This window comes from Spirochaeta dissipatitropha (assembly GCF_054657935.1).
Genome location: NZ_BAAHXT010000005.1, coordinates 230,686 through 286,955, shown reverse-complemented (window position 1 = coordinate 286,955; position 56,270 = coordinate 230,686). Strand labels below are relative to the sequence as shown.

At 49.3% G+C, this 56,270-nt stretch carries 54 protein-coding genes and 2 tRNA genes (1 of these 56 running past the window's edge); 38 read left to right on the top strand and 18 right to left on the bottom strand.

The annotated features are described in order from the left end of the window. Window positions 1-21 precede the first annotated feature (21 nt). Window positions 22-1,026, bottom strand: coding sequence for a phosphate acetyltransferase (pta, locus tag ACYQ2L_RS08220; RefSeq protein ID WP_460053760.1), 1,005 nt, complete (start codon window positions 1,024-1,026; stop codon window positions 22-24). An 83-nt stretch (window positions 1,027-1,109) separates the two neighbouring features. Between pta and ACYQ2L_RS08215 the strand changes: the two genes are divergently transcribed. From ACYQ2L_RS08215 to ACYQ2L_RS08200, 4 genes are all read left to right on the top strand, one after another. After that, window positions 1,110-1,847, top strand: coding sequence for a prephenate dehydrogenase/arogenate dehydrogenase family protein (locus tag ACYQ2L_RS08215; RefSeq protein WP_460053759.1), 738 nt, complete (start codon window positions 1,110-1,112; stop codon window positions 1,845-1,847). A 56-nt stretch (window positions 1,848-1,903) separates the two neighbouring features. Next, window positions 1,904-2,281, top strand: a complete 378-nt coding sequence (locus tag ACYQ2L_RS08210) for a bactofilin family protein (protein ID WP_460053758.1) — start codon at window positions 1,904-1,906, stop codon at window positions 2,279-2,281. Window positions 2,282-2,285: 4 nt separating this feature from the next. Continuing rightward, window positions 2,286-2,963 carry a tetratricopeptide repeat protein gene (locus ACYQ2L_RS08205; RefSeq protein WP_460053757.1) on the top strand — a complete coding sequence of 226 codons (678 nt, stop codon included), beginning with the start codon at window positions 2,286-2,288 and terminating at the stop codon, window positions 2,961-2,963. Between the two features lie 100 nt (window positions 2,964-3,063). Next, the gene (locus tag ACYQ2L_RS08200; RefSeq protein WP_460053756.1) at window positions 3,064-4,287 is read left to right on the top strand and encodes a hypothetical protein; all 1,224 of its coding nucleotides are present in this window, start codon (window positions 3,064-3,066) and stop codon (window positions 4,285-4,287) included. Between the two features lie 33 nt (window positions 4,288-4,320). Here ACYQ2L_RS08200 and ACYQ2L_RS08195 read toward each other — a convergent pair whose 3' ends face one another. After that, entirely contained in the window at window positions 4,321-4,698 is a 378-nt protein-coding gene (locus ACYQ2L_RS08195) for a hypothetical protein (RefSeq protein WP_460053754.1), read from the bottom strand. Continuing rightward, entirely contained in the window at window positions 4,688-5,539 is an 852-nt protein-coding gene (locus ACYQ2L_RS08190; protein ID WP_460053753.1) for a patatin-like phospholipase family protein, read from the bottom strand. The genes ACYQ2L_RS08195 and ACYQ2L_RS08190 overlap by 11 nt, the downstream gene beginning before the upstream one ends. A 130-nt stretch (window positions 5,540-5,669) precedes the next feature. On the opposite strand from ACYQ2L_RS08190, the gene ACYQ2L_RS08185 reads away from it, so the two are divergent. Next, window positions 5,670-5,903, top strand: coding sequence for a heavy-metal-associated domain-containing protein (locus ACYQ2L_RS08185; protein ID WP_460053751.1), 234 nt, complete (start codon window positions 5,670-5,672; stop codon window positions 5,901-5,903). Beyond that, window positions 5,903-6,178: a metal-sensitive transcriptional regulator gene (locus ACYQ2L_RS08180; protein ID WP_460053749.1), complete on the top strand. Its 276-nt coding sequence runs from the start codon at window positions 5,903-5,905 to the stop codon at window positions 6,176-6,178. Before ACYQ2L_RS08185 ends, ACYQ2L_RS08180 begins: the two co-directional genes overlap by 1 nt. Before the next feature lie 22 nt (window positions 6,179-6,200). Here ACYQ2L_RS08180 and ACYQ2L_RS08175 read toward each other — a convergent pair whose 3' ends face one another. The 4 genes from ACYQ2L_RS08175 to ACYQ2L_RS08160 all read right to left on the bottom strand — a co-directional run bounded on the left by ACYQ2L_RS08175 (window position 6,201) and on the right by ACYQ2L_RS08160 (window position 10,744). After that, the gene (locus ACYQ2L_RS08175) at window positions 6,201-7,112 is read right to left on the bottom strand and encodes a hypothetical protein (protein WP_460053747.1); all 912 of its coding nucleotides are present in this window, start codon (window positions 7,110-7,112) and stop codon (window positions 6,201-6,203) included. After that, the gene (locus ACYQ2L_RS08170; RefSeq protein ID WP_460053745.1) at window positions 7,099-8,118 is read right to left on the bottom strand and encodes a nitrilase-related carbon-nitrogen hydrolase; all 1,020 of its coding nucleotides are present in this window, start codon (window positions 8,116-8,118) and stop codon (window positions 7,099-7,101) included. Before ACYQ2L_RS08170 ends, ACYQ2L_RS08175 begins: the two co-directional genes overlap by 14 nt. Before the next feature lie 53 nt (window positions 8,119-8,171). Next, on the bottom strand, window positions 8,172-9,827 hold the full coding sequence (locus ACYQ2L_RS08165) for a uridine kinase family protein (RefSeq protein WP_460053744.1): 1,656 nt from the start codon (window positions 9,825-9,827) through the stop codon (window positions 8,172-8,174). A 122-nt stretch (window positions 9,828-9,949) separates the two neighbouring features. After that, complete coding sequence (locus tag ACYQ2L_RS08160; RefSeq protein ID WP_460053743.1) at window positions 9,950-10,744, bottom strand: hypothetical protein; 795 nt, start codon at window positions 10,742-10,744, stop codon at window positions 9,950-9,952. 169 nt (window positions 10,745-10,913) lie between these two features. Here ACYQ2L_RS08160 and ACYQ2L_RS08155 point away from each other — a divergent pair, with 169 nt between their 5' ends. Together ACYQ2L_RS08155 and ACYQ2L_RS08150 are read left to right on the top strand one after the other, a co-directional pair. Further along, window positions 10,914-12,164 (top strand): DUF1576 domain-containing protein, encoded by a 1,251-nt coding sequence (locus ACYQ2L_RS08155; RefSeq protein ID WP_460053742.1) that lies wholly within the window; start codon window positions 10,914-10,916, stop codon window positions 12,162-12,164. Between the two features lies 1 nt (window position 12,165). After that, window positions 12,166-12,555 (top strand): hypothetical protein, encoded by a 390-nt coding sequence (locus ACYQ2L_RS08150; protein WP_460053740.1) that lies wholly within the window; start codon window positions 12,166-12,168, stop codon window positions 12,553-12,555. Window positions 12,556-12,605: 50 nt separating this feature from the next. Here ACYQ2L_RS08150 and ACYQ2L_RS08145 read toward each other — a convergent pair whose 3' ends face one another. Further along, the gene (locus ACYQ2L_RS08145) at window positions 12,606-12,881 is read right to left on the bottom strand and encodes a peptidylprolyl isomerase (protein WP_460053739.1); all 276 of its coding nucleotides are present in this window, start codon (window positions 12,879-12,881) and stop codon (window positions 12,606-12,608) included. A gap of 67 nt (window positions 12,882-12,948) precedes the next feature. Continuing rightward, a complete protein-coding gene (locus tag ACYQ2L_RS08140; RefSeq protein WP_460053738.1) occupies window positions 12,949-14,364 on the bottom strand; it encodes a sodium/glutamate symporter in 1,416 nt (471 codons plus the stop codon). Window positions 14,365-14,457: 93 nt separating this feature from the next. On the opposite strand from ACYQ2L_RS08140, the gene gdhA reads away from it, so the two are divergent. Continuing rightward, window positions 14,458-15,795 carry an NADP-specific glutamate dehydrogenase gene (gdhA, locus tag ACYQ2L_RS08135; RefSeq protein ID WP_487247721.1) on the top strand — a complete coding sequence of 446 codons (1,338 nt, stop codon included), beginning with the start codon at window positions 14,458-14,460 and terminating at the stop codon, window positions 15,793-15,795. 5 nt (window positions 15,796-15,800) lie between these two features. On the opposite strand, the gene ACYQ2L_RS08130 is transcribed toward gdhA, so the two are convergent. Next, entirely contained in the window at window positions 15,801-18,371 is a 2,571-nt protein-coding gene (locus ACYQ2L_RS08130; RefSeq protein ID WP_460053736.1) for a PEP/pyruvate-binding domain-containing protein, read from the bottom strand. A 25-nt stretch (window positions 18,372-18,396) separates the two neighbouring features. On the opposite strand from ACYQ2L_RS08130, the gene ACYQ2L_RS08125 reads away from it, so the two are divergent. The 7 genes from ACYQ2L_RS08125 to ACYQ2L_RS08095 all read left to right on the top strand — a co-directional run bounded on the left by ACYQ2L_RS08125 (window position 18,397) and on the right by ACYQ2L_RS08095 (window position 25,172). Next, on the top strand, window positions 18,397-19,461 hold the full coding sequence (locus tag ACYQ2L_RS08125; RefSeq protein WP_460053735.1) for an oxidoreductase: 1,065 nt from the start codon (window positions 18,397-18,399) through the stop codon (window positions 19,459-19,461). A 41-nt stretch (window positions 19,462-19,502) separates the two neighbouring features. Next, window positions 19,503-19,575, top strand: a tRNA-Lys gene (locus tag ACYQ2L_RS08120). 62 nt (window positions 19,576-19,637) lie between these two features. Next, window positions 19,638-19,712, top strand: a tRNA-Glu gene (locus ACYQ2L_RS08115). 259 nt (window positions 19,713-19,971) lie between these two features. After that, window positions 19,972-21,300 (top strand): ABC transporter substrate-binding protein, encoded by a 1,329-nt coding sequence (locus tag ACYQ2L_RS08110; protein ID WP_460053734.1) that lies wholly within the window; start codon window positions 19,972-19,974, stop codon window positions 21,298-21,300. 111 nt (window positions 21,301-21,411) lie between these two features. Next, window positions 21,412-22,338, top strand: a complete 927-nt coding sequence (locus ACYQ2L_RS08105) for an ABC transporter ATP-binding protein (RefSeq protein WP_460053732.1) — start codon at window positions 21,412-21,414, stop codon at window positions 22,336-22,338. Beyond that, window positions 22,338-23,954: an ABC transporter permease gene (locus tag ACYQ2L_RS08100; protein ID WP_460053731.1), complete on the top strand. Its 1,617-nt coding sequence runs from the start codon at window positions 22,338-22,340 to the stop codon at window positions 23,952-23,954. The genes ACYQ2L_RS08105 and ACYQ2L_RS08100 overlap by 1 nt, the downstream gene beginning before the upstream one ends. A 129-nt stretch (window positions 23,955-24,083) precedes the next feature. Beyond that, complete coding sequence (locus ACYQ2L_RS08095) at window positions 24,084-25,172, top strand: glycoside hydrolase family 5 protein (RefSeq protein ID WP_460053730.1); 1,089 nt, start codon at window positions 24,084-24,086, stop codon at window positions 25,170-25,172. Between the two features lie 41 nt (window positions 25,173-25,213). On the opposite strand, the gene ACYQ2L_RS08090 is transcribed toward ACYQ2L_RS08095, so the two are convergent. Next, complete coding sequence (locus tag ACYQ2L_RS08090; RefSeq protein WP_460053728.1) at window positions 25,214-25,918, bottom strand: FecR family protein; 705 nt, start codon at window positions 25,916-25,918, stop codon at window positions 25,214-25,216. Between the two features lie 150 nt (window positions 25,919-26,068). On the opposite strand from ACYQ2L_RS08090, the gene ACYQ2L_RS08085 reads away from it, so the two are divergent. Both ACYQ2L_RS08085 and ACYQ2L_RS08080 read left to right on the top strand, forming a co-directional pair. Continuing rightward, the gene (locus tag ACYQ2L_RS08085) at window positions 26,069-28,369 is read left to right on the top strand and encodes a DNA polymerase domain-containing protein (RefSeq protein ID WP_460053727.1); all 2,301 of its coding nucleotides are present in this window, start codon (window positions 26,069-26,071) and stop codon (window positions 28,367-28,369) included. A gap of 44 nt (window positions 28,370-28,413) precedes the next feature. Then, window positions 28,414-29,781 carry a Na+/H+ antiporter family protein gene (locus ACYQ2L_RS08080; RefSeq protein WP_460053725.1) on the top strand — a complete coding sequence of 456 codons (1,368 nt, stop codon included), beginning with the start codon at window positions 28,414-28,416 and terminating at the stop codon, window positions 29,779-29,781. A gap of 23 nt (window positions 29,782-29,804) precedes the next feature. On the opposite strand, the gene ACYQ2L_RS08075 is transcribed toward ACYQ2L_RS08080, so the two are convergent. Both ACYQ2L_RS08075 and ACYQ2L_RS08070 read right to left on the bottom strand, forming a co-directional pair. Continuing rightward, the gene (locus tag ACYQ2L_RS08075; protein ID WP_460053724.1) at window positions 29,805-30,707 is read right to left on the bottom strand and encodes an ATP-binding protein; all 903 of its coding nucleotides are present in this window, start codon (window positions 30,705-30,707) and stop codon (window positions 29,805-29,807) included. An 8-nt stretch (window positions 30,708-30,715) separates the two neighbouring features. Continuing rightward, window positions 30,716-31,492, bottom strand: a complete 777-nt coding sequence (locus ACYQ2L_RS08070; protein ID WP_460053723.1) for an MBL fold metallo-hydrolase — start codon at window positions 31,490-31,492, stop codon at window positions 30,716-30,718. Between the two features lie 88 nt (window positions 31,493-31,580). Here ACYQ2L_RS08070 and ACYQ2L_RS08065 point away from each other — a divergent pair, with 88 nt between their 5' ends. Next, window positions 31,581-32,765, top strand: coding sequence for a hypothetical protein (locus tag ACYQ2L_RS08065; protein ID WP_460053721.1), 1,185 nt, complete (start codon window positions 31,581-31,583; stop codon window positions 32,763-32,765). 5 nt (window positions 32,766-32,770) lie between these two features. Further along, the gene (locus ACYQ2L_RS08060; protein ID WP_460053719.1) at window positions 32,771-33,367 is read left to right on the top strand and encodes a TetR/AcrR family transcriptional regulator; all 597 of its coding nucleotides are present in this window, start codon (window positions 32,771-32,773) and stop codon (window positions 33,365-33,367) included. On the opposite strand, the gene ACYQ2L_RS08055 is transcribed toward ACYQ2L_RS08060, so the two are convergent. Beyond that, entirely contained in the window at window positions 33,355-34,173 is an 819-nt protein-coding gene (locus tag ACYQ2L_RS08055) for a sensor histidine kinase (RefSeq protein WP_460053717.1), read from the bottom strand. The genes ACYQ2L_RS08060 and ACYQ2L_RS08055 overlap by 13 nt on opposite strands. Here ACYQ2L_RS08055 and ACYQ2L_RS08050 point away from each other — a divergent pair. Beyond that, entirely contained in the window at window positions 34,166-34,543 is a 378-nt protein-coding gene (locus tag ACYQ2L_RS08050) for a hypothetical protein (RefSeq protein ID WP_460053715.1), read from the top strand. The genes ACYQ2L_RS08055 and ACYQ2L_RS08050 overlap by 8 nt on opposite strands. Here the strand turns inward: ACYQ2L_RS08050 and ACYQ2L_RS08045 are convergent. Next, complete coding sequence (locus ACYQ2L_RS08045) at window positions 34,527-35,021, bottom strand: hypothetical protein (protein WP_460053712.1); 495 nt, start codon at window positions 35,019-35,021, stop codon at window positions 34,527-34,529. The genes ACYQ2L_RS08050 and ACYQ2L_RS08045 overlap by 17 nt on opposite strands. Window positions 35,022-35,166: 145 nt before the next feature. Between ACYQ2L_RS08045 and ACYQ2L_RS08040 the strand changes: the two genes are divergently transcribed. The 12 genes from ACYQ2L_RS08040 (at window position 35,167) to ACYQ2L_RS07985 (ending at window position 48,409) form a co-directional block, all read left to right on the top strand. Then, window positions 35,167-36,984: an ABC transporter ATP-binding protein gene (locus ACYQ2L_RS08040; RefSeq protein WP_460053711.1), complete on the top strand. Its 1,818-nt coding sequence runs from the start codon at window positions 35,167-35,169 to the stop codon at window positions 36,982-36,984. A gap of 511 nt (window positions 36,985-37,495) precedes the next feature. Continuing rightward, a complete protein-coding gene (locus ACYQ2L_RS08035) occupies window positions 37,496-39,298 on the top strand; it encodes an ABC transporter ATP-binding protein (protein WP_460053708.1) in 1,803 nt (600 codons plus the stop codon). Beyond that, entirely contained in the window at window positions 39,295-41,166 is a 1,872-nt protein-coding gene (locus ACYQ2L_RS08030) for an ABC transporter ATP-binding protein (protein WP_460053704.1), read from the top strand. The genes ACYQ2L_RS08035 and ACYQ2L_RS08030 overlap by 4 nt, the downstream gene beginning before the upstream one ends. A gap of 27 nt (window positions 41,167-41,193) precedes the next feature. Beyond that, window positions 41,194-41,709, top strand: a complete 516-nt coding sequence (locus ACYQ2L_RS08025; protein WP_460053703.1) for a Na+/H+ antiporter subunit E — start codon at window positions 41,194-41,196, stop codon at window positions 41,707-41,709. Further along, window positions 41,706-41,957 (top strand): monovalent cation/H+ antiporter complex subunit F, encoded by a 252-nt coding sequence (locus ACYQ2L_RS08020; protein ID WP_460053702.1) that lies wholly within the window; start codon window positions 41,706-41,708, stop codon window positions 41,955-41,957. Before ACYQ2L_RS08025 ends, ACYQ2L_RS08020 begins: the two co-directional genes overlap by 4 nt. Next, window positions 41,958-42,362, top strand: a complete 405-nt coding sequence (mnhG, locus tag ACYQ2L_RS08015) for a monovalent cation/H(+) antiporter subunit G (protein WP_460053701.1) — start codon at window positions 41,958-41,960, stop codon at window positions 42,360-42,362. After that, window positions 42,352-42,594: a hydrogenase subunit MbhD domain-containing protein gene (locus ACYQ2L_RS08010; RefSeq protein ID WP_460053700.1), complete on the top strand. Its 243-nt coding sequence runs from the start codon at window positions 42,352-42,354 to the stop codon at window positions 42,592-42,594. The genes mnhG and ACYQ2L_RS08010 overlap by 11 nt, the downstream gene beginning before the upstream one ends. Beyond that, window positions 42,591-43,310 carry a hydrogen gas-evolving membrane-bound hydrogenase subunit E gene (gene mbhE, locus ACYQ2L_RS08005; RefSeq protein WP_460053699.1) on the top strand — a complete coding sequence of 240 codons (720 nt, stop codon included), beginning with the start codon at window positions 42,591-42,593 and terminating at the stop codon, window positions 43,308-43,310. The genes ACYQ2L_RS08010 and mbhE overlap by 4 nt, the downstream gene beginning before the upstream one ends. Next, the gene (locus tag ACYQ2L_RS08000) at window positions 43,307-43,699 is read left to right on the top strand and encodes a sodium:proton antiporter (protein ID WP_460053697.1); all 393 of its coding nucleotides are present in this window, start codon (window positions 43,307-43,309) and stop codon (window positions 43,697-43,699) included. The genes mbhE and ACYQ2L_RS08000 overlap by 4 nt, the downstream gene beginning before the upstream one ends. Beyond that, entirely contained in the window at window positions 43,696-45,375 is a 1,680-nt protein-coding gene (locus ACYQ2L_RS07995; protein WP_460053696.1) for a complex I subunit 5 family protein, read from the top strand. The genes ACYQ2L_RS08000 and ACYQ2L_RS07995 overlap by 4 nt, the downstream gene beginning before the upstream one ends. Next, window positions 45,372-46,925 carry a complex I subunit 5 family protein gene (locus tag ACYQ2L_RS07990; protein WP_460053693.1) on the top strand — a complete coding sequence of 518 codons (1,554 nt, stop codon included), beginning with the start codon at window positions 45,372-45,374 and terminating at the stop codon, window positions 46,923-46,925. Before ACYQ2L_RS07995 ends, ACYQ2L_RS07990 begins: the two co-directional genes overlap by 4 nt. After that, window positions 46,922-48,409, top strand: a complete 1,488-nt coding sequence (locus ACYQ2L_RS07985; RefSeq protein WP_460053690.1) for a proton-conducting transporter transmembrane domain-containing protein — start codon at window positions 46,922-46,924, stop codon at window positions 48,407-48,409. The genes ACYQ2L_RS07990 and ACYQ2L_RS07985 overlap by 4 nt, the downstream gene beginning before the upstream one ends. On the opposite strand, the gene ACYQ2L_RS07980 is transcribed toward ACYQ2L_RS07985, so the two are convergent. Continuing rightward, the gene (locus tag ACYQ2L_RS07980; protein ID WP_460053688.1) at window positions 48,398-49,522 is read right to left on the bottom strand and encodes a helix-turn-helix transcriptional regulator; all 1,125 of its coding nucleotides are present in this window, start codon (window positions 49,520-49,522) and stop codon (window positions 48,398-48,400) included. The two genes, ACYQ2L_RS07985 and ACYQ2L_RS07980, sit on opposite strands and share 12 nt — an antisense overlap. A gap of 122 nt (window positions 49,523-49,644) precedes the next feature. Between ACYQ2L_RS07980 and ACYQ2L_RS07975 the strand changes: the two genes are divergently transcribed. After that, window positions 49,645-50,529 (top strand): hypothetical protein, encoded by an 885-nt coding sequence (locus ACYQ2L_RS07975; RefSeq protein WP_460053686.1) that lies wholly within the window; start codon window positions 49,645-49,647, stop codon window positions 50,527-50,529. 79 nt (window positions 50,530-50,608) lie between these two features. Here ACYQ2L_RS07975 and ACYQ2L_RS07970 read toward each other — a convergent pair whose 3' ends face one another. Next, entirely contained in the window at window positions 50,609-51,064 is a 456-nt protein-coding gene (locus ACYQ2L_RS07970) for a PTS sugar transporter subunit IIA (RefSeq protein WP_460053684.1), read from the bottom strand. A gap of 97 nt (window positions 51,065-51,161) precedes the next feature. Between ACYQ2L_RS07970 and ACYQ2L_RS07965 the strand changes: the two genes are divergently transcribed. Next, the gene (locus ACYQ2L_RS07965; protein ID WP_460053682.1) at window positions 51,162-52,163 is read left to right on the top strand and encodes a formylglycine-generating enzyme family protein; all 1,002 of its coding nucleotides are present in this window, start codon (window positions 51,162-51,164) and stop codon (window positions 52,161-52,163) included. 3 nt (window positions 52,164-52,166) lie between these two features. On the opposite strand, the gene ACYQ2L_RS07960 is transcribed toward ACYQ2L_RS07965, so the two are convergent. Beyond that, on the bottom strand, window positions 52,167-53,147 hold the full coding sequence (locus ACYQ2L_RS07960) for an RluA family pseudouridine synthase (protein ID WP_460053680.1): 981 nt from the start codon (window positions 53,145-53,147) through the stop codon (window positions 52,167-52,169). A 114-nt stretch (window positions 53,148-53,261) separates the two neighbouring features. Between ACYQ2L_RS07960 and ACYQ2L_RS07955 the strand changes: the two genes are divergently transcribed. The 3 genes in view from ACYQ2L_RS07955 to ACYQ2L_RS07945 are tightly spaced (each overlapping or abutting the next) and all read left to right on the top strand, a layout consistent with a single transcriptional unit that may run on beyond the window. Beyond that, on the top strand, window positions 53,262-53,918 hold the full coding sequence (locus tag ACYQ2L_RS07955) for a TetR/AcrR family transcriptional regulator (protein WP_460053679.1): 657 nt from the start codon (window positions 53,262-53,264) through the stop codon (window positions 53,916-53,918). After that, window positions 53,908-54,807 (top strand): ABC transporter ATP-binding protein, encoded by a 900-nt coding sequence (locus ACYQ2L_RS07950; RefSeq protein WP_460053677.1) that lies wholly within the window; start codon window positions 53,908-53,910, stop codon window positions 54,805-54,807. Before ACYQ2L_RS07955 ends, ACYQ2L_RS07950 begins: the two co-directional genes overlap by 11 nt. Next, a protein-coding gene (locus tag ACYQ2L_RS07945) for a fluoroquinolone export ABC transporter permease subunit (RefSeq protein WP_460053676.1) crosses the window boundary here: on the top strand, window positions 54,804-56,270 show its 5' portion. It continues 81 nt past the right edge of the window; 1,467 of the gene's 1,548 nt are visible here — the first part of the coding sequence; the start codon lies at window positions 54,804-54,806; its stop codon lies beyond the right edge, outside the window. Before ACYQ2L_RS07950 ends, ACYQ2L_RS07945 begins: the two co-directional genes overlap by 4 nt.

Sequence of the window (56,270 nt, the reverse complement as noted above, 5' to 3'; positions counted from 1 at the left end):
TGAAATCAGCCTGCCGGGTATTCAGTCCAATGCAGCTGCCTGTGCAAGGGTTATGGCACAGGTATTTACAATATCATCAATCGAACATCCTCGTGAGAGATCGCTGACTGGCCGTGCAAATCCCTGAAGAAGCGGGCCATAGGCATCTGCTCCTGCAAGGCGCTGAACCAGCTTGTAGCCGATGTTGCCGGATGAAAGATCCGGAAAAACCAGTACATTTGCTTTTCCCCCAACACTTGTTCCTGGAGCTTTTTTTCGGGCTACGCTTTCTACAAGTGCTGTGTCGGCCTGCAGTTCACCGTCAACAAGGAGTTCGGGGAATCGGCTTTTTACAAGCTCGGTTGCCTGACGCACCTTGTCAACTTTTTCATGTTCTGCAGATCCCTTGGTGGAGAAGCTGAGCATGGCGACATGCGGTTCAGCATCAAGGTATTCCCGACAGCTGCGGGCTGATGCAGCTGCTATTTCTGCGAGCTGTTCAACGCTTGGATCCGGGATAGTTGCACAATCGGCAAAAATAAGAAGACCATCTGCTCCGAAATCACTGGAATGTGTATCCATTACAAAACAGGAGGAAGCTGAGCCGACACCTGGTGCGGTTTTTATGATAGTAAAGGCAGATCTAAGAACATCACCGGTGGAGTTTTCGGCTCCAGCTACCATGGTATCAGCATCCCGCAGGCGAACCATGAGTGCCGCGTAGTTGAGCGGCTGTGCAGCGCTTTCGCGGGCCTGCTCTTCAGTCATTCCTTTGTGTTTCCTGAGATCGTATAATTCACCGGCATAGCGTGAAAGCTGGTCTGATGCAGCAGGGTCGACGAGGCTGATACCTGAAAGATCTATCTTGTTTTCGGCAGCAACTGCTTCTATGGCAGCTATCTTTCCAAGAAGGGTAACTGATGCAGCCAGTTTGTGATCAATGATTTGCCGTGCTGCTGCAACTGTTCTTGATTCGGTCCCCTCCGGCAGGACCAGACTGCCCTGGAAGGCTTGTGCGCGTGTATGCATCTTCTGTATAAAGTTCATTTTTCTACCTCGCTGTCAGTATAACAGGGACAATCCTCTATTGCTACATTGTCAGCATTGATTCCTTTGTATAGTATTGGCTCATGCGAATTGGAGTTGTCGGTCTTGGTCGTTTCGGCAGATTTTGGGCTGAAATGCTGAAAGAAAAAGCAGAAATAGTATATGCCTGGAACAGGACGCCCGGGAAGATTCCCCCCGGTATTCTGGAGCTCCGTCCGGAAAACTACAGGGATCTTGATTGTATTTTTCTCTGTACAAGCATCAACTCGATTGAAGAAGTAGCGGGAAGCATAGCAGGATATCTTTATCCCGGGACCATTGTTGCTGATACCTGTTCTGTTAAGGTTGAGCCTCTGCGCGCTCTGCAGGGCTGTATTCCGAAAGAGAACCCGATTTTAGGTACGCACCCTATGTTCGGACCTGATTCTGCCCGTAATGGGGTAGCCGGACTTCCAATGGTGTTGACCGCGCAACGTATATCCGATGATCTGTTCAATAAGGTGCACAGCTTTTTTGAGAGTTATGACATGCAGTTATACCGCATGACAGCCGAAGAGCACGATCGAGAAGCAGCCTATACCCAGGGGGTTACCCATTTTATAGGCAGGGTGCTTGCAGATATGGATCTTAAACCTAGTCCGATAGCAACACTCGGTTACAAGAGGCTTTTGCAGGTCATGGAACAGACCTGCAATGACCCCTGGTCTTTGTTCGTCGATTTACAGCAGCAGAACCCGTATACATCGGACATGCGGCGATCTATGCAGGAGTCCTTGAGTACCATGCTCAAGCTGCTTGAGGATACAGGCCCTCATACATAGGCAGGATCCATACATAGGATTGACAGCGCAAGCTTCTTTGGATTACCATTATGCTAATGTCAGATCTACGCGTACGAAATATTGATGAAGATGAAATTGATACAGTGATCGGTGAGGATGTTGTTTTTACCGGTGAGCTGGACTTTGACCGCCTTGTACTCGTCAAAGGTGAATTGAATGGTACAATCCGCTCTGTAAGTGATATATTCCTGGGGCCGGGCGGTAAGGTTGATGCAGATATTCAGGCTGAAATTGTATCCGTCAAAGGACAATTGCTCGGGAATATCAAAGCAAGACGTCGCCTGGAATTATTCTCCACCTGTACTGTCAAAGGAAATATAGAAACCCCGGATATGATCATGCAGAGTGGGGCGCGTTTCAACGGTTCATGCCGGATGGATACGGATTTCACCGCAGCTGATAAGGAAGTCTGATCCTATGATACAGAATCCTGAATTACAAGCAGCTTGTTTCGCCTCCAGAAAGGCAGTTTTTCCTGTGTTACTGCTGTTACTCGGATCAATTCTGCTACTGCCGCTCGCAGCTCAGGTGCAGCCTGGTGATGATGCGCTGGTGGAATACCGCAGAGGTGAATACGGTCGTGCAATCGAGATCACGCTTGCGGAAATTGAACAGGATCCGGCTCGTCTGGACGCTTATGTTGTTCTGGGCTGGAGCCTGCTGGCACAAAATCGATTCGAGGAAGCCAGGAACTGGGCGGAGCCTGCATTGCAGCTTCGCCGCTGGGATCCCCGTGTTCTACATATACTTGGTGAGTCTCATTTCCGTCTTGGAAATTATGAGCAGGCAATTCAATATCTACAGGAATATATTGCAGTAAATCCGTCAGGTGGTTTGCGGGCGCAGATCTATGCCAATCTGGGTGAGAGTCTATATCGCTCCGGCGAGTATCATCATGCTGATATAGCATTAAGTACTGCAGTTACCTATGTGAGCGGCAATGTACAGTGGTGGCTTTTGCTGGCACAGATTCGTGAAGAAGCAGGAAACTACAGTATGGCGGAACAGGCATACCGTAGGGTGCTTGAACTCCGTCCAGCATCTGAAGAGGCTTCAATCGGACTTACCAGATTGGCTGAAAAACGGAATCAATAGGATCTTGTAATCCCATTTGTCTCTTTTTGGTATATACTGGTACAGAGTCGGTGTCACCATTGTCCAGCAGCGGTGTTCTATCTACAGAGGAGCCCGAAGAATGAGACTGCTTTCTCCGTGTAGACGGGGTACATTATACATCTGTCTTTTTATTCTGATTGTGCTGCTGGCAGCAGCAGACCTATCGGCAGAAGAGATACAATACCATCGTGACTTACAGCCGCATAATTCCCGGATAATTGCATCCGGTGGTGTTGCTGGTTTGCAGGGCGGGATACAGTCATTCTTCCATAATCCTGCCGCGTCAGCAGCTGACGGTGGCGGCTGGCATATCATGGAGGCGAGTGCATGGGGGAGCTCTTCAATCAGTATTCCTGCCTTGACAGATAGTGTGCTGAATTTTGATGATCTGCTATCTGCAGTACTGCACCAGCTCCAGGAAAACATTGAAAATACTGACGATGGAGGACAGTCATATTCAGCTGGAATAATGACAGGATTTGGGCGAAGCGGAGCCGGATTGAATCTTGGTTTTTTCATGCAGTTTGCAGCTGATTCCGGAGAGTTCAATCAGATTTCTCCATATTCAGATTCCAGGGGAGCACTGGATGCCCAGATATCTGCACATATAGGCTGGACACAGAGTTTTTCTTTTGAGAACGGAATGCTGGCTGCTGGCTTTCAGGTCAGGCCTATGTTCAGAATTCATACAGAATTCCCTGATGTAATTCCGGAATCCGGAATCGGCAGTCTTCCTACCTTAAGCGGGAGTGCGCTTGCCGTTGATGCAGGTTTGTACGGCAGCTATCATCGTGTACGGCTTGGTCTATCATTGAGGAATTTCATCCCTGTGCCGCTTGATTATACGGTTAACCGGTTCAGCCTTGTCTCGGAACAACTGACTAGACATTTCGGGCTTCCGAGCTCAAGTAATATTCCGGAGAGCAGTATTCCCGGCTTCACAAGCAGCAGTTATCATCTTCCAGCGACTCTTGGTCTGGCAGCAGCTTATTCCCCTGATCTCAGCGGATTTGTTCCATTTATTTCTCCAACTCTCGAGACTGAATTTCGTTTTCCGCTACATGCCTTGAATATCGAATTTCTGGACAATCCTTTTCAGTATGTTCATCTGGGGGCTAATGTTGATTTATATGATGCACTGAGACTCAGTGGCGGAATAAATCAGTCATACTACGGCCTCGGAGCTTCGTTCCGGCTCTGGAAATTTGATTTATCTGCGGCTGCCCGTATTCCAGGTACCTGGGATGCTCCGGTAGAAAGAGGGCCGTTCCTGGGTTCTTTTGATTTTGGATTCAGACTTTAAGGTTTTCCGCCTCTAAACTGCTTATAATCCGGCTCAGGCATCTACCGTTGAAAACCGTTCCAGAGTTGAGACTACAAGTTCCTGCAGTTCCGGCTCCAGCTGTTGGGCTGCTCCCCGAAATGCAGAGATAGTGGGCTCAGCTTCGAAAAAGCCATCTGCTATAAGCATCGGGCTCTGTTTTGGATTGTACGGTGTCTCACCATCATCAATTTTGTGGTGCTGAAAGCTGTTCGGTTCTATAAAGGTCACCGCTCTTTCATCATGCTGCTTGTCGTAGCACAACTGAAATCCCGTGATTTTCCGTTCGAACTTGTCTGAATACCAGACAATAAGATCAAAGTCCTCGTCTCTGAACCAGCGCCTGAATCCTTCTTCTGGAATCTGGCGTACCGAAGATAGTTCAAGTAGCATATTCAGCCTCCACATCCTGACTTACGATCTCCACACCACGTTGACGGCCGGCAAAATAATGCTTTTCCAGCTGCTGTGGGTCTTTTGTCAATCGTTCTATACAGAAATTATCATTAGGACAGATTTCCTGAATAGTAATGCCATCAGGAGGATTCCTGATAAGCTGCAGTGTCTTGTTGTATTTTTCAGATCTCTTGATAATTGTCTGAACAAGTTCCGGATATTTTCGCAGCCAGACCCTGCTCATTACATGTTTTTTTCGAGTATTCATCCGATAGGCAGCGGGCCGCGAACGCAATACCATAATATCTGTCGCGCCCTCATCAATGGCATGCTGAACAGGAATGGGGTCTCCAATCCCGCCGTCGATATATTGTCGGCCCTGAATCTCTACGAAGTTTCTGTAGAGAATTGGTACCGCGCTTGATGCCTTCAGCAGCTCTGCTATGTCATCGGCTTCGGGTTGAAAATAGACGATATTACCAGTTTTGACATCTGTTAATCCGATGTGATATCTCGAGGGGTGACGCACGAGCGCCCTGGTGTTAATCGGCAGTTCACGAATAGTAATTTCCCACAGCCAGTCCAGATCAAGAAGGTGGCCACCTCTGAGGAATCTGCTCTTACTGATGAATTCCGGACGCATTGAATAGTCTGTATAGATTTTGTAGTTACGTTGATACATTTCCGAGATGTAGCCAGAGAGATTGTTGGCTCCCGCTGAAACCCCCACGCATAGTTGAAACGGACGATAATTCAACTGCAGAAAGCTGTCGAGGATGCCGCATGAATAAATACCCCGCATCGCTCCGCCCTCAACTACCAGTGCTTTTTTTACCATAGACACAGTCTATATCATACAGAAATAATCTGCCAGAGTATTTTCAATGAAATTCTTTTATACCCCAGGGGGGTATTTGACAAAATCAGATAAAGGATATAGTATCGATTATTATCAAGGAGGCATGAATATGGCTTTGTTTTCACCCAGAAAAGAGTCTGTATATAAGGTAAGCAATATGAACTGCGGGCATTGCGCTGCTAAAATACAGGACAGACTATCAGCTTTGAAAGGCATCAAGAAGGTTCATGCTGATGTGGCCGCTGGCAGTATTGCTATTCAATCGACAGGTAAGCTCGTCATAGATGAACTGAATGTAGCACTTGAAGATACTGATTACAGGATACTTGAGGAGCAGACCTGATGAATGTGGATTTAAAAACCACACTGCAAACCAGGCTCAAGCGAGCAGGCGGTCAGATTCAGGGAATCCAGAAGATGCTTGATGATGATCGCTATTGCATGGATATTATGGCGCAGACAAGAGCTGTTATTTCTGCAATGCGCAAGATCGAGCAGGAAATACTTCGGAATCACATGCAGACATGCGTAACCGAAGCTTTTGAACATGGAGATGATTCTGACCGTGAACAGAAGATAGCAGAGGTGATCCGCGCCCTGGATAGTCTGGGAGCATGAGTATCTACCTCAGAGCTGCAGCTCAGAGCTGCAGCCGTCGTATTTCTGCTGCCAGATCAAAACTGGCCAGTACCTCGTCCCTTTGAACTGCGACGCTTTCTACATTGCAGCCGAAGGGTATGTTTTTTTCCCGGCAGAAATCCTGGATTTCAAGGAATATAGTTCTGCACTGCTGCATGGAATAATGCAGAATATCCCGATTGTGCCGTAATTCATTCTGCATCCATCGGGGAACCTCAATACCGAGCCATTTAATGAAATCCAGTGTTTTTTCCGACCCACAGGGGGTAAGGGTCATAATAATGGTCTGCATCTCCTGTTCAAGCTTCTGGCAGCTGTGGTAGTAGTCAGATAGAACATCCTTGAATAGATCCACATTGAAAACACATTGACTGATGAAAAAGCTGCAGCCTGACTCGGTTTTACCGAGAATTCTTTGATGTTCATTGTGCTCGGTTTTATGCCTTTCAGGTATAGTTACCCCTCCCAGAAGCAGACGGTCAGAATGTTTTGTGAATATACCATAGGCTTCACGCAGACTTGTTTTGGCTGGATAATCAGGTGAAGGGGCGCCAACAAAGACAATCATAGCCCTGTCCATGGATGATAGAATGCTGTCCAGTTCTTCCGGACTGTATTTTCCGACACATAAGTATACTATTCTTGGGATATCCAGGTCCTTAAGATCTTCGTCTGCATACAGATATGATGGAACTGTTTCAAGGAAGGGGAACGGTCGTTTCTTGTCTGTTCTGCTGTCTTCATCCTGAATGTCATAGACTACCAGGCCGTCAAGTGAAACGTTTTTTATGCGCTTCATCCTGCGTTCTGTAATTTCCCGGTTTTTTTCTGCTGAATTGTTAAGTTTTGGTGGTGTCAGTCCATACAGAAGCATGCCGCCTTTCCGGTCCTGTAATGCATCATAAAGTTTCATCGTAAGTGCTCCTTATTCCGTCCAGAGACAGAATCAGTATATCAGAATCATAGTAGTTTTCTGCCATTTCGAGAATAACTGCGCTCTCCGGCAGTGATGTGCTGATTGAGGACTTCCCCTCCCAGAACAGATCGAGAAACTCACCGGTCAGGCTTGAAGTTGCACCGAAGGAAGTTCCACTTCCTTCCAGGCGTTCCGGCATCAGTTCCGTAAAATCCTCACGTCCCTGCGTCCACTCTGTGCCTTCCGCCCGTAGATCAATCCAGAGGTCACGTTCGGCATGTATATATTCCCAGACAGGGAAGAATGTGTCACGGCAGATAGTGATGCCGATGTCATAATCCTCAACAGTGACCCCTTCAATTTCCGATAAATATCCATGGTCAAGTCCGATCAGTAACTCTTCGAAAGGAGTTAGGTAGACCTTGTCCTGTTCATGGACTGTATTGCCTTCAGGTCCGTACAGCAGGGATCGATTTGTCAGACGAAATCCATCAGGTGATCTATAGTTTTTTTCAGCCGCGAAATACGTTCCTGCGAGTATATAAACATTGTGTGCAAGGGCAAGCTGCCCGTAGAGATCGTCCATAAGACTTCGAACCATATGACTCTCGCGGATGAACAGTTCCCGTAATGACTGGGGATTGTCGGGTCTGGCGAATACTCTGGCAGCTGCTTCAGAAAGACTGTCTGACTGCCTGACGCTGTCATGGTAAGGCTTTGTGGCAAGAAATACATTCAGATATTCCGGCAGAACAATCAGCGTAGCTCCTTCCTCTGCCGCCTGTTCAACGAAGCTGCTGATGTACTTCGAGAAATCAGCTGAAGATCCGAATAAATCCTGATGGATCTGCATCTGAATGACGGCCAGAACGAATTCGTCCTGGCTTGAGTCGGCCTCAATGCCGAACGCAGACGAGACGGCCGGGCTTGCCAGAATGGCTGCCAGAACAATCAGTTTCTGCAAGAAGTTGAAAAAGCATGAGGTAGAACATGGCTGAAACATGGGCGGAGTATATCGCCCAACTCAGGAAAATTGCAAGGGTGCAGGTTTTGAGATCAGTAGCTGAACCCGGAACCACCGATGAATTCCCTGAGCACAGAGAGCTTCGGAACCTTGTCAGGCAGAATGGGATGAAAATTCTCCAGAAAATCGATTAAAATAGCTGCAGTTGAATACTCCGCAGAATCCGGTGAAACTGTGTTCAATAATGGTAATGCATAATTTCTCAGCACGGACAACTCATAATCCAGTGCGCTATTAAAGAATGTGTCGGCGGTTTCCTGGAAGGGGAAAATATTATGATCTTCACCTCTGCGGACGGATGGCCATCGCTGAAGAGTCACCTGGGCAGAATAACCCCTGAATTGTGAGTCCCTTACCATTCTTCTGATCAGTCGGTTGTCTGTGGTGGAGATTCTGTTGTGACTGTCAATATTGAGCTGGGTCAGAGCAGAAATATATATCCTGAACGTCTGATTTCTAGGTATCTGGGGAACCAGATCAGGGTTCAGACCGTGGATTCCTTCCATGATAATGATATCATTCGGTTCAAGCTTCAGTGGAATACCTTCAGGTTTCCGGTTTCCGATCTTGAAGTCAAAGACAGGTATCGCGATTTCTTCTCCTGCAGCCAGGGCAAGCAGGTGCTTGTTCAGCAGTTCAATATCCAATGCGCCAAGGGCTTCGAAGTTATATTCACCATTTTCATCCTTCGGCGTCAGCTCTCTCGGGACAAAGTAGTTATCCAGCCCGATGATTCTTGGCCTGAACCCGACCACTTCGAGATGGATTGCCAGCTTCTTGGAGAATGTTGTCTTTCCTGCAGAGGAAGGGCCGGCGATCAAAACTGTTTTGACATCTTTTCTGCGTTCAGCTATACGGTCGGCAATTCCACTCAGTTTTTTGTCATGTAATGCCTCTGCTACTGCAATAAAGTGAGCGATTTCCTTTGTTCCGGCAAGCTTGTTGAGATAGGGCAGATTGGGAACCCCGAGAATCCGTCCCCATTGATTATATTCATCGAAAACACTGAAGAGCAGGGGCTTTTCATTGAGTTCTTTCAGCTGTAGAGGGAGTCCTTTTGGAGGGAACTGCAGAATAAATCCATGTTTATGGGGGACTATATTCCAGGTGGTCAGCATGCCGGTGCGGCTGACCAGGGGAAAGTGATCAAGATCATAGAATCCGTCACAGAGATGACAGTTCGCTTTCCGGCTGTTGCGCTGTTGCAGAAGCAGATGGGTTTCTTCACGACCCGGGCTGTCGAAAACATCAAGGGCTTCCTGGAAGGAAAGAATGCGTGGTTGTATGGGGAGGTCGGCATTCACCAGTTTCTGCATTTCGGTTTTCAGCCTGTTAAGGTCTGTATCGGATAGGGATGAACGTTCCGGCGGATAGAAAAAATAACCGTCTCCCATAGAATGACTGATTCTTGGAGCGGAGGCTTCAAAGATTCTATGAGCAGCAATATTCAACAGAAAGCAGAGTGATTTTCGGTAGATTCTGTGACCCATGGAGGAATCCAGTGTTACAGGAGACAGACTGCCACTGGTGCTTATTCCGGAATTGAGTCCCTTCAGGAAGTTATTGTGCAGGGCTCCTATAACCGGAAGATCAGGATTGATTCCGAATGCTTCCAGTGCTTTGTGAACCGAGGTGTACTGATCGAAAATTTTTGTCTGATCACCATATTGAATCTGTAGTTCTATCATGACTAACAGTATAATGAGCTGGTCAAGAAATTACCATTCAAGTCCATTCAAGTATGGTCAGGAAAAGGGCTGACTGCAGGATTTTGCCGTCAGCCCTTCAATGTTATGTAGTCAGTTGTGTATCAGAGTTCGGTCAGGCGAAAATAGTCAAACCTGGTAGACAGCTTGTTGGTTCTGAGCGAAACATAATCACCGCGCAAGGCAGCGGGTTCAGGGACCGTAAACGTGATTGCGCCATTCAATCCGGGTATTCTGATGGATATTCTTCCATTTGCTGGATTGACTTCGAGATTCAGTACTGCACCATTAGTAAGTGTCTCGGCAATATCGAGTGCCTGTAGATTCAATCCGGCATCCTGGAGCATTGCTTCCAGGTTGATGCTGGCGTATTCTCCGTGCGCATATTTCGACATAACCGGGTCTTGTCTGATTCGTGGATCACTGACAAGAGTCATCTGTGAATTGCCGTGGCTGCGGTATATCTGTGCTCTTATTCCGAAATGCTCAGGTGCGTTTCTTCTTGTTTCCGGCCGTGTGTCCAGGTTGATCCAGAGTAGATAACTGTCACCATTTCCCCACGATCTTTTTCCGGTGGCAGGTTCTGCGACACCGAGATGTATTCCAAAACCGCCATGATAAATACCATTACGGAGGTCTTCATTACTGGCATAGCCACCGCCAATATATTGAACGGGCAGCTCGATACGGTAATTACCACGGGTATTTACCTTGCGGTCGATTCTGGCCATACTCTCCTGAGTGCTGTTCTGCACCAGATGGCCGTTCTGAATAGACCACTGTCCAGCTGCAGGTGTCCAGCCGCTCATTGTATTGAAGTTATCATTCAATGATTGGGCCGATACGGTGACTGCGGCAAAAATGCCTGCAAGTGCTGCCAAAAAAATCTTTCTCCTCATGACGTGTTCTCCTCTCGGTTTTATTTCCGGTAGTTCTGCATTCAGCAGACTCGGTTATACATGAAACCACATTATTGGAAAAACGTTTCAAAAAAGACGTTTTTTCCTCTTATCTGTCTGCTTTTCTTGTTTACAGCTCCCTGTAGTAGATTTATAGTGATAAATTGTTATGACACTACAATATGAACGAAACTTATATCCATTGATGATCTTCAGCATTCTGGTTTTTATTCTGTTTGCATTTATTGCTGATGGAGCAGTAGCTTCACTACAGGGCATGATTCAGCTTCAGACACATCCTGCGCGTCTCATAAATGACTATACGGCAATCGGTGGCACCGGGGGTGCCTTATTGAATGCAGCAGTCCTCGGTGTGATTACCCTGGCTCTGATTTTTATAACCAAAACAAGTCTTTCCGGTCCAACCGTTGCGGCCATTTTTACCGTGATGGGCTTTGCTCTCTTTGGCAAGACAGCACTGAACTCCCTGCCGATAATGCTCGGTGTATTTGTGGCAAGCAGGATTGCCGGTAAACCGATGAGGAGCTATATCCTTATGGCTTTGTTCGGTACTGCACTTGGCCCTCTGGTAACATTTGTAATCTATGAGATGGGGCTTACTGGTATTCCGGCGCTTCTCTCCGGACTCCTGGCTGGGGTTACGGTTGGTGTTTTGCTTCCAGGTCTGGCAATGGCTATGCTGAGAATGCATGAGGGTTTTAACCTGTATAACATCGGGCTGACCTGTGGTTTTCTCGGTCTGTTCGCGGCTTCACTGCTCGGGGCGTCAAGGCAGGATATTTCTATAGTGGTTATCTGGAATGAGCTCGCAGTAATCGAGCTGATATTACTGGTTCCGACAATCTCCGTACTGTTTATTGTATGGGGTGCTGCAATGGATGGAAGAAAACTATTCAGTAATCTAAAAAGCATACTTGCTGAATCCGGGCGGCTGCCTTCTGATTTTATGGAATCTGTCTCACCCGGGGCTTCTCTGGTGAACGCTGGTCTGCTAGGGCTGGCTTTCAGTGCCTACCTCATGATTATCGGGGCCGATATTAACGGTCCGGTTATCGGAGGACTCATGACTATTATCGGATTTGCTCCCTTCGGGAAGCATGCCCGGAATTGCTGGCCGGTAGCCGCCGGTGTCATCGCTGCTACCCTGTTGTTCGGTCAATCGCTGACAGCTCCCGCACCTGTTCTCGGCTTGTTGTTCGGAACCACCCTGGCTCCGCTCGCAGGTGAATTCGGTGTGTTGATTGGCTTTGCAGCCGGCTTCACCCATCTTGTCATGGTAATTCGTACAGCCGCATGGCATGGTGGGCTTGATCTGTATAATAATGGTTTTGCAGGTGGTTTGACAGCAACCTTTTTTGTTGCGATCATTCAGTGGGTACGATCTTTAAAGGAAGAGTGATATGAAAAACAAAGAATATGTTATGCACGTACTTGGGGAGCTTGCGAATTTTTTTCTGGAGGATTATCCAAGAAATATGACCATTGCATTGCATCAGGAGGACAATGGCCTGCATATTTCGATTACTGACAGCAACAAGCGTAGTGACGATGAACTCAAGGCGATTGATGCTGCCTTGAATACCACTGCCAGACCTGAGCTTGCCGAGTACTATGGGACTATGGGAGGCAGTGATCTTCTGGGAAAGGCACGGCTGAATATTTTTGGCTGGCAGGTTAAGTATGCCCAGGTATCCCGATCCGGGCCCGGGACACAGCTTGATCTCTGGTTGGGCGGTGATGATTTTGATGCCGGTAAATTCACCATTCCGGATACTGCTGTAAAACATTGAGGGGAAGCCCGGTAATAACCGGGGATAGTGAAGTATGGAAAAGGGGCAGCTCAGCGCTGCCCTGTTTTTTTGATTACGTGGAATCCGAACTGGGTTTTGACAATACCGCTCAATGAACCGACGCCGATCTTGCTGACTGCAGCCTCGAATTCCTTGACCATCTGGCCTGGACCGAACCAGCCCAGATCTCCGCCCTTGTTCTTGCTCGGGCAGGTGGAGTGCTCGCGGGCGACTGCATCGAAACGCGCTCCGCCTTTTACTTCCTTGAGCAGCCTCTCTGCGAGGGCTCTATCCTTCACTAAAATGTGACTTGCTTTCCATTCCATCCGGCCACTATATCCTGCTTTTGCCAGTCATGCAAGAAATGAATCGGGCTGTGAGCGATTGATACACTCAGGTTTCCGGATTCTGTTTTTGTTGTCTGCCAAGCCGTAAACCGAGAATCAGCCAGAACAGGGTAATGGCAGCGGTGACAGCGAGCATGACGGGCAGCCCGAACGTGAACACCAGAGGCGCGGATACTGCTGTAAACAGACCGCCGCCGACAAGTGGTTCAAACAGTAGCTGTTTATATCCGAAGGCTTCAAATGCTGGAGTCTCGTTTTCTGGATCCACAATTCTCATGAGCAGCAAGCCGGTAGCCGTTACACCGAGTGATTGTCCGAAATCGCCTATAGCCCGTTCAAACCAATGGCTGCGCATCATACGTGGTGCTATGAAGATAAAAGCACCTACAGTCCAGACTATTCCTCCGATTACAAGAATAGTCAGTGGCAACCATGCCTCTGCAAGAGCACTTAGTGTGAGGCTTGCCAGGGCAGAGACAATCAGCAGGTCAAGAGCCGTTCCCTGTATCCGCATGATAAGGACCCGGTCCAGTACACCACTGAAAAAACGGTGGTGAAGTTTCTCGACAATAATTCCCCCGATCATGGCGATGGGAAAGAGGGGTACATGACCAATCAATATCGGAGCTCCGAGAGGCACAAGGAAACGAAGTTCCAGCCAGCTGAGTCCAGAGAGTATGAGTGCTCCTATTCCGATTGCGGCTCCTATGTATGCGAGGTGGAAGGTCAGGGGTTCCATGGATTCAATCTCGACGATTTGTGTTTCAGCTTCATCTGCCTGACCTCGATTTACAAGATCTGACTCCATGCCTTCATGTATTTCCTGCGCTTCATGAATGTCGTCCTGAAGTTCTTTCGCACTTCTGAGAATGCTGGTGTGCTTGTTTCTGACGCCCCAGTTAACGAGGATTATCCCGCTCACAATGCCAAGGACAATTCCCAGGGTAGCTACGCCGAGAGCCAGATCCTGTCCCTGAGGCCATCCGAGTTCAGCAAAGGTGTCTCCAAGTCCGGCCGCCGTTCCGTGACCACCGATGAAGCCGATCTCGATAAGAGTGCCGAACATTGGTTCAACGGCAAACAAGGGTATGAGAATCACAGCAGTCAGACTCAGGCCGACAACATACTGACCCCATGCAATGGTATGACTGAATGCAATCTGGGGGCCTGCTTTCTGCCAGATGTCAGAAACACGAGGCAGGCTTTTCCCCAGAAACAGTGCAGCGAATACAATGTTGATCATAAAACCAGGAATACTGCTCCAGATATCAAGTTCCGGGTTTCCAAAAGGGGTATAGCTGCTGAAAGTACCCAGAACCTCCGGTCCTGCAAGCAGGAGCATCAGGCCCCCCAGAATCGAGCTGGGAATGAACAGACGTTTTAATACCGGAACAGCCTTTCTGAGCAGTTTTCCTGCAATAAGAGCTATCCCGAGCCAGGCAAAAGAAATTACTACATTCATGTGGGTATAGTAAATTGCTTGCTCTAAGTATGCAAGCTATGCTTTGCTGTAGGGTGAAAAAAGAAACCTAAAGAAACGAAAGGGAGAATGTGTATGTCGTATTTGAATGATGTCCTCGATCAGGTAAGAAAACGGAATTCCGGAGAGCCGGAGTTCCTGCAAGCAGTTGAAGAAGTGCTTCACACCCTGGATCCTGTCATAGAGCAGCATCCTGAATACAAGGATTTGAAGGTTGTTGAACGGATTGTTGAGCCGGAACGAGTGATTATGTTCCGTGTTCCCTGGATGGATGACAAAGGCGGCTACCAGGTGAACCGGGGTTTCCGGGTTCAGTTCAACAGCGCTCTCGGCCCCTATAAAGGCGGGCTTCGCTTTCATCCCTCTGTAAATCTGAGTATCCTGAAATTCCTCGGTTTTGAACAGATATTCAAGAATTCACTCACAACCCTGCAGATCGGTGGAGGTAAGGGTGGTTCTGATTTTGATCCCAAAGGAAAATCAGACAATGAAGTAATGCGCTTCTGTCAGTCTTTCATGACTGAACTCAGTCGCCATATTGGCGCAGATACTGATATACCTGCAGGTGATATTGGGGTTGGCGGTCGTGAGATCGGATATATGTACGGTCAGTACAAGCGTCTGGCTAACGAGTTTACTGGTGTACTTACCGGAAAATCCCTTAATTGGGGAGGCAGTCTGATCCGCCCGGAAGCTACTGGTTATGGATCTGTGTACTTTGCAACAGAAATGCTCAAGACCAAAGGACAGGATTGGGACGGAAAAACCTGTGTTGTTTCGGGAAGTGGAAACGTTGCTCAGTATACCGCTGAAAAACTTATGGAATTTGGTGCCAAAGTTGTCAGTTTTTCTGATTCAGCTGGGAGTATCTATGATCCTGAGGGAATCACCCCCGAGAAGCTGCAGTATATTATGGAACTGAAGAATATACGCCGCGGCCGAATAAAAGAATATGCGGACGAGTTCAAGGTGAAGTACATGGAAGGCGAACGGCCATGGAGTATTCCTTGTGACGCTGCATTTCCAAGTGCTACCCAGAACGAGATCGATGGAAATGATGCCAAGGCACTTGTCAAAAATGGCTGTATGCTGGTCAGTGAAGGCGCTAATATGCCGACCAACGCCGATGGAATCAAGGTATTCCAGGATGCCAGGGTTCTATACGGCCCCGGAAAAGCCGCAAATGCTGGTGGAGTTGCTACCAGTGCGCTTGAAATGAGTCAGAATGCTATCCGGCTGGCATGGAACCGTGAAGAAGTAGATGCCAAGCTGCAGGGAATCATGCGTGACATCCATTCAGCGGCAGCAAGCGCTGCAGAGCGTTATGCGGAAAAGGGTAATTATGTTGCTGGTGCCAATATCGCCGGCTTCCTGAAGGTTGCCGATGCCATGCTCGAGCAGGGACTCGTATAGGCTGATTATTCTGCCCGTACCTTGTACACAAGCAGCTCGCGCCTGACTGGATCCGCAATCAGGTGCAGAGCTGCTTTTTTTTGTGATTTCAGGATCCTCAGGCAGCTTGAGTGTTGTGCTTCACGTTCCAGTGCTTCCCAGTTAAAGTTGCTGTTTTCCTGCTGTAGTGCAGTATACAGCACGTTTTCCTCGACCAGATCGTGGAAAAAATGCGTGCCGAGAGATAGATCCGGGCTCAGATTTTCGTGCATCCAGTCCATCTCTCCCAGAACCTGAATTCCCCGGATCTGTCCAAATCTTGCAGGAATCCCCATTGAAGGGGTGCTGGTACCCCAGCGCCCCGGCCCGAAGAGAAAGATACAGGCATTCTGCTCCCGCAGCTCCTGAATTACCCGGGCAAGGTTTGCTGTTTCCTCGAATCGTGCAGGGTCATCCAGGCGGCTGTAACTCTGGGGATCAATCCAGATAAGGTAATCCAGCAGGAGTCGGCGACCTTGCCCGATTACCGGCCCTCTGGCATGGATAAGACATTCTTCCTGTCCCAGCGAATTGAGTATTTCAGCGGGAGAAGCACCCTCAGTACCCTGTCCATTCGTGCTGCTGATCTGGAAGGGGCGGCACTGCAGCAGATTAATGTGCCAGCGTTCTGCCATGTATTGGGCAGTATATTCGAACTCTATCGGTGTGCCATAGGCCTTTTCAATACAGCTGCCGATATTGCGGAGCAACTGTGGCAGGTCCGTGCTTCCCAGGACGGTATCAAGGCCAATACTATGTGCCTGCTTCAGGCCCATCTGCCGGGCAAGTCGTTCTTTTCTCCAGTCCCGTTCAAGGAAAATATCCGGAAGCATAAGTTCCTCTGGCTTACGGAGGGTTCTTTCGCTGAGCTCCCCGCTGTTCAGATCCAGGACGTCTATCTGCTGTTGTCTGCTTGCTTCCGGCTGCCGGGTAGGCTCATCATGGGCTGCAATTCTTGCGCTGTCGTTCTGTGTCCGGTCTACAGCGCGGGTTCCGAGTCCGATAACAATGCGGCTCATACCGGCTGTTGCATCCATGGCTGGATGCCAGGTGTATGGATTCCATGAGAGACCCACACCTGCGAGATCCGGAAAGAAACTATTCCCCCGGCGTTTACCCGAAACCCGTTGCACAAGCAGTGCCATCTGTTCATCCTGATCAAGAACACCCCGCTCACGTCTATATGAGAGAGCTTCATAACTCAAGGTTCCTGCGTATATTCTCCGGATTGCCTGGAGAAGTTCGTCAAGCCGCTGCTGTATGCTGCCCTGATTGCTGCAGAAATAGGATTCGTACTTGCCGGCAAATGCATTTCCGAAATTATCCTCAAGCAGACTGCTGCTGCGGACAATAATCGGAGACTTGCCATAGTATTCAAGCATGTCAGTGAGCGCCTGGATAATACGTGAAGGGAAGCTGCCGTTCAGCATTGCCTTCATTATTTCCGGATCCGTTTTCAGACTGCTTTCCGGACTGTGGAGACTGCGCCGTTCCCACCAACAATCATTCTCAACCAGATATGTATAATACACATCAGAACCTACGAAGAAGGTATCATGATCCTCAAGCTTATGATGAATGTCCGGTAGTTCAGTTCTCAGGACAGCTCTGGCCAACAGCATGCCAACAGCCTTCCCTCCTATCTGGCCGGTGCCGATCATCCGTTTCCAGATTCGACTCAGATCAGCCGGCTGGAAATAGCTTTGTATCAGTTCCAGGATTCTGCTGTCATGACTGAGAAGCATCCGCTCGGCGATATTCTGTAGCCGTTGTTTTTCCCGGTGAATGTCTGTATTCCCATCCCGGGTTTCCTGAACCTGCTGTAAGTCGTCAAAGCGCATCAGGGCTGTGTCCCACATATCTATCTGACGGGCAGATGTTGCCGGCATTGCAGTCCAGGAAGCCTGCTGTCTGACCGATGACTCAATTTGACTCTCGGTTATTTCCATGGCAGCGCGCTCCTCCCATTTATAGAGCAGCTGACGATTACCTTCAGGATCTTCACGTGTTTTGAGGGGACTGATGTATCGGCTGTCGGGAAGTGAGTATGCATCCAGCCAGACCTGGGTAGTTTTCCGGATAGGATCAACAGCATGTCTGGAATGAGCTGCAGGATCCAGACGAAAATATGCAATGGTCTCCATGCGGCGTAGGTAGGGGCAGGTGAGTTCAAAAAAACAACCAATCATACGATCACTGAAGTACATCTCCTGCAGATCACTCAGAGAATCAAATATATAAATCCCCCCTGTACCAGTTGCATTGATTTCATTATGAATGGAAGAAATGAAATGTTCGAAACCCTTTTCAGGTTCTGGTTTGATGATTTTTATATCATTGAAGTCCGGGGATGAATCGGGGAATAGGGCCTCATGATTCGCAAAGCGGAAATAACGCAGTGGCCAGTCAAGCTTACGTCCTGTTGATAGAACTGAATGGCTTACATCTGAATACAGCATGTGATCAGAGGTACGCCATACAACATTATCACCGATTTTCAGGAGGCAGCATATATCATCAATAGCCTTGATTCCCGATGAAACTGGAGTATCTAACATGTCTTAATCATAGTATATTATAGGTATGAGTGCATTATACAGAACAGGATTGGTTGGATTCGGACTTGCAGGTAGCTCTTTTCACGCCCCGGTTTTAAGCGCATCAAAACGTTTCAGACTCTGTGCTGTGGTAAGCAGCCGCCGTGAGGATGTTCTGGCGGTGTACCCGGACGTAGAAGTGTATTCCAGTCCGGATGAAATGCTGGCACATGCCGATATAGAAGTAGTGGTAATAGCCAGTCCAAATACGAGTCATTTCCAGATAGCGGAGATGTCTCTGAAAGCCGGGAAACATGTCGTTATCGACAAACCCTGGGTAATAAATTCTGAGGATGGTCGGCATCTTATGCACACTGCAGCCAGACACGACTGCCGACTCAGTGTGTATCATAACCGCCGTTGGGATAATGATTTTCTGACCTTGAAGGAGCTCATAGCTGAGCAGAAACTTGGTGATATCCGGGAGTTTCATTCTCATTTTGACAGATTCCGGCCTCAGATCCGCGACCGCTGGCGGGAACGTAATATACCGGGATCCGGTATTCTCTTTGATCTGGGACCGCATTTAATAGATCAGGCGCTGGTCTTGTTCGGTAAACCACTGTCTGTATTTGCGGATGTAGCTGCTACACGGAGTGGTGGCGAAATCGAAGATTACTTTCATATATTGCTTGAGTATCCATGGGTTAAAGTTCATCTCCATAGCGGCTGTTTTGTTGCTGATCCGCAGCCGATTCGATTCAGGGTTTTTGGTAGCCGGGGCAGTTGGACGGTTCGTGGAGTAGATCCTCAGGAAGCTGCACTCCGCTCAGGTAGAGTTCCTGGTAGGGCTGATGTCGTCTGGGGAACAGATGTGGATGATCGGAGTTCCATTTATTATCCTGTCCTTGAGGACGGCAGCATTGGTCAGGCTGAGCATATCGGGCATGTTCCTGGTGATTACAGCCGATTTTATCATCAGTTTGCCGATGCAATCGATGGAACTGCTGATGTGCCTGTAGATCCGGTAGATGCATTATTAGGTCTGGAAATACTGGAGGCAGCCTTGAAGAGCTCTATTGAAAGTTCCAGGATTTTTTTTCCGGTATAGCTTGACATTATCCCCGAATACTGGTAATTTCTGGCCTCGTTGGGCCGGTAGCTCAGCAGGTAGAGCAACGCCCTTTTAAGGCGTGGGTCACAGGTTCGAACCCTGTCCGGCTCAATTTTTTTTGTGGGGAGCTGCTTGACACAGCATGCTTTACATGATAGCTTCCCACATCAAATGTCTCCTTCGTCTAGTGGTTAGGACTCCAGGTTTTCATCCTGGCAACAGGGGTTCGACTCCCCTAGGAGATGCCAACCTGGCCGTCTGCAAATGCAGGCGGCCTTTTTTATTTCCACCCTTTTGCCGAGAGCGATGCAGACGGACTGATTTACTGCCACCATATGTTAATAATCTTTAACTGACCTATAGCCACCTTGATGAACATGTATTGTGAAGTTTTTTGACTTTACTTGATTAGTTACTCATCTACCGATCACTTCTTTAATTATTTTTAATAATACAATTTATATTGACAGTATGGATTATTGAACATAGAACTTAAAGAGAAGGTGTATGGAGGAAGGTGTGCAGATGAAGTATGTGAAGAGCTTATTACAGCTATGTGCTGTGTTTTTTATGCTGTTGATTTTGGTTGCTTGTCCTGATATTACAGATAGCAGAGCTTCCAGTGAGGATATGGAGCTTACTGACGAGCCTATGGTTTATACTGAAGGGTTCGATCCGGAAAGGTCGTATGATCTGACATTTGGAGTATTCGGAGATGAACGCTGTGCTGCCTACTCGGTGGTTCTGGAATCAGATCACTTCAATTCAAGGTATCCGAACATCAATATTACCCTGAAAAATGATGACTTCGGTGGACACCATCATAGGTTGGTGTCCAAAATTGAAGAAGGTGAGCGCGCTTATGATATTGAAGTATTCCATGTTAATTTCATCGCTCAATTTGCCGCAGATAATACCGCTCTGGTCGACCTGAATGCATTTCCGTTTAATGCTGCATCGGTAATACACGACCTGGTAGATTTTGGAGTAGCTCAAGGGCTGACCGGGGATGGTCGTCAGATAGCTATTCCTGTAGACATTGCTCCGGGAGTTCTATATTACCGCAAAGATCTTGCTGCCGAGGCAGGTGCAGACTTTAAAAATCTTGATAGCTGGGAGGATTATATTGAAGAAGCTAAAAAGGTTACCGGGGATGGTCGATGGGTGATTCCAAATGCATTTGACGTTGCTGATATTCCGCTTGCTGGTGCGATAGGTGGGTGGATAGATGCAGATGGCGGAATTCTTGAACCGAAAGATAAATTCATGGAAGCCCTTGAACTGATGACAGCCGTCCGCCAGGCTGGAATTGATGCGGAGCTTAATGCATGGAGTCTTCCATGGATTAATGCTTTTTCTGATGGAACTGTTGTTACAATGCCCCACGGCAGCTGGTGGGCTAGAGAACTACGAGATTGGATTGCCCCTGCAGTAGATGATTGGTGCGTGACCTATCTTCCCGGTAAAGCAATGGCTACATTTGGCGGCAGCTTTCTTGCCATTCCAGCTTCTGTCCCGGCGGATTTGCAGATAGCTGCATGGGAAGTTATTAAATACCTGACAGGTACAATAGAAGTGCAGCTCGCGATTTTTGAAGCCAATGAGGCTTTTCCAGCTCTGAAAACATCCTTTGACGATCCGGTCATGAATGAGCCTGATCATCAAATTTTTATTGATGTTGCTCTTAATATTCCTGTTCAGGTGTATACCGAATACGACCATATGATCAGCTCAATATGGTATTCAATCGTTGGCCTGGTACTTGAAGGGGAACTTACTCCAGAAGCTGGGTACGACGAAGCTTTAAGTCAGATCAATCTGCAAATAGCTCAATAGTAATCCAGTATTACTTCCTGCAATCCGGCACATTTTTCTTGACGGTCTTGTATTATTGTCTTATTGTATTATAGTGATAGTACAAACAATACAATGACGGGAGGTATAATTATGTCAGTTATTGAAATCAGGAATCTGGTTAAGCACTATGGAAGATTTAAGGCCCTGGATGAACTCGAGTTTGAAGTCAATGAAGGGGAGGTAATGGGTTTTATCGGGCCAAACGGTGCAGGTAAAACGACGACTATCAGAGTGCTTCTTGGTTTGTTGAAGAGAACTTCAGGTACGGTGAATTTGTTTGGTAAGGACGCATGGCATCATTCGTCTGAGGTACATGGAAATCTCGCGTATGTTCCGGATGACGTTCAGCTTTGGCCCAGTCTGTCAGGTGGTGAGGTTATTGATCTGATCGGGAAACTACGAGGTGGAGTAAATAAACAACGCCGTGATGAAATGATACAGCGCTTTGAATTCGATCCCCGGAAAAAATGTCACACGTATTCAAAGGGGAATCGGCAGAAGGTAGCCCTGATATCGGCATTCTCATCTGATGCGGATCTGTATATTCTGGATGAACCGACGACTGGTCTCGATCCTCTCATGGAGTCAATATTTCAGGAATGTGTTCTCGAACTCAAGAAACAGGGGAAAACAGTTCTTTTATCCAGCCATATTCTTGCAGTAGTAGAGAAACTATGTGACAAAGTCTCGATCATCCGTAAGGGACAGATCGTTGAATCGGGAACCCTGGATGATCTTCGTCATTTTACCAGGAATTCAATGAGTATCCGGACAGAACGGCCTGTTGCAGGGCTTGAAAATCTTGATGGAGTTTATGATCTGCATCTTGAGAATGATTTAATACATTTCCAGATTGACAGCAGCAAAATCGATAAGGTTATTGATTATCTAAGGCCATACGGGTTTCGCTCGCTTGTCAGCCGGCCACCTACCCTCGAAGAATTGTTCATGCATCATTACGGTGACAGTCTTCGTGAAGGAGAGAAAACCGCTGCTGATACGGGAGGTGATGCGTAATGAAATCCAGGGAATTTACAGGAATGTCAACCTTACTTCGGTTGGCAATCAAGCGGGATAGACTCCGCCTTGTGTTCTGGGTATCTGGAATCTGTGCCATGGTTGTTCTTATGCTGGCAACATTTGAAACAGCCCTGACAGGTCCTGAAGAAATGAAGGCTATGATGATTATGTTCATGAACAATCCAGCCATGCGGGCACTTCTGGCTCCGGCATCTTCAGTTAGTATTGGCGGGTTCATGATGATGCGAACATCGACACTGATTGTTGTCATAATTGCCATGTTCGGGGCATTTACTCTGATCAGACACACCCGGAATAACGAGGATACGGGTTGTGAGGATTATGTAGTATCAACAGTAGTTGGACGTCATGCAGGTCTTGGCGCTGCACTTTTATTGTCGTTCATAACCTATGTCATACTATCTCTCGTTCTCTCTCTGTCATTTCTGCCGTTTGGTGAAAGTCTCTCCGGATCATTTGCTGGCGGTTTTGCTCTGGGATCCGTGTATCTGGCTTTCGCCGGTGTTGCTGCAGTTTCGGCTCAATTAAACCAGAATACAAGGGGCGCCAATGCTATGGCAGGAATGGCAATCGGCGGGTTCTTTTTGCTTGCCTCATTCGGTAACATGCTGGGTGAAGTACCCTTGGGATCCTATGAATTACAGGCAGCATGGCCGGTCTGGCTTTCACCTTTCGGCTGGTATCAGCAGGTTCATGCCTTTGCAGATAACCATATACTGCCGCTCTTTTTCGCTCCTGTCATGTTCGGTGTGTGCGGCCTGCTTGCCATGTATTTTGAAAGCAGACGGGATGTTGGCGATGGCTTGATTCCGTCCAAACCAGGACGGGTGGAAGCTGGCAGCTCTTTACTCAGTCCTCTGGGACTAGCATGGAGGTTGCAGAGAAAGGCTTTATTCACCTGGGTAATTGTCATGGGGCTCATAGGTTTACTGTTCGGCTCGGCCCTTGGTGAGTTCAGCCATGCAATGAGTGAGTTAGAGATGTCGGCAGAAATATTTCAGGACAGTTTAGGTACTAACGAGTCGTTCATTCTTATGATAATAGGATTCTCGGCCTCTTTCCTGGTGTTCTATGTTGTGCAGGCATTTATGAGAATTGTGGGAGAAGAAAAAGAAGGACTGGCAGATCCTGTTCTTGCCACCAGGGTCAGTCGGTTTTCCTGGTTGATCAGCCATATTTTCATTTTTTCTGCAGGAACTACCTTAATGCTGATAGCTATGGGAATAGGTGCCGGGCTGGCGACCATAGGTGAGACAGATATCCGATTTATAAAGCTCCTGGAAGGATCCTTGATGCAGGCTCCTGCATTGTTTGCCGTCGCAGGATTTTGTATACTAACATTCGGTATTGCCCGAAAATATAGTGGAATCCTCTCCCGAACAGCCCTGGGAATCAGTCTTCTGGCCGGACCGTTTTTTGGTCCAATGTTTGATTTTCCTCAGTGGCTTCTGAATATCTCACCATTCACGCATATACCGGGTCCGACTGAAAGTCTTGCGTTTTTTCCATTGATTATAATGTCCTTGGTGAGCGTGGTTCTCTTGGTCACAGGTATAGCCTTGTTCAACAGAAGAGATGTGAATCTATTATAAAAACAGATTCTGTATGGCCCCGGGAAATTTTTTCCGGGGCTTTGTTGTATTCAATTCAGTCCTGATTTCTGAATATTCAGATGTCACAGAGCATATTTCGTGTTAACATGTGGCTGAGAGGTTAAACATATGTATAATTATTTTCGTTTTCCAATTAAATTTCTTTTGCCGGGTCTTCTGGCTTCACTTATACTTTTTCTTGCCTTCGGTTGTGCCGGGTTCAGAGCCGATCCCCGTGATCCATCGAAGACCCCGGTTGCCCGTCATGGTCAGCTTTCGGTACAGAATGGAAGGCTCATGAATCAACATGGTGAGGAAGTTCAGCTGAAGGGTGTCAGTACAGGAGGACTGCAGCATTATGAGGGAGTTGTAAATGCAGAAGCCTTCGATGCCTTGGCATACGACTGGGGTGTGGATGTTATACGCCTGGCTATGTATGTCGGAGAGGCAGGGTATGCAACCAGACCGAGAATAGCGGATGTCGTCGAGCGGGGCATTGAGCTTGCTATCGAGCGAGGGATGTATGTGATCGTTGACTGGCATGTGCATGCCCCAGGCGATCCAAGGCATCCTGTGTATTCCGGTGCACCGGATTTCTTTACACGTATTGCTGAAAAGTATGGTGAATATCCTCATATAATTTATGAGATTATGAATGAACCGAATGGACCGCTGGACTGGTCACTGGATTTGAAGCCCTATGCCCAGTCAATGGTAGATCTCATTCGGGAAATCGATCCAAACAATCTGATTATAATCGGTACTCCGAACTGGAGTCAGGATGTAGATATTGCAGCGGCAGATCCTGTTGAGGGAGTTAACCTGTCTTATGCCCTGCATTTTTATGCTGGAACACACGGGGAGGCACTTCGTGACAAAGCCAGGAAAGCTATAGAATTGGGTCAGTTGGTTTTTGTATCAGAGTGGGGGACCAGCCTGGCTTCCGGAGACGGTGGGCCGTTTCTGGAGAAATCTCTGGAATGGCTTGATTTTCTCGATAAGCACAACATCAGCTGGGTGAACTGGAATCTGTCCAACAGGGACGAAATATCGGCGATCCTGACAGCACTGCGCCGCGGGAATGGATTAACAATTATCCAGCCTCAGGGGCCCCTGCGACCCAGTCGTGTGAACTCACGGGGAATACCATATTGGCCGCCGGATGAACATTTAACAGAAAGCGGTCGCTGGGTTCGGGAACAGATTCTGGCTGACTGATCAGTATGCAGCAGGTGGGGGACTGTGAGCCAGAGCCGTTTTTAGAGATTCGGCTCTTCACCCCACCTGATGTTTACTCCTGCGGTTTCTGCCACAGCGTCAAGAGATGCACTGTCATGGTAGAGTTCTTCTGCTTCTTCGAATCTTACCCTGTCGTCTTCGCGGAAAAAGCGATTAGCATTATGCCGGGCAGACCGTACAGTGTACTTGCCGTCTTCGAACACCAGCTCTCCATGGCATGTACAGACATACGTGCTGTCCTGACTTTCTACCTTGATGTAGAACACAGTACCTCGTACTCCTGCTACAGCAACTGGAGTCCTTACATTCAGACTTCGGGCCGGTCCGACGCCGATTGTCTGAAGGCCTTCGAAAACAGCTGCAACTGATCCTCTTTGAATATCGAGGCCTTCTGTTGGATCGGCAAGGTTCAGGCTGAGTGACGTGTCTTCTTCTACCCTTAGAATATTACCCTGTCCGAAGGTTATCTCGATAATTCCATTCGGGCCTGTAATGATCTGGATCCCTGGAAACAGAGCATCTCCAATGTTGAGAAGTTCTCCGTCAGCCCTGACATCACCTTCAAGGTATTCCACCCTTGCTGTGGCGTTTACGAGATCTGCATCAGAATCCCCTGCAGGTGCATCGGAACGTCCTCCTGCAGGAGCCTGGGAGATTACTACAGATAACAAGAGAAAAGCAGGGAGCCACAATTTTTTAACCGGTTTGAATTGTATGGCTTTCATATCTCACAGTATAGCATATACATGAGTAAAAAACTTGGGTATAGAGAGGTGAAACCGGGAATTTTTCAAAGGCGCATACCTGCAAGGTCTGACACGTGCCATATTATCCGTTATTATACATGCAAAGATCGGGAGAGGAGCTGGATGGTCATGGATACAACAAGTTCTACAGGATTTATTGTCCATGCCTGGAGCAGTGGAAATGAGGTTCGGCTCGCTGGTCGTCTTCTGACCGGCCAGAGTTTTGCAGCGACAATTGACAGATCACAGCAGGAGCCAGGGGGTTGGGAAACCTGGACAGGTGAACCAGGCAGACAGGGGCCTCTCAACATGAGCCCTGTTGACCGTGTGCTGCTTTCCAGTGGAATCCGGAGTCTGGTACGTATTGAAGGGGGAGCCGCAAGAGCCAGAAGGGTGGATCTCTACTTTCGGAATCCATCCCTTGAGCCACTGGATTATGTCCCCGGCGGCCAATCTGCTTTACAGCTTCGCTGGATGGCTATAGATATAGAGACTGACAGGGACAACAGGGTAATCGCTGTCTCGCTGGTTTGCACTGATAAATGCCTGATATTGTATTTCGGTGACATCGCAGGTGAGGTTCCGAATGATCCCTTGATTGAGTTCTTTGTCAGTGAGTCTGAACTGCTAAGACGCTTTTCAGAACTGATTGTCAACTGGGATCCTGATGTCATAACCGGCTGGAATGTCACGGATTTCGATATGACGGTACTGGAACAGCGCTTCACTGCACATGGACTGCCCTTTGATATAGGTAGAAGCTCGCAGGACAGAACGGAGGTCAGGCGTGCCGCCTCCGGTTTTGTAAGAGTTGTTGTGCCGGGCAGGCAGGTAGTGGATGCCATGCGCATAGTCCGGGGATCAGGGAAACGCTTTGAGGATATGCGGCTCGAGACAGTCGCTCAGGCGGTGCTTGGACACGGAAAATCTGCGGGTTCTGGTTATGCAGGCGATTCTTCTGCATCGGACAAGATGGAGGAACTTGAACGACTTCGAGGGGAAGATCCTGTGGCTTTCTGCATGTACTGTCTGAAGGATTCACAGCTTGTTCTCGACATTCTCGGAGAAACGGGGCTGGATGCCCTGACCGAAGCACGATCCGGATTGACCGGAATGAGTCTCGACATGGCCTGGACGAGTATTCCGGTATTCGAGCGCTTATATGATCAGGAATTGATGCGCCGGCGGATAATTCCTCCGGCCACTGCAGCAGCGGATGCGGCATTCGGTGCTCCGGGCGGGACTGTACTTGAGCCGATACCCGGGCTTTTCTGCAATGTTCTGGTCTTTGACTTCCGCAGTCTATACCCCTCTATTATGAGAACATTTAATATTGATCCTCTTAGTTACGAAAGAGCGAGGCAGAATCCTGAGGCAAAGGCTTTAACAGCACCAAATGGAGCGCGCTTTGTCTATGAAGAGGGAATCCTGCGTGGTTTGCTGGATAGTTACTTCGCAGCCCGTGAAAAATCAATCGAGAATGATGATTCTGTCGGAGCGTATGTCTACAAGATCCTTATGAATTCTTTCTATGGTGTTCTGGGTTCAGAGGGTTGCCGATATGCTCGCCGGGAGCTTGCCGGAGCAATTACCGGCTTCGGAAAGGTGTGTCTCCTTTTTGCACGTGATTTTTTCCGGGAAGCCGGATATACGGTGCTGTATGGGGATACCGATTCTGTTTTTGTATTTGCTGGCGGAAAATCTGTTTCAGACAGTGAAGCCGCCGAGCTAGCGGCAGTCTTGAACTCGCGGCTCGATGAGTATATCCGTCAGGAGTTTGAGCTTGAATCCACAATACACCTGCGTTTTGAGTCGGCATATTCCTGGCTGCTGCTTCCAAAACTGCGCGCTGGTAATACAGATGAGCGCGTTCGTGGCCGAGCCAAGGGCTACGCAGGATCCAGCAGGGATGGCAAGCTTGAGATTCGCGGTATTGAAGCTGCCCGCAGCGATTACACCAGACTGGCCAGAGATTTTCAGACAGCAATCCTGGAACTGCTTTTTTCCGGTGCCGATGCCACCCAGCTTGTAGAGTATGTCCGGCACACACTGACAAGACTGCACAATGCCGAGCTGGATGATCTGCTGGTTTATCGAAAAGTTCTGCGTCGGCCCGCTGCTGAGTACACGCATGCTGCCACCCCGCAGGTGCGCGCCGCACGCAAGCTCGGTTGGACAAAGCAGAAGGGAAGAATTGATTACATCATGACCCTGAATGGAGCAGAGCCGCTTGCTATGCCTCATGCCGAACCGGACTACAGACACTATGTCCGTCATCAGCTGGAGCCAATCTGGCGCAGTATTGTGGAGACGGTCGATCTGGGCGATTCACTGCTGCGGATCAGCGGTGAATCATCCTGCCGACATCCCGCAGTAGGTCACCTTCTGGATACCGATCCATTCAGTGATCAGCTGCAGTTAGGCTTTTGATACTTTGTTATTTTTGATTTCCATTATGTATATTTCATGCTAAAATGCACGCATCAAATTTAACAGGTGGGTTTATGCTTCTGAATCCCGTTTTTGTATCCGTTTGTGTGATGGTTGTGTTGTGTCTGCTTAAACTGAATGTACTAATCGCCCTGATTGTGGCTGGCCTGACTGCCGGCTTGCTCTCCGGCATTCCCCTGGGTGAGACAATGAGTCTGCTCATTAACGGGATGGGAGGTAATTCCAGCACTGCATTAAGCTATATTCTGCTTGGAACGCTGGCTGCAGCCCTTCATCATTCAGGTCTGGCTGAAGTGCTTGTAAGGCGGATTGTTGTGTTCATCCGCAACAAGGCAGTCATGTTCATGCTGGTAATTGCAGCGGTGGCATCGCTGTCGCAGAATCTGATTCCTGTCCATATTGCCTTTATTCCAATTCTGATTCCACCGTTGCTTGGTGTGATGAACTCCCTGAAGATCGACCGTCGAGCTGCTGCAGCAGCACTCACCTTTGGTCTGAAGGCACCATATGTAGCCTTGCCTTTCGGTTATGGTTGGATCTTCCACGGAATAATCAGCGATCAGATGAATGAAAACGGTATGATGGTGGAGCAGAGCGGTATCTGGCAGGTTATGTGGATACCCGGACTCGCCATGTTGATCGGTTTGATCGTTGCTGTACTGATTACTTACCGTAAGCCAAGAGAATATGATCTCAGCAAGCATGTTCAGGATCAGATTCCTGACTCCGGGACTGATAAGACCGAAAACAGTAACGGGAACTATAAAATGACAAGAAAGCACTGGATCGCTCTGATTGGAGCATTGAGTGCACTCGCCGTACAGGTCAGCCCGATTAATTCACTGCACATTGGTGCTCTTCTGGGGATCGCAATTATGATCGCTGGCGGGGTTGTCCGCTGGAAGGATCTGGATGCAATGCTGAACAGTGGAATCGGTATGATGGGTTTCATTGCCTTTGTAATGCTGGTAGCCAGCGGCTATGGTGCTGTCATCCGTGCAACCGGTGGTGTTGATCCACTGGTCGCTTCTGCAAATGTATTGCTGGGTGGGAATCAGTTAATCGGCGCTATTATTATGATTGTTATCGGTCTGTTTATAACCATGGGTCTGGGCACTTCCTTTGGTACAATTCCGATTATTGCCGCAATTTATGTTCCCCTGGCGGCCAGTCTCGGCTTCGGGTTACCGGCGACCATTCTGCTTATAGGGACCGCAGGAGCATTGGGGGACGCTGGTTCACCGGCATCTGACAGTACTCTTGGACCGACAGCTGGTTTGAACGCAGATGGCCAGCATGATCATATCTGGGACACCTGTGTTCCAACCTTCCTGCACTACAACATACCCCTGATGCTTTTCGGCATTATCGGAGCAGTGATGCTGGGCTGATATAAGCTGTTTGGAGGCCGGAATTATGGCTTGCTTGCCGGCAGTCGGATTTCGATTCTGGTTCCATTGCCAGGGGAAGAGTCAATCCACATTCTGCCTCCAAAGTTCTTGGTAAAGTAGTAGGCCTTGGTCAGTCCGAATCCTCCACCACGGGTGGGCGCGTGCACATTGCTGGCACGTGTGCCGAAGCTGACAACTTCTTCGATCTCATTCTCAGGTATTCCATGACCACTGTCGCGAATAACAAATTTCAGTTCTTCACCGCTGTCATACAGGCCTGCATCAATTCGGCCTCCTGGATCGGTGTATTTTCGGGCGTTTGCCAGCAGGTCCCGGATTATGTCCTGGAACACTGACGGCATGGTAATGCTTGTGCTGTCGTGACTGGTAATACTCAGGTTAACAAGATACGCACCACCGTCATGCTCAGCCAGATTGTAGACAATACGATAGCGGCCCTTGCTGTTTTTTTCGATTGCAAGCAGCACGTTGAGGTAATTATGCTTCAGAGTTTCAATATCGAAAATCTCCCGGGAATCCGGGTTGTCAAAGCGCATGGACAGTTCCCGCGCGCGGATTGCCAGGATGGAGAATATTGATTCAAGGTTCTCTATTGCCTGATCGAAGGAGCGCAAATCCTGTTGCTGGCTGTCGAGTTCTGCTTTCCATTGCAGCAGTTCTGTTCTGGCCGCAGTGATAAAATCCTGAATGTTGTCCATGAGGGCCTTGCTGGCTGCGGGATCCCGCAGTGAATCGGCTGCAGAATGGAGTTCGTGCTCCACCCTTTCTGCATGAGGATTCGCACCATAGGCCTGTGTGAGCATAAGCAGCTCATAGATGACCACGTTCAATACATTCAGGGCACTGTGCATAGAAAGCAGATTCTGCTGTTGCGGGCTGAGTTTTAGAGCTGTTGTTATCTCCATATTAAATATTATAGGTCTTTTGTTTCTGCAGCTGCAAGGAGCTTCTGCAGAAACTCATGGATTCTTCCATGGAGAACAGGCCCGTGACCACTGCAGTAATAATTGGCAGGGAATTCCAGCAGCCTGAGCAAACCAGAGAGAAACAGCGGAAAAGGAGTGAAGCGAAGCAGCCTTTGTTTCCTCGGATGATCTGCCAGTGCTTCCACAAAACGGATAGCCTTTGTTCTGCTTGCTTCGTGTTCGCCTGCAATCTGTCCATCCGGAATGTCTGACCGGAAGAAAGTCAGGTGATCTCCGCAGAACAGCGCCTTGCTCTCTTTGTCAAATAGAGCGCAGGACCCGGGGCTATGGTGTCCCAGATGAACTACATCTATGCCGACACTGTTTCCTGCCTCTACAATGTTTTCCGAGAAAAAACTTCTGTCTTCATCCGGTATGAAATGTATATCGCTGTGGTGCAGATAAGCCTGCGCATTCGGAAAAAGCACCGCTGCCCCTGCATGATCAAAATGACCGTGTGTTGCAAGAATAATGCTAATGTCTTCGGGTCTGAACCCTGCCTTGTTCATAGCTTCACTGAGAATCGGGTAGTGCTGTTTCTTACCGCAGTCAACCATAATGATTCCTGACTCTTTTTCCAGAATATAACTGTTGGTATAGGTTTCCCATTCATCGTCCAATACTGCAAATGCATGCAGCGTCTGTGTTAGCTGTTCTGTGAAGTAGTGAATAGTATTCTCCTTGAAGTGACAAATGCATCCTTTGAATGTGTTCCATATTGACATAATTTGTGGTGTATTGCTATATTACCACTGGTAATTACCAGTGGTAATTGAATAATCAGGATTACAGAAACTAACAAGGAAATGGAACATGAAATTATTAAAAACTGGATTCATCATAATCCTTCTACTGCATTTCAGTGGATGCATGACAGTGCCGTCATCTATTCTCTCAAGGGACAGCTGGTTCCGTGGCCAGCCGGATACTCACGGATTGGAGATCTATGCAGGCAGTTGGGATGGCACCTGGCTACCGCTGATATCTCTTGATCATGATAATATTGAACGCCTCATGCTGATTGATGTAAAGGACGATCCGGTGTATCAGGCTTTCGAAATTCAGCTGTTCCGTGTAGGAGAAGAGCTGAAAGGCGTTGCTATTCTGGCTCGTCATGATGGGAGCAGGGTGTACTACTATCAGCCGGGTTTTCCTATGAGCATTGAACGAATAGAAGCCGTATCTGCTCTGCTGAACCAACCGGAGTTTGTTGAGCAGGATTTTGAACTCGGAATCGAGACACATGAAAGCGGCTTGTCTGCCTCACTGGATATTGTTGACATCGATGGTAGACGTATAAGCTTTGTGGTCCGGGAGACTAAGGATTCCAGTGAGACATCTGCCATTCTCGCCCCGGTGTCCTCGGAAACGGAAAATCCTTCCTCCTTTCCGATGGTATTTCTCGATGAGTTCAGTATGGTCAGGAAGAGGAACACCCTGGTTGAGATTGTGATTGATGATGTCGAGAGGACGCCGGTTGTATTTCCACTACTCCTGGATGGACGCAGGGTTTTGTATAGCCGATATTCCAGCAGGGTTGTGGTTGCCGATTTACTACCGGAGATAAATGGAAAAGTATCGTCTGTTTCTCTGGAATCCGGATCTGATCATGTCGTAATATCCAATGCCCGTTATGATTTCAGCTGGAATCATGAATACCCGGAACTGGTTTCTGCGGTTTATAATACCGGGGAGAGCAGTATACGATTTGACTTTCAGCCGCCGCTTCCGGAAATCCGGCATATAGCGGAGGATCAGGCAGTGTATGGCCGCTTTACGGTATCGGTTAATGATGTTGATGCAGTGATCGGAGGCGAGTACTATATAGAGTACAAAAATAATGAATATTGCTTTGCTCTCCAGCCTGTTAAGGCCTGGCAGCCGCCGGGAATGTCACGAAGGCCCTGGGTAGAGAGTTTCAGTTATGAATTTCTGGCAACCCGGCTTGAGGATGGCTTGCAGGGAGAATCGAACTGGTTCCGGACCGACAGGAAATAGTGAATGTGAAAAGAAATACAATAGGAAAACAGGCCTTTATCGACGCCGTTCTGGAACTGCTGGATCAGGGAATCAGCCTGAGAGAGCTTAATCTCAGGGCGGTTGCAAGGCATCTCGGTTGTGCTCACACCAATGCCTACAACTGGTTCTCGTCACAGGAAGATCTCTACTGGCATTGCCTGGGTGCAGCCCTTGATCGCCTGACCGCCCCTTTTGAATTGCGGACTACAGCAGAAATTCCGGGTCCTCTTGAGGATGGAAGTCTGTTCGATGTGTATGTCAGGTTTTTCACGCAGCACCCTGCCTGGTTCCGTCTAATCTGGGAGGAACGGCTTGAAGGCCCTCCTCCGGCCTCAGTGCAGCCGAGTCTGGGCAAGCCGAGACCTATAATGGCAGCCTGGCTTGATCAATACAGAAAACCGGATGTAACTGACGAAGCCCTTGAAGAGGCCGGTAGAATTCTCCATGCCTACCTGCAGGGTGAATTATCGGCTATGGCCGCAGGTCGGACGGATCTATCACTTCCCGAGAACCGCCCGGAAGCCATAATCCAGAGAGCCAGGACGCTGTATAGCCTGTTATCGGGAAATCAGACTGTCTGAAAACTGATTGAAGTCATATCGCCATTATAGCCGCGGATTTTCAGACTCCAGCCGGCTTGATTCACCATGTCGATTACCTGCGGCAAGCCGGTTCCTGAACCTGATGGTTTGTCTGTTCGGCCTATGTTTTTGTACAGGGGGCAGTTGTTGCAGTCCTTCGCACAGGAGATACATGTGGGGATCATGCCCCCATTATTCCGGATTTCCAGGCTGTCATGTTCGAGGATTATGTCGATCTGTCCCCTGCTGCCTTTTTGCTGAAGGGCTTCTACCGCATTCTGTATAATATTTTCGAATGCCAGAATGAAAGAGAATTTATTGAAGGATGCATGAACACCCGGCTGAATGCTGATGTTCAAATCAGCATATTGCAGGAGAACTCTGTCCTGTTTAAGAAGGATGGATAATCCTGTCAGCAGCTCGGACAGATTATGTGTGAGTATTTCTTCAGCGCCATCATAGCCTGCATTGGATATTGCCAGGAGTCCATTAATTGTTTCTTTTATATCTGCAAGGCTTGAATCAAACTTCTCTATGACCTCTTCTTTTGTCAGCAGATCGTATCGTAGAAAATTTGTACAGGTTTCCAGGTTGGAGATCTTGTTCTTGACGGAGTGGACAATTGCAGTCCCGTTACGGCCAATTTTTGATAAGGGTTCGAGGTGGCGAATTTTCTGTATTGCCTGCTGATGAGGTTCTTCAAAAATTAGATAGAATATAACGAAGCTAAACAAAATCATTGGCAATATGCCGATGAGCTGGGAAGTCTGATTATTTCTGATAGCAGCATGAGTCAGCATGCTCATGCAAAATATTAGAACAGGTACAACTCGTTTGATACTGCTGAAGAAAGAATATTTGAACAGGAGGATCAGACCACATATCATCAGCCAGATACCTGCAAAAGCATTTATAGAAGGCTGTATTATTAGACTAGCAATAATGAGAAATAGAAATCCTTGGCTATATCGAATAACTTGGTTGTCAGACATGAAAGAAAGAGTACCGTATATTACACAGATGGTATTTACGATAATCCAGAATGATGAATTTTGTCCTCCTGAGACTAAACGTGTAACTTGGCTACCGATACCAAAAATAGCTAGTGAAGTAATAGCAATTGCAATGGCTTTTTGGATTTTATATATTTTCACAATAGTTAATTCCAGCCAGTAGGCTCCATTGTGGACAAGGAAAATAGCTCTTTGTGAGGTGATAGCCCGATTTTCTGCTCGAGTAGGTCGATGTCTTCATGTGAAAAGTGTCCCTGGGTAAAAGGATTCATCTTCTCCTCTGTGGCATCCTTCTCCTGATCCGTTTGATAGTCCTTCAGCATGAGCAATTTGAGCATGTCCATACCGGTTCCAACGATTTCAGGGTCGGCTTTTTTGCCGAAACGAAAGAAGGCCAGGCGTGAGTCCAGTGAACCTGCATCTGATTCCCGGTAGTGAGAAAGCTCCGAGACGGTTCCTGCAAGATATATTGCCAGATTCACTGCGGCATAGCGGTCTGGATCTTCACTTCCGGCTATGTATGCGATAGACGCGATGTGGAAGGCAATGTCGTTGTCCTTCAGTGCCTGCGCTCCCCATGTGCCGGTGAGTTTTTCTATTTCCTGTATTAAATTCTCATACGTTGTATTGGTGAATTCCATGACTGACTCCTTGAAATCAGTATACTGTGCATTTCGGGAGCGTCAATGAAATTAATGTTAAATACATCCATGTCAGGTGATATATGGCTGTGCGTGTAATGTCGGCGTCTTTCACAGCGATAAGCTCTCCGTGTATAGTAATGGCATGAATACACCTGTTTCCCGCCCCTTGCGGCGTTTATTGTCTTTTCTTGCTGCCTACCGTCTACGTGTGTATACAGCTGGTCTGTTTTCAGTTCTCAACAAGCTCTTTGATCTTGCACCTCCTTTGCTGATCGGGGCTGCAGTGGATATTGTGGTCCAGGGAGATGCCTCCCTGCTGGGCCGTTTTGCTCCGCGTGGAACCGAGCAGCAGCTCATGCTGCTGGCAGGTCTGTCGTTTTTTGTGTGGGCAATGGAATCGGTGTTTGAGTATGTCTACAATCTCTGGTGGCGAGGACTGGCCCAGGATGTGCAGCATGATCTGCGGACTCGCTGCTATGCTCATGTCCAGAATCAGGAACTTAGTTTCTTCGAGGAGCGCAGTTCCGGACAGCTTATGGCGGTTCTCAACGATGATGTGAATCAGCTTGAACGCTTTCTGGATGCCGGTGCGAACGATATTATTCAGGTGACGACTACAGTACTGGCAATCGGTGGCTTTTTCCTGCTTTCAGCCCCGGAAATTGCCTGGATGGCACTGCTGCCGATGCCGGTCATTATAATTGGTTCTCTGTATTATCAACGCTTGCTGGAACCCCTGTACCAACGGGTTCGCCGGACAGTCGGTGAGATCAGTCATAGACTCTCCAACAATCTTTCTGGTATTGCGACTATCAAGACTTTCGGGACAGAGAATTTCGAGCATGCCCAGCTTTCCGGAGACAGCAACAGCTACCGGGAATCCAATCGGCGGGCAATTCTGGTCAGCTCGGGATTCGTACCACTGATCCGCATGATTATCGTGCTGGGTTTTATTGGTATTATGGTTTTTGGCGGACGAGCTGTCCTGCTGGGCAACCTGAATGTCGGTCTGTATTCAGTGCTGATTTTTATGACCCAGCGCCTGCTCTGGCCGCTTACCCGCCTGGGGCAGACCTTCGACCAGTATCAGCGGGCAATGGCATCATCAGCCCGGGTCTTTGCCTTGCTGGATACCGAAGAGCACTTGCCGGATGGCAGTCGTGAGCTTGCAGAGTTGCGTGGTGATTTTGTATTCGAGAATGTTGATTTTTCCTACCGCACCGGCCCGCGGGTTATCGAGTCCTTGAATGTTTCGATTCCGGCCGGCAAGACAACAGCAGTTGTCGGAGCTACCGGTTCCGGCAAGACAACCATGATCAAGCTTTTGCTGCGGCTCTACGATGTGCGTGGCGGGAGGCTGCTACTTGACGGTCATGATGTCAGGGATATCCGGTTTGCGGATCTGTACCGGAATGTCGGCTTTGTCAGTCAGGATGTGTTTCTGTTTCATGGTTCGGTCTTTGCAAATATTGCCTATGGTCTGCTGGCGCAGGAGTTAAGTGATCCCGCTGAGCTCGAGAATCCCGGTCCTGAACTACAGGCGCGGGTAGAGGAGGCGGCCCGTCTGGCCGAGGCTGACGGCTTTATCCGTGAGCTGCCGCAGGGCTATCATACTATTGTCGGTGAGCGAGGACAGAAGCTTTCCGGTGGACAGCGGCAGCGGGTCTCCATTGCCCGGGCGCTGCTCAAGGATCCATCCGTATTGATTCTGGATGAGGCTACCAGTGCGGTAGACAACGAAACAGAGGCTGCGATCCAGAGATCGCTCGAGCATATTGCTCCCGGCCGCACGACCATTGTCATTGCGCACAGGCTTTCTACCATACGTCATGCCGATCAAATTCTTGTGCTGGACAAAGGCAAACTGGTCGAGCAGGGGACCCATGACGAGCTGACGGCCGTCGGCGGAATCTACAGCGAACTGTGGAAGGTGCAGTCGGGAATGCGTAGCGGCAGGTGATGACTTCCTGCCTGGTATTTCGACCCGGGAGAGCCGGAGGCAGGTTCTTTCGGGTGCATTCGGTGTAGTTTACGCGAAATTTCCTGGCTCCGGCGCGCTCCCACGAGGGCCGCGACCATTGATAGTCACAAATCCTGTAAAAAAACAGCTGAATTCCGCGAAATTTTGATAAAATATACTTGCTCTGCTTTTGAGAATTGGTTTATTATTAGTGCCAACTTTCAAAGGAGTTATTTCATGAATAAAGTACAGATTAGATTTGCCCCCACAACCCATTTCGGATTTGGTTTTGTGAACTGTCTGTACGGTTCTGTCATGGATGCTCCTTGTTTGAAGGAACGACTGCATCTTTGACCTCCGGCTTCACGCCGATTTTTCTTCTTAATCGTACAGTTTAACAGTTCTCACCCCCGTCCAAATCAGGTCCGTGTATCTGGTCACAGCTTTGTGTTGTGTGCCGCATGCAGGGACAGCGCCTGGATTTCTTATTGTTTATTTTTTGGAGTTAGTTATGAAAAAGAAACCGAATAGTCTGTATGTAATGTGGCAGACATTGTCGGGACACAAAGGTTTGTATCTTGTTGCGGTGCTGCTGCTTGGTCTGGGGGCGCTGATTTCTTATGCCCCGCCGCTGATTATCCGGGCGACGATCGATTCGGTCATCGGGACGGAAGCCTTTACGACGCATCCGGTAATCGGAGATCTGTTCGGGATTTTCGGCCGTGATATGCTGCGTTCGAATCTGTGGCTGCCGGGGCTGCTGCTGGTGGGGGCGAGTCTGCTGCAGGGCGGAATTGTGTTTTTGTCGGGATATCTGGCGGCTCAGTCGAGTGAGGCTGGCAGCCGTAATCTGCGTGACCGCCTGTATCGTCATCTGAACCGCTTGCCGGCTGCGTACCATGCAAGGGCCGAGAAGGGTGACTTGCTGCAGCGCTGCACCAGTGATGTGGATACGGTGCGGAAGTTTATGGCACTGCAGCTGGTTCAGGTGGGGAATGCCCTGTTCCTGGTGGCGGCAGCGCTGATTGTGACCTTCTCGATTCATGTGCCGCTGGCGCTGGTCTCGCTGCCGATTATTCCGCTGGCGATTATTTCCTCTGTGCTGTTTTTCGGGCAGATACAGCGGACATTCAAGGTGAGTGACGAGGCAGAAGCTGCCCTGACAACCGTGGTGCAGGAGCATCTGACGGGCATTCGGGTGGTTCGCGCATTCGGGCGTGAGTCCTATGAGTATGGACGCTTTGACAAGCTGAACAAGAATTACCAGAAGGTCACGATGCGCCTTATTACCTGGTTTGCTGCCTTCTGGGCGAGTACCGACATTATGAGTCTGTTGCAGATTCTGGCGGTTATTTCCGTGGGAACGCTGTGGGCAGTGCAGGGGCAGATTACCCTGGGTACTTTGCTGCTGTTTACCTCATCGGTCTGGATGATTCTCTGGCCGGTGCGGCAGATGGGGCGGGTTCTGGTGGATATGGGCAAGGCATTTGTGGCCATTGAGCGTATCCGGGCGATTCTGGATGAGCCGGAAGAAGAGATGAACTGCAGCGGACTGCGTCTGCCGGTGAGCGGGGACATCAGCTTTGAGCATGTGCATTTCAGCTATGATGGAGAGAGTCCGGTGCTGCAGGATGTCAGTTTTGATGTGAAAGCTGGACAGACAGTGGGAATTCTCGGGCCGACGGGGGCCGGGAAGTCGACGCTGGTGGCCCTGCTTGCTGGTTTGTACCGGCCTCAGCAGGGACGGGTGCTGCTCAACGGGCGCGAGCTCGGGGAATATGATATGGCCTGGGTCCGCCGGAACATCAGTCTGGTGCTGCAGGAGCCGTTTTTATACGGACGCAGTATCAAGCGGAATATCGGGATTGCCGCCGGTCAGCAGATGCGTGAGCTCGAGGTCTTCGAGGCAGCGCGTGATGCATCGATTCATCGATCGATTGTTGATTTTGAACGGGGTTATGATACCCCGGTTGGTGAACGGGGAGTGACACTTTCGGGCGGTCAGAAGCAGCGGGTGGCTATTGCCAGGGCGCTCATGACCAATTCACCGATTATGGTCTTTGATGATTCGCTGTCGGCCCTGGATACAGAGACCGACAAGGCGGTGCAGGCGGCCATTCACCGGCGGGGTGCCGGCAGAACGGTTTTTATGATCAGCCATCGGGTTTCTACCCTGGCTGGTGCCGATCTGATTCTCGTCCTCAAGGGAGGGCGGATTATTCAACAGGGATCATTCCCTGAGCTGGTGACACAGGAAGGTTTGTTCAGAACCCTGTGGGACCTGCAGACAGCTATTCAGGAGGATGCTGTATGATACGTGTACTGGATATATTAAAAAAATTGAGGCCCGGGGGCAGGAAGCGTTCTCTGCGACCCGTGCGTTCGAAGCGCCGGAAGGCAGCATCTTTCATACGGAAGATGCTGCCCTATCTGAAGCCATACCGGATGTATGTGGCAGCGCTGGCGCTGGTCATGTTCATGGTTGGCGGCATTGACGCCACCTTTGCACTGTGGACCCGTTATGCCGTGGATAATTTTATAGTTCCCGGTTCGGCAGAGGGGCTTGAGACCTTCGTGCTCCTGTTTTTCGGCATGGTCTGCTGGCAGGGGCTGAATGTTTTCACGCTGATTATGCTGGCTGGTCATATTGAGCAGTCGCTTATGTATGACTTGCGGAACAAGACCTTTCACCATGTGCAGAAGCTTGAGCTGGATTACTTCAACCGGACACCTGCCGGCTGGATTCTGACCCGGATTACTTCCGATGTACAGAAAGTCGGGGAAACGATCAGCTGGGGTTTTGTGGACATTGTCTGGGGTTTCACCACGATAACCGGGATTTCTGCGATTATGCTGGTGCTGAACTGGCAGCTGGCATTGATTACGCTTTCGGTTGTTCCGGCCCTGATCTGGGTGAGCCGTTTTTTCCAGGACCGGATTCTTCGCAGCCAGAAGCTGGTGCGTAGAACCAATAGCCGGATGACGGCCTCCTACAACGAGGGGCTGATGGGTGCAATGACCACCAAGACCCTCAACCGTGAGGATGAGGCTGATTTCGAGTTCCGGCATCTGTCGGGACGCATGAATATGGTCAGCGTGCGCTCGGCCTGGTTCAGCGCATTGTACCAGCCGGTTGTCATGTTTTTCGGTGCAGTCGGAACGGCATTTGCCTTGTGGAACGGAGGTTTCCAGGTAGCGTCAGAGCTTTTGACATTCGGTACCCTGGCGGCCTTCCTGGCATACACTGCCCAGCTCTTTGATCCCCTGCGTGAATTGGCGCGGGTATTCTCAGAGCTGCAGAGTGCCCGGGCAGCTGGTGAGCGGGTGTTTACCCTGCTGGCGACAGAACCGGAAATAGTGGATTCACCTGAGGTGTTGCAGCAATACGGTAGTGTGCTTGAACCCAGACTGGCTGAATGGCCACGGCTGAGGGGCGAAATCGAGTTTGAAAATGTCAGTTTCCGCTATACCAAGGGTGAGCAGATTCTGGAAGATTTTTCGCTGCAGGTTGAAGCCGGACAGACCGTTGCGCTTGTTGGCGCAACCGGTTCCGGCAAGAGCACCCTGGTGAATCTGATCTGTCGCTTCTATGAGCCGAGCAGCGGTCGCATTCTGGTGGATGGCCGCGATTACCGCGAGTACGGACTGGCATGTCTGCACGGGAACCTGGGCTATGTTCTGCAGAGCCCGCAGTTGTTCAGCGGATCGATCCGTGACAATATTGCCTATGGACGGCTGTCGGCCAGCGAGGACGAGATTATTGAGGCCTCGAAAATCGCCAGGGCGCATGATTTTATTCAGGCATTGCCGCAGGGCTATGAGACCCCGGTCGGGGAAGAAGGTGCATTGCTGTCCACCGGACAGAAGCAGCTGATCAGCTTTGCGCGGGCGATTCTGGCGGATCCGGCGATTCTGGTTCTGGATGAGGCTACCAGCTCCATAGATACCGAGACCGAGGCCTTGATTCAGGCAGCGATTCATCGTGTGCTTGAGAACCGGACCAGCTTTGTCATTGCCCACCGGCTCTCGACAATCAAGGATGCTGACCGCATTCTGGTAATCGAGGACGGTCGGGTTATAGAGGATGGTAGCCATCGTGAACTGCTGCGGCAGCACGGGCATTATGCCCAGCTGTACCGAAATCAGTATGTGCACGAAAAAGAAGAAGCGGTATTGGCGTAATCTCCAGTGCTGCAGTAGAATGGGGCCATGCGATATTTCATGAGCACTTTGCTCCTGTTGTCTGTGTGGCTCCTTTTTTCCGGATCTCTCTCTCTGGCTGTCCTTATAAGTGGACTTCTGGTCAGCGTGGTAGCGGTGTTTCTCTTCCGACATGCCCTGAGCGGCAGCTGGACCGGTGACCCGCATATCCGGCACAGCCTGAGTGACTGGATCCGGATTTTTATATTTCTCCTGTTTTTTATTCCATTTTTCCTGTGGAAGATTGTATCTTCTGGATTTGCTATTGCCCTCCTGGCCCTGACCCCTTCCGTTTCCTTCTGGCCAGGCATTGTCCGTATTGAAACCCGCCTGCCGGGACTGCTGTCTCCGACACTGCTGGCTCATTGTATTACCCTGACCCCTGGAACCCTGTCACTGGATTATATCCCGGAGGCAGATACGCTGTTTATTCACTGGATTGATGTCTCGGAGTATCATGCCGATACGGTTGATGATCAGGTTACGGGTGGAATCCGGCCCTTCTTTGAAAGGATGCTCAAATGATTATGTGGTTGATTGTTCTCTTTATCTCCCTGAGTCTGGTCTGTCTGATCCGCGTGCTGCGCGGTCCGAGTCTGCTGGACAGGATTGCAGCTGCGGATGCGATAGGCCTACTGCTGACGCTCGTTCTGGTTCTGCTGGGGCTGTATTATGAACGCAGTATATTTATTGACATAGCTATTGTGTATTCCCTGCTGATGTTTGCTGATCTACTGGTAATTACCCGCTATCTCGAGCAGGGGAGGCATTAAATGGAGTTACTGCGATTCTGGCTGAGTACCGCTTTTATGGGGCTTGGCGGTCTCTTTGCCTTTGCCATGACTGTTGGTATGCTGCGTTTTCCGGATGCCTATACCCGCCTGCATTCCGGTACCAAGGGGCTGACGGTCGGCGGAGGGCTTGTGCTGACTGGGGCCGCGATAGCTGCTCCCGATCTGGTCTTTGCGCTGCGGATACTGCTGGTCGGTGTCTTTTTGCTCGTCACAAATCCCATCGCTACCCAGGCAATCGCCCGCGCCAACTACCGCGTAGAACGCGCGAGGCATCATATGGTTCTCGATGAGTACCAGGAATTTCTGGAGGCAGATGAGCCCGTGGAGGCTGAGGGGGAGGTTGCCGGGGCGGGTAAACTTGGGGAGGCAGAAAATGCCGATTGAAGTCCCTTTTATTCTCCTGCTGATAGGCATGGTCATAACAGCCGCGGCTGCTGTGGAGATCCGCGGGCATATTACTGCGGTTCTGATTTTGTCGGTATTCGGAATTTTCTCTACTATAGTATTCGCATTTCTGCAGGCGGTTGATGTCGCAATGGCGGAGGCGGTAATCGGGGCAGGCTTGATGACGGCTCTGTTTATTACTGCAATCAGCAAGACCAGGAGGCAGAGATGAGGAATACTGCAGTGCGCCGCTCGGCTGGTTTTGTCCTGGCCATGCTTGGAGGCCTGGGTTTTGCTGTGTTCCTGCTTACTGCACTTGCGGCGTCAGCTGAACCCGGAGCTGATTTCATTCTTACCTCGATTGCAGATACTGGCAGTATTAATGCAGCTACGGCTATTCTCATGGACTACCGGGGTTTTGATACCCTGGGTGAGGCCAGTGTCATATTCACGTCTGTTGCGGTTGTACTGGTGATCCTCGGTACTCCATATTTCCCGAAGCAGGATAAGGGCCTTGGTATTCTGACACGCCGGGCACTGGCTCTGCTGCTGCCGCTGTTTTTCCTCTTTCCGGTCTATGTCATTGTGAATGGGCATCTCTCACCTGGTGGGGGATTTCAGGGCGGGGTCAGTCTTTCCGTACTGGTAATTCTGCTGCATGTTGTCTATGGAAGCTCATTTGCCGGCAGGATAGTAAGCTACCGCTTTTTGAGCCTGACAGAGTACCTGAGTGCACTTGCCTTTGCAGCAGCTGGAATTGTCGGTATTGCGGCCGGGGCATCCTTTCTGAGCAATGCTGCTGCCGGTTTTCCCTTGGGAAAGGCAGGCGAACTGCTGAGTGCCGGATTAATTCCACTGTTGAATGTAATAGTAGGCTGCAAGGTCGCTGCCGGTCTGAGCTGTATTTTTTATGCCTTTGCCGGTGAGGGAGAGAGGGTAAAAGAATGATGCAGATAGCGACTGTTGTTTGTGCTGCCCTGGTTTTTGCTATCGGGCTCTATGGAGTGCTTACCAAGCGTGACATGATCAAGGTCTGTGTTTCCATCAGTATTATGGAATCATCTCTGGTCCTGGCCCTGGTCGCCGCAGCCTATGTGCCTGAAGGAGCTGCGCCAATTCTGGACTCTGCCGGCATGCTGGTAATGGACGGCGGCGGGTTTTTTACTGATCCCCTCCCTCATGCGCTGGCGCTGACTGCCATAGTTATCGGAGCCGGGATACTCGCAGTAGCTCTTGCTCTTACGGTTGCCATGTACCGGCATTTCGGAACCACCGATCTCAGCAAGGTCTTTGCAGGTACGCATACGGATTACTTTGAACCCCGGGGGGATGAATGATTGATCACCTTCCGGTAATGCTGATTATTTCTCCGCTGGCCGCAGCCTTCCTTGCTGCGCTGGCTGCAAAAATACGGCCTGTACTGCAGTTGCCGATCTCTATAACTGCAGCCGTCCTGCATGTCCTGGCTGCGGTACAGCTTGCCGGAGTCACACTGGGCGGCCAGACCCTGCTTTATTTTCCGGGAAGTCATGCACCGCCGGCTGGTATTGTTCTGGTCGGAGACAGTGCGGCTGCTTTTTTCCTGTTGATTGTTTCCTGCGGCTATCTGCTGTCGCTTTTGTATGTGCTGGGAACCGATGGATTGTCTGTGCGGCATAATTCCCAGGCAGTGTTGATCAATCTCTATTTCTGTTCTCTCTCAGGAGTTGTCCTGGCCGGCGATATATTTAACCTTTACGTGTTTATCGAGCTGGCTACGGTGAGCAGTATCGGACTGATTGTCATGAAGCGGCGCGCAGCAGGAACGGTTGCGGGCTTTGTCTATATAATGGCGGCCTCAATCAGCGGCGTCTTTCTGCTGTTTGCAGTTGTCCTTATATATGTCACCACTGGTCATCTATCAATGGCTGCGGTATCTCTTATGGCCGCTGAGATCCCTCTCGTTCTGCATGGCGTAATCTGCGCCTGTATTCTGATAAGTTTCGGTATCAAGATCGGACTTGTTCCCCTGCATTTCTGGCAGCCCCGGGCCTACCATGCAGCAGGAAGTACTGCCGCAGCTATCCTCTCGGCATTCGGTATGAAGGTGTATATCTACGCCCTGATACGCGTGCTCTTTATTCCTTTAAGGACGGCTGAATTACTGCCTCAGGTATTTACTATTCTGCTCTATGCCGGAATGCTGAATATTCTGCTTGGGCACATTATGGCATTGATAGACCGTGATGCCAAACGGCTGCTAGCGTTTTCCAGTGTTGCACATGCCGGTTACATTCTGCTGGCAGTCGGGGCGGCAGGGCTTGCGGCGGTTTCGGCCATCGGAGTCACCGCGGCAGGTGCAGCCGGCACTGTAGCCGGCTCGGCAGCCGAAGCGCCGGCTGTCTTGGCAGTCGGCTCGGCTGCAGTGCTGTTTCTGTCAGCCGGTCTGCTTCATATTCTCGGGCATGCTGCAATGAAGAGCGGCCTGTTCTGGTCACTCAGAGGCCTGATTGCCGGCTCAGGCAGCTCGAAAATCTATTCATTTGCCGGAGCCTCGGCACGGGCACCACTTCACATAACGGTTTTTGCTCTCTGCGCTTCAGCTATTGTCGGTATGCCGCCGACCCTCGGGTTCGCTTCCAAGTGGCATATTGCTGCGGCTCAGGACTCGCTTCTACCGATTCTGGTTATCTCTCTCGGGACGGTTATTTCCTTGTATTATTATGCCAGAATTCTGAGTATTGCCTTGCAGAAAGCTGCAGAAAACCCGGAAGCCGAGCTAATAGTAGATGTTGTTCCTGGCGGAAGTTCCCCGATTCCGGAATGTCAGGAGAGCCTACCCGGGAAGAGGGGGCAGCGCAAAAATCGAGCTCTGGCTGGACTGGAGGCTCTGATTATACTTCTGCTCGCAGCCAGTCTCCTGTTATCCGGTCCTTTCGAACACCATATACTAGCTTTTCTTGCTAATGCATCGGAATCAATTATGGATTTCAATGCCTATCAACTACTGTTGTTTCCAGGGGGAATTCCATGATCAGGTTATTCCCGTTCAGTTTACAGATGCCTGTCGGGCTTGAGTATTCTGTGCTGCTGCTGTTCCTTTTTCTGGCATTGGTGAATGGGCTTAATTTTAAGCTGTCTGGTCGAACACGTAATATTCCTCTGGTGGTACTGCAAATTTCGGGCGGGATCATGGCGATTTTTTCCGCGGATCTTGTCACCTTGCTTCTGTCCTGGGAAATTCTGACTGTCTCGGCATTCCTTCTGATCCGTCAGTCAGGCTCTGTGGAATCACGACAGGCCTCTCTGCGCTATATTACCGTCCAGATTTTCTCTGCTGCCTTGTTTTTTATAGCAAGCCTGCTTCAGTATCAGCAGACAGGGAGCCTCGCAATTACCGTATTATCACCCCTCAGTCAGCCGTTTATGCTTGGAGCAGTGCTTATCAAGACGGCTGCTATGCCTATGCATTTCTGGCTCACCGAAAGCTATCCCGCGGCACCGCCAGAGGTCACCGCGCTACTCTCCGGTTTTGCCACCAAGGTAGGTGTGCTCACAGCTGTCAGATTAATTCATCTGGATGTACTGGGTTACCCGGTGCTCGGTCTTGCCGGAGCCCTCACCGCAGTTATTGCCGTACTGTTTGCATTGCGTCAGCAAAATGCCCGGAAGCTGCTTAGTTTTCACATTGTCAGCCAGGTCGGATACATGAGCGCAGCTGCTGGAATGAGTTCTGTTCTCGTGGGCGAAGCAGCTGTGCTGGCTGGATCAGCTGCACTTTTTCACCTGATAACGCATACCCTGTACAAGTCTCAGCTTATTCTGGCTGCCGGGGCTGCCAAACGTTATTTCGGCCATGAGAATCTTCTGAATATGGGCGGCTTGGTTCGGCATAAACCCCTGCTGTTTTTCTGTGCGCTTGTAGGATCTCTGGCTATTGCCGGCTTTCCGTTTACCAGTGGCTATGCCAGTAAGGAATTAATCAAACAGGGAATCGGCTATGGATTAATCACGAATCTTCTGACCCTGGCCAGCATAGGGACTGCGCTTTCCTTTATTAAATTCATGTATCTGATTTTCCTCCGCCGTCCAGCGTCAGCTCAAGTGTCAGCTTCGGTTTCAGGGCCGAGATCGGAATCCGAATCTCGTTCCTCTGAATCAGCCCTGCGGGGAGATGCCAAGCGCATGCTGCCTTTGTTGCTTCTTACTGCGGTAACACTCTTGATAGGGGTGCTCCCGGGGCTTGTGCCGGGCCTCCCTACCCATAATTTTTTCCGTTTCTCTTCTCTGATGAACGGGATTGCACCCATCTCTGCGGCGGTTTTTCTCTGGATATTCCTCAGGAAATTTTTTGTATCTGGCAGTAAGGGGTCTGCAAACTATTCTTCCGGTGGAAATCGCAGATTATCAACACCCGTCAGTCTTTGGTTTGCGCGGGCAGCCTGGCCGTTTCGGCATCTGTTGAGAATTATGCATGCAGTAGATCCTCAAGCTCAAATGAAAGTTATGATGCTGACGCTGTGCCTGGTGCTTGTCATTCTGTTGTTCCAGGGAGGGCTGCTGTTCCCGGAGGGGCTGTTATGATCAGGCTTTTTCCCTTCCTCATGCACATGCCTGCTGGCATTGAGTACGCGGTCTTGATTCTGTTTCTGTTTATAGGTGCAGTAAATGTATTGAATCTGATTCTGGCGGGAAGAGCAGGGATGCTTCCTTTGGCTCTTCTGCATATTTTTGGCGGTGTTCTGGCGGTTTTTGCTGCGGACCTTGTCAGTTTGCTGCTTTCCTGGGAGCTGCTCACGGTTTCCGCCTTTTTTCTGATCCGTCAGTCGGGATCAGTCAGCTCACGGCAGGCCTCAATCCGCTATATTGCTATTCAGATGGTGTCTGCAGCCCTGTTCTTTATTGCTACAGTGCTTCAATTTCAGGAGACCGGCAGCCTTTCTATTGTTCCGTTATCGGGCAGCAGTCAGTATTTCATGCTGGCCGCTGTTGTCATCAAGACTGCCGCAATACCCCTTCATTTCTGGCTTGTCGAGAGTTATCCCGCTGCTATTCCAGAGATCACTGCTCTGCTGTCAGGATTTGCCACCAAAGTCGGTGTGCTTTCCGCATTCCGGCTGCTGCGAGTCGATATGTTCGGCTTTCCGGTTCTCGCACTCATTGGCGCTGCTTCCGCGGTTACTGCCGTTCTTTTTGCCCTTCTGCAGACCAATGCCAGAAAACTTTTGAGTTATCACATTGTAAGTCAGATTGGATTTATGACAGCAGCGGTTGGTATGGCAGTGTTTGTTGAAGCAGAACTGCTTGAGATAGTTCTGGCAGCTGCGCTGTTCCATATGATTACCTATACCCTTACCAAATCATTACTGATTTTATCTGCTGGTGCAGCTGAACGCAGCTTCGGGCATGGTAATCTGTTCGCAATGGGTGGGCTGTTCCGCAGAAGGCCGGTATTGTTCTTCTGTACCCTTGTCGGCTCTGCTGCTATAGCCGGGTTTCCATTCACCAGTGGTTTTGCCAGCAAGGTGCTCATAAAACAGGGCACGGATTACGGCATGATCTCACGTCTTCTTGATATTGCCAGTGTTGGAACAGCTCTTTCATTCACCAAGTTCATGTATCTGATTTTTTTCAATAGATCGAAGTCTACTGAGCCATTACGACAGACAAGGCCCAATAAAGGGCCGGTTCCAGAGTATGTCAGAATGCTGCCGCTTCTGCTGCTGACACTTTCAACCCTGCTCATCGGATTTTTACCGGGAATAGTTCCAGGAATTGCAGATTTCAATATCTACAGCACTTCGACTGTGATTGATGCCCTGAAAACGATTGCTGCGGCTGCAGTGTTGTGGCTGCTCCTGAAAAACTTTCTGACATCCGGAGCAAAGAAGGGTCCTGAAGATACCCTTTATCAGGGTACGAGATTACAAACCCCAATCACTACCTGGCTGAATCATGGACTCTGGCCATTACGGCACAGCTTACGTTTTATCCATGCAGTCGGTCCTCAGGCACAAATGAAGATTATGCTGCTCTCTCTGTGTGCAGTGATTTTACTACTGCTGTGATTCGCCCCCCGTGACCGCTGTGCGTACATAATCAGAGGGACTCATTTGATATGTTTCATGGAAGACCCTGTTGAAGGTGCTTTTTGATCGGAAACCTGATTCCAGTGCCAGGCGCAGTATGGAGAAGTGTTCAAGACCGCCTTGTTGAATCTGTAGAATGAAATACTCGAGTCTGTATTGGTTTATTAGTCTGGAAAAATTCATTCCGTATTCCCGATTTATTACATGCGACAGACGGTTCGGATGAATCCTTATTTCCTTTGCCATTTCTGCAAGCGTCAGGTCGGGATTCCTATAGCTTTCAGTTGCTAATTTGTCATTCAGGCGTGAAAGAATTTTTCCAGTCTCTTCTTCGTCCAGGGAGGAGGGGCGACTGAATGCTGTTTTGGTATTGTCGGCAAGAATTTCGGGAAACAGCATGCTGAGAAAGGTAAACACATAAATCGTCAGCATCATCAATACGGCAGGCAGATAAAACCAGAACAGGGCTTGATCCCCTCCGGCAGGGGCAGATGGCTGAGTGGCAATGGTGGAAAAGCTGACCAGGCTCAAGAGCGGTAACAGAACAGTTACTCTGGCCCAGATGCGTGTTGGCTTCGTAACAGTTTGTTGTTTGCTGGCCGCTCCAAATGCAATTGTGCCTGATAGCAAGGCATACACTCCTCCCTGAATAATCTTGATAGCATGTCTTACCGGCATCCACCAGAGTGGGGGATCAGCGAAGAGCAGGGTACTCAATGGCTCTGGAGATTGCCCCAGGATGTAGACCAGAAGACTCAATAACAATAATTCGATCAGCCAGGGGAGCAGGTGAAGCACTGCATATTTTGGAAGTTTTAGTCTCTCGAGCACAAGGATCCGAACGTACCACCAGACAAGTGGACCAAAGAGCAGCGGGATTGATCCTGCTATCGGAAAGACCCAGGGAGCGGCATCTATCAGTTCGGGAGTCCAGGATGGAATAGTACCGACACGGACTGCAAACGTAAGTACAAACAGACCAAGTGGCAGATTTCTGCGGCTGTGATAGCGTATAGCTATTAGAAACAGGAGTATCGCAGCCTGAGCAGCCCCGAGTGCCGCTATTATTACCAGAACATGCATGTCTGTCATTTTACCCCATGAATCACTATTTGTCTCTGATCGAAAATACGTCCCATTTTATATTTCGGGACGATTATCCAGCAGTTGAGCTCTACAATGGCCTCAGGAACTGTATGGAAAGGAGGTAGGAGATGAAGAAAAGGGCTATAGGAAAGCTATGTGTGCTGGCGGGGGCGTCCTTTATATTTATGGGGCTGACGGCCGCTTGTGATTTTTTCGATTTTCTTGAGGAAGATGATTATTTCATTCCTGGCAGTACTTCTGCTGAAGCAGCAGAAGTAGATCAGGGAGAGGAGTATCGTGTGAATCTGGTAAATTCACAGGACGATCATTGGTATGAAATTACAACAACTAATGATGGGTTCTGGGATCGGGTGCAGATATCTATTACGGATGTGTATCTTGATATGCGTGTTGAGCTGCATGTGTATGATTCCGAGATGAACAGAATAATTAATACTGCTCGACCTGGTAATGCTGGTGCTAATCTTATCGAAAATTTTGCTACTACAGGTGGATTATACTATGTGCGGGTAACCAACGATTATTATCGTTACCCCAGGACCGGGCCATATACAATCAAGATAGAGAACCTGGATGCAAATGATCAGTATGAGCCAAATGACACCCATGGCGATGCTTATGATCTGGGCCAACTTCCGGTTGATGATCCTGTCAGTGGTAGTATTGTGTATATGAGTTTCAATTACGGTACCAGCACCTACAGCGGTGATTGGGACTGGTTTAAATATGAAGCCATAAGTGATGAAGATATCGTCGTGCATGTCAGCCATGTGAGTGACGATCTTAGAATTGCAGCCGAATTCCGTACTCCTGGTAATACTCATCTGACCACGCTCAGAGCAGATAACCAGGGGCAGACCGGGAATTTTACCCTTACCGGGGCTCAAAGTGGACAGGTCATATATATGGGTGTCAGGGGAGAGCGAGTTTCTACAACCGATCAGCGGGCCACCAGGGGTGACTATACCTTTACGATTTCTCAGGATCCATAAGGTTTTTGCAGGCCTGAACGCAGGCCAGTGAAATGAGCAGTGCTGCCAGGTGCTGGAATTCCAGTGCATGGCAGCAGTATTATTTCGCCTTGAGCGCAGCCAGTACCTCATTCGGGCTTTCTGCCTTAAGCAGGCGGTCTCTGATTTTACGGCTTTTCAACAGCCTGCCGATTTCGCTCAGGAAACGGATGTGGGGGCCGACCTGGTCAATCGGTGAGAGCGTCATAATAAAAATGCGTGAAGGTTTCCCGTCTACCGATGAACAGTCAACGGGGTTCTTCGTAATTGCGATGCATGCGGTTAAACTATCCACAACCTCTGTTTTGGCATGAGGTATGGCAATGCCGTGCTGCATTCCGGTAGACATTCGTTTTTCGTTCGCCTGTATCGCAGCTTTGGCTGTCTCCATATCACCCGGGTTCTGCAGATCTCCAGCCTTCTGCAGCATTTCGAGCATATAATCAACAATGTCGTCTTTGTCCTGAGCCTCAAGCCCGCAGGCTGCACGCTGTTCGTTCAATTCTTCAAATATCACTCCTTGATTATGGTCCCGTGTTTTCAAATCGTCAAGAAGGTATGTTAGAATAGCCGGGGAAATTGATCTCACGGTTTTTCCGGAAGGGGTAGGATATATGGGAAAGGTAAGAACAGGTACAGTAGTTGTTTGCATTCTTGGTTTCATTGCAGGAGGCTGTGCTGGAGACACAGCGATAAACCAGGAGGCACTTGTTCAGGTTCCAGGAGGTACATTCTCACAGGTCTCTATGGTATCGGGTGCCAGAAGAGGCAGCGAGTTTGAGCATACAGTCAGCAGTTTTGAAATCGGTATGTATCCGGTCACATATGCTTTGTGGTATGAGGTAAGGAACTGGGCTGAAGACAATGGGTACGAAATTGCCAACCCCGGACTGGAGGGTTCGGTTACCGGCGGAGGAAGCCGACAGAACTATTCAAATACCGGGAATGAACCGGGAGAGGCAGCTTTTCATCCTCTCACTGCGGTCAGCTGGAGGGATGCAGTTGTGTGGCTGAATGCCTACAGCGAGAAGCAGGGGTTGCGTCCGGTTTATTATCAGGATCCCGGATTTCAGCATGTTGTCAGGTCATCTTCCACAGATTTTGCCCTCCTCTCTGATCCTGGGGATCAGGATAATCCGCAGGTTGATTGGAATGCAGGCGGATACCGCTTGCCGACTGAAGGGGAGTGGCAATATGCGGCTGCATATATAGATGGGTCCGAGTGGACTGATTTTAACGCGGCATCAGGTGCTGAGGATATATTCCAGAATTCCGAGGAGACCGGAACTGTGGCCTGGTATCGTGAAAATTCAGATACTGGAAAAGGCATCGGAACTCAGCGGGTTGGCCTCAAGCGGCCAAATGCTCTTGGAATATATGATATGTCGGGTAATGTATGGGAGTGGGTATGGGATCTGGCCGAGCCTTTTCCAACCGAGCCCCAGTTTGACTACCGGGGAGCTGACGAGGGATCGTTCCGTGTACTCCGTGGAGGCAGTTTTGAGGGTATATTGATACATCTGCTTGTAAGCAGCCGTGATGGAAAATTCCCGTTTTACCTGAGTAATGACATTGGCTTTCGTGTTGCACGGACCTTACAGAATCAGGAACCTTGAGTGTCAGGGAAGCTGCCAGTTGGGACAGCTCTCGAAGATATGAGAGCGTCCGTGCTCCATGGTAAACTGCAAGGCTGAACAATGAAGGGCCTGATGAGCAAGAATGAGTCTGCTGCGATCTTCAGGACTCAGGGAGTCTTCGATAAACTTCAGAAAATAATCTTCGTTCAGACCGTAGATCTTGTCACCTACCAATGGGTAGCCCAGAGAACAGAGCGTTGCACGAATTTGATGGGTTCTTCCACTGATCAGGTGTGCCTGGATTTCGCTTAATATCATGTTGTTCCAGGAGAAGCTTCTTAGTCTGCTGAACTCGCTGGTGGCTGTTTCGGTTTTTGTTCGAGCTGGATTGCTGTGTTCCTGTTCTGCTGTTTCATTGCCTGATTCCGGCTGTTCCCAGGTAAATCTCCGTTTTTTGCGGATTTTACTATGAGGGTCGGGGCTGAGCCAGCCTTCGGCTTTCAGAGTGCCGCAGCAAAATTCTCCATGTACTAATGCGGTATAGCTTTTGTGCACATCTGCAGCTTGAGATTGCAGGTATGCTGCTGTTTTTGAGTCTTTGGCTATAAGCACAAGCCCTGAAGTTTCGCGATCGAGCCTGGTAAGAATGTGGATTTCATTCAGACGGGACTTCAGTATGTACCAGAGACTGTTGTGGAAAAAAATGCCGCCGGGGTGAACAGGCAGCAGCGGTGGTTTTTCTACAATGAGTATTCTGTCGTTTTCATATACCGTCTCTATGTCCTTGCAGACCTCAGGTTCCTCAATTTTCCCTGGCAGGTATTCGACACTGTCGCCTTCAACAATTTGTGTATCGCCCTGGCAAGGTAATCCATTGATCAGAATCTTCCCGGTATTTATCTCTTTTTGCCAATTTTCATAGTTCAGATAGCTGAATCTGGATGCCAGATATGCTGCTGCAGATACACCTGCCTGCTGCTTGTTGACGATGGATTTGAGTGTCCTCTGACTGTTTGTCTTCATACGAGGCAATTGTAGCCCCTTGTGCTTATAAAATCTGCCGTTTTCTGACCACTCAGGCCAGTTTGTAGTGGATTTATATTGACTGTTTATCTGTTTCAGTCATATAGTAATAAAATGCCAAGAAAATTCGAACCAAGAGAAGAAGAGAGAATTCGTACTGCATTATTCACAGCAGCTAAACAGCATATGGGCAGCAAGGGGGTACAGAAAACCACTATTGATGAGCTGGCAGCTGCAGCGGGAATTGCCAAAGGTAGTTTTTATCGATTTTTCCAGTCAAAGGAAGAGCTGGCACTGGAAATACTTGCTGACTGGGAGCTGAAGTTTCATGAGCTGATTCAGTCTCGGTTTATTGAACAGACACCACAGGGGGCAGAGGCGGCAGCCCGGACACTCCATGGAATTATGGTTGAAGATTTTCCGCGCATGATTTTCCAGGATGGAATGCAGGCTCTGCTTTCACCAGAGGAAATAAGGTATCTCAAGCTGCGTTCTTCAGATGAACACATTGCACTAATGGACGAGCAGGATATTCGCTTGTTTGCAAGACTGAAGCCGCTTTTCAGGCATGCCGGTTTGCAGTCTGATTTTCCGGATGCGGTGATAATTGCTGCCTTACGGCTCGTTTTTGATTCCGTGCAGTCCTTGTTTCAATTCAACGCTTCGGGTCCGTTGACTATTGATGACTTCCACCAGGGATTCCTTCAGATGCTTACCGGAACTATTGAACGTCTTTTTACCCGTATTTCAGGAGAAGATAATGAATACTGAACGATTGATTGAGGTAGCAGGGCTTGGTTTTACCTACAGCGGCTCACAGCGGAGAACGCTTGAGGACATCTCCTTCTGTCTGGATGCAGGTGGAATATACGGCTTCCTCGGGCCGAGCGGGGCAGGGAAATCCACAACCCAGAAAATACTGTATCGACTGCTGCAGGGCTATGCAGGGTCTGTTCGGCTTTTTGGTCGCGAAATTTCGATGTGGGGAACAGAGCTGTATAATCATATCGGGATCGGATTCGAGACCCCGAACCTTTACAGCAAACTGAGCGGCAGAGAGAATCTGCTTTTTTCCCTGTACATGAGAAATCTGCCGAAGGCGGTTCCGGATTTGCTGGACAACGCTGCGGAGCGCCTCGGACTTGCCGAGGCACTGGATGCGCGGGTAGAAACATATTCAAAGGGGATGCGAATGCGACTATCTTTCCTGCGGGCCGTGCTTCACAAGCCGGCTCTGTTGTTCCTGGATGAACCGACCTCGGGTCTGGATCCGCTGTGGGCCAGAAAAGTAAAAGACTGGATTCTTGAACTCCGGGCTGCAGGCACTGCAGTATTTATTACCACTCATTCCATGGAACTGGCAGATGAACTCTGCGATTCGGTGGGATTTCTGGTTGACGGTAAATTGATGCTCCAGGACAGCCCCGAAGCCCTGAAACGTCATTACGGGAAGGCCGGGATTGAAGTGTTCGGAAATGCAGGGGATGGTTCCTCGCTCAGCTTCGAGCTTCCGTACGAATCACTGCTCAACGGAGAAATTTCCGAAGTTGCCCGGGGCAGGGGAATCTCGAGAATCGAACGGGTTCAGAACCTGGAGGTGAGTCTTGAACAGGTGTTTCTGCAGGTTACCGGCAGGCGGCTTGAGGAAGATGTAGTATGACAGTTTCGCTTGCATCGCCTGCGTTTCTGCGCCGGGTTTCACTGGAGATCGCTATTCAGAAGCGTGCAGGGTTTTATCTGGTCTACATCTTTATGACCATGTTCTTTTTCTCTCTGCTTTTTTTGGTGCCTGAGAGCTGGCGGGCACGCACGCTCGGTTTGATTATACTCATGGATCCTTCCTTTATGGGTTTTTTCTTTGCTGGAGCTCTGGTTCTGTTGGAGAAGGATCAAGGTGTCCTGTCGGTTCTGCAGACTCAGGGACATGGATTCGCTGATTACTGGAGACAGAAAATAACCTCGATTCTGGTGCTTGCGCTCAGTGTGGTTACGGTGCTCTGTGTCTCTGCAGCATTATTCGGTTTTGTCAGTCCTACGATTGGCGGGTTGCTTCGACTGCTGCTCGGACTTTTTCTTGGCGTACCGGTATTTTACAGCTTCGGTCTGGCAATAGCCGGACGCTTTCCGAGAATCCTCGATTATTTTCTGTGGTCCAGCATGCTTATGATGCCGTTTATGTTCCCCTTTCTCGAATTTTTTGGCGTTTCCGTTTCATGGTTCGGGATATTGTCCCCTGTCTGGGGACCGATGATCCTGATCAGTTCTGCATTTGAGAGCAGCCCGGATCTGCCGGTATTGATTGTCGCTGTTGTATCTCTCGTGGGCTGGAATATTCTTGCATATCGTCTGGGAAGAAAGGGATTCCATGTGCTAAGCGGCTCTGCTGTGCAGAGCAGGCAGGCTACAGACAGGGCATTCCGTCGATCTGAAGCCCTGCACACAGCATCCCGGCGTACAGTGGCCAGGCGGAAGGTGACATTCGGCTCGAAATTTCTACCGGCTGATCTATATCTGCTGCTCAGGGATCCGGTATCCCTGGCGATTCTCGCAGGTCCCTTTATGATGGTGGCAGTACTCGGACGCGGACTTCCATATCTGCTGCAGGGACCATTGTCCCCCCATGTGCCTGAACATATAACAGCAGCGGTACTCGGAGCTATGGATCATATACGGTCTTTTTCTCTGTTGGTCTCAGCGCTGATGTATGGAATGCTCGGTGCGTTTTTGTTTCTTGACGAAAAGGATGAGGGGGTGCTTCCTTTTCTGAAAACATTGCCTGCTCGTCGGGGTTGGTATCTGTTGCGCCGCTGCGGTCTGCTGTGGCTGTTATTTGCTGTATTCCTTGTACCCCTTGTGCTGGCTGGGGATCTACTGCATGCAAGCCTGCCGGTCTTTCTTTTTTCGTTGGTTTTAGATGCCCTGATTCTTCCGTTGGTTTTTCTCGGTATCGGCATTATAGCTGCCAATAAGGTGCAGGGGCTTGCAATGGCGAAGCTTTTTAATGTGTGCTGCCTACCGCCACTGGCGATTGCAGTTATTCCTGCGCCGTATTCCTGGCTGCTGGGTATCTTTCCAACAGCCTGGGGCAGCCTGCTTCGTCTCTCCGCCTCAGATCCCTGGCAG

Coding starts and splice junctions, on each gene's coding strand:
- pta (WP_460053760.1), bottom strand. CDS start 1,026: ATGAACTTTATACAGAAGATGCATACACGCGCACAAGCCTTCCAGGGC.
- ACYQ2L_RS08215 (WP_460053759.1), top strand. CDS start 1,110: ATGCGAATTGGAGTTGTCGGTCTTGGTCGTTTCGGCAGATTTTGGGCT.
- ACYQ2L_RS08210 (WP_460053758.1), top strand. CDS start 1,904: ATGTCAGATCTACGCGTACGAAATATTGATGAAGATGAAATTGATACA.
- ACYQ2L_RS08205 (WP_460053757.1), top strand. CDS start 2,286: ATGATACAGAATCCTGAATTACAAGCAGCTTGTTTCGCCTCCAGAAAG.
- ACYQ2L_RS08200 (WP_460053756.1), top strand. CDS start 3,064: ATGAGACTGCTTTCTCCGTGTAGACGGGGTACATTATACATCTGTCTT.
- ACYQ2L_RS08195 (WP_460053754.1), bottom strand. CDS start 4,698: ATGCTACTTGAACTATCTTCGGTACGCCAGATTCCAGAAGAAGGATTC.
- ACYQ2L_RS08190 (WP_460053753.1), bottom strand. CDS start 5,539: ATGGTAAAAAAAGCACTGGTAGTTGAGGGCGGAGCGATGCGGGGTATT.
- ACYQ2L_RS08185 (WP_460053751.1), top strand. CDS start 5,670: ATGGCTTTGTTTTCACCCAGAAAAGAGTCTGTATATAAGGTAAGCAAT.
- ACYQ2L_RS08180 (WP_460053749.1), top strand. CDS start 5,903: ATGAATGTGGATTTAAAAACCACACTGCAAACCAGGCTCAAGCGAGCA.
- ACYQ2L_RS08175 (WP_460053747.1), bottom strand. CDS start 7,112: ATGAAACTTTATGATGCATTACAGGACCGGAAAGGCGGCATGCTTCTG.
- ACYQ2L_RS08170 (WP_460053745.1), bottom strand. CDS start 8,118: ATGTTTCAGCCATGTTCTACCTCATGCTTTTTCAACTTCTTGCAGAAA.
- ACYQ2L_RS08165 (WP_460053744.1), bottom strand. CDS start 9,827: ATGATAGAACTACAGATTCAATATGGTGATCAGACAAAAATTTTCGAT.
- ACYQ2L_RS08160 (WP_460053743.1), bottom strand. CDS start 10,744: ATGAGGAGAAAGATTTTTTTGGCAGCACTTGCAGGCATTTTTGCCGCA.
- ACYQ2L_RS08155 (WP_460053742.1), top strand. CDS start 10,914: ATGACACTACAATATGAACGAAACTTATATCCATTGATGATCTTCAGC.
- ACYQ2L_RS08150 (WP_460053740.1), top strand. CDS start 12,166: ATGAAAAACAAAGAATATGTTATGCACGTACTTGGGGAGCTTGCGAAT.
- ACYQ2L_RS08145 (WP_460053739.1), bottom strand. CDS start 12,881: ATGGAATGGAAAGCAAGTCACATTTTAGTGAAGGATAGAGCCCTCGCA.
- ACYQ2L_RS08140 (WP_460053738.1), bottom strand. CDS start 14,364: ATGAATGTAGTAATTTCTTTTGCCTGGCTCGGGATAGCTCTTATTGCA.
- gdhA (WP_487247721.1), top strand. CDS start 14,458: ATGTCGTATTTGAATGATGTCCTCGATCAGGTAAGAAAACGGAATTCC.
- ACYQ2L_RS08130 (WP_460053736.1), bottom strand. CDS start 18,371: ATGTTAGATACTCCAGTTTCATCGGGAATCAAGGCTATTGATGATATA.
- ACYQ2L_RS08125 (WP_460053735.1), top strand. CDS start 18,397: ATGAGTGCATTATACAGAACAGGATTGGTTGGATTCGGACTTGCAGGT.
- ACYQ2L_RS08110 (WP_460053734.1), top strand. CDS start 19,972: ATGGAGGAAGGTGTGCAGATGAAGTATGTGAAGAGCTTATTACAGCTA.
- ACYQ2L_RS08105 (WP_460053732.1), top strand. CDS start 21,412: ATGTCAGTTATTGAAATCAGGAATCTGGTTAAGCACTATGGAAGATTT.
- ACYQ2L_RS08100 (WP_460053731.1), top strand. CDS start 22,338: ATGAAATCCAGGGAATTTACAGGAATGTCAACCTTACTTCGGTTGGCA.
- ACYQ2L_RS08095 (WP_460053730.1), top strand. CDS start 24,084: ATGTATAATTATTTTCGTTTTCCAATTAAATTTCTTTTGCCGGGTCTT.
- ACYQ2L_RS08090 (WP_460053728.1), bottom strand. CDS start 25,918: ATGAAAGCCATACAATTCAAACCGGTTAAAAAATTGTGGCTCCCTGCT.
- ACYQ2L_RS08085 (WP_460053727.1), top strand. CDS start 26,069: ATGGATACAACAAGTTCTACAGGATTTATTGTCCATGCCTGGAGCAGT.
- ACYQ2L_RS08080 (WP_460053725.1), top strand. CDS start 28,414: ATGCACGCATCAAATTTAACAGGTGGGTTTATGCTTCTGAATCCCGTT.
- ACYQ2L_RS08075 (WP_460053724.1), bottom strand. CDS start 30,707: ATGGAGATAACAACAGCTCTAAAACTCAGCCCGCAACAGCAGAATCTG.
- ACYQ2L_RS08070 (WP_460053723.1), bottom strand. CDS start 31,492: ATGTCAATATGGAACACATTCAAAGGATGCATTTGTCACTTCAAGGAG.
- ACYQ2L_RS08065 (WP_460053721.1), top strand. CDS start 31,581: ATGAAATTATTAAAAACTGGATTCATCATAATCCTTCTACTGCATTTC.
- ACYQ2L_RS08050 (WP_460053715.1), top strand. CDS start 34,166: ATGCTCATGCAAAATATTAGAACAGGTACAACTCGTTTGATACTGCTG.
- ACYQ2L_RS08055 (WP_460053717.1), bottom strand. CDS start 34,173: ATGAGCATGCTGACTCATGCTGCTATCAGAAATAATCAGACTTCCCAG.
- ACYQ2L_RS08045 (WP_460053712.1), bottom strand. CDS start 35,021: ATGGAATTCACCAATACAACGTATGAGAATTTAATACAGGAAATAGAA.
- ACYQ2L_RS08040 (WP_460053711.1), top strand. CDS start 35,167: ATGAATACACCTGTTTCCCGCCCCTTGCGGCGTTTATTGTCTTTTCTT.
- ACYQ2L_RS08035 (WP_460053708.1), top strand. CDS start 37,496: ATGAAAAAGAAACCGAATAGTCTGTATGTAATGTGGCAGACATTGTCG.
- ACYQ2L_RS08030 (WP_460053704.1), top strand. CDS start 39,295: ATGATACGTGTACTGGATATATTAAAAAAATTGAGGCCCGGGGGCAGG.
- ACYQ2L_RS08025 (WP_460053703.1), top strand. CDS start 41,194: ATGCGATATTTCATGAGCACTTTGCTCCTGTTGTCTGTGTGGCTCCTT.
- ACYQ2L_RS08020 (WP_460053702.1), top strand. CDS start 41,706: ATGATTATGTGGTTGATTGTTCTCTTTATCTCCCTGAGTCTGGTCTGT.
- mnhG (WP_460053701.1), top strand. CDS start 41,958: ATGGAGTTACTGCGATTCTGGCTGAGTACCGCTTTTATGGGGCTTGGC.
- ACYQ2L_RS08010 (WP_460053700.1), top strand. CDS start 42,352: ATGCCGATTGAAGTCCCTTTTATTCTCCTGCTGATAGGCATGGTCATA.
- mbhE (WP_460053699.1), top strand. CDS start 42,591: ATGAGGAATACTGCAGTGCGCCGCTCGGCTGGTTTTGTCCTGGCCATG.
- ACYQ2L_RS08000 (WP_460053697.1), top strand. CDS start 43,307: ATGATGCAGATAGCGACTGTTGTTTGTGCTGCCCTGGTTTTTGCTATC.
- ACYQ2L_RS07995 (WP_460053696.1), top strand. CDS start 43,696: ATGATTGATCACCTTCCGGTAATGCTGATTATTTCTCCGCTGGCCGCA.
- ACYQ2L_RS07990 (WP_460053693.1), top strand. CDS start 45,372: ATGATCAGGTTATTCCCGTTCAGTTTACAGATGCCTGTCGGGCTTGAG.
- ACYQ2L_RS07985 (WP_460053690.1), top strand. CDS start 46,922: ATGATCAGGCTTTTTCCCTTCCTCATGCACATGCCTGCTGGCATTGAG.
- ACYQ2L_RS07980 (WP_460053688.1), bottom strand. CDS start 49,522: ATGACAGACATGCATGTTCTGGTAATAATAGCGGCACTCGGGGCTGCT.
- ACYQ2L_RS07975 (WP_460053686.1), top strand. CDS start 49,645: ATGAAGAAAAGGGCTATAGGAAAGCTATGTGTGCTGGCGGGGGCGTCC.
- ACYQ2L_RS07965 (WP_460053682.1), top strand. CDS start 51,162: ATGGGAAAGGTAAGAACAGGTACAGTAGTTGTTTGCATTCTTGGTTTC.
- ACYQ2L_RS07960 (WP_460053680.1), bottom strand. CDS start 53,147: ATGAAGACAAACAGTCAGAGGACACTCAAATCCATCGTCAACAAGCAG.
- ACYQ2L_RS07955 (WP_460053679.1), top strand. CDS start 53,262: ATGCCAAGAAAATTCGAACCAAGAGAAGAAGAGAGAATTCGTACTGCA.
- ACYQ2L_RS07950 (WP_460053677.1), top strand. CDS start 53,908: ATGAATACTGAACGATTGATTGAGGTAGCAGGGCTTGGTTTTACCTAC.